This is a genomic window from Bradyrhizobium sp. BR 1433 (genome assembly GCF_051547665.1).
Lineage (GTDB): Bacteria > Pseudomonadota > Alphaproteobacteria > Rhizobiales > Xanthobacteraceae > Bradyrhizobium > Bradyrhizobium australafricanum.
This window is the reverse complement of sequence record NZ_JBPUGG010000001.1, coordinates 5,299,527-5,357,197: the sequence shown is the minus strand read 5'-3', so window position 1 is coordinate 5,357,197 and position 57,671 is coordinate 5,299,527. Positions and strand designations below refer to the sequence as shown.

The 57,671-nt window shown below is 64.1% G+C and carries 45 protein-coding genes, 1 tRNA gene and 6 pseudogenes (1 of these 52 only partly in view); 23 read left to right on the top strand and 29 right to left on the bottom strand.

Annotated elements, in window-relative coordinates:
- Positions 1–106: 106 nt before the first annotated feature.
- Positions 107–250 (bottom strand): annotated as a pseudogene (locus tag ACSKB9_RS25825) (HlyD family secretion protein); the annotation flags it as partial.
- A 60-nt stretch (positions 251–310) separates the two neighbouring features.
- Here ACSKB9_RS25825 and ACSKB9_RS25820 point away from each other — a divergent pair.
- Positions 311–946, top strand: coding sequence for a hypothetical protein (locus ACSKB9_RS25820; protein WP_438076622.1), 636 nt, complete (start codon positions 311–313; stop codon positions 944–946).
- Positions 947–1,642: 696 nt separating this feature from the next.
- Here the strand turns inward: ACSKB9_RS25820 and ACSKB9_RS25815 are convergent.
- Positions 1,643–1,909: a hypothetical protein gene (locus ACSKB9_RS25815; RefSeq protein ID WP_438076620.1), complete on the bottom strand. Its 267-nt coding sequence runs from the start codon at positions 1,907–1,909 to the stop codon at positions 1,643–1,645.
- A gap of 368 nt (positions 1,910–2,277) precedes the next feature.
- Between ACSKB9_RS25815 and ACSKB9_RS25810 the strand changes: the two are divergent.
- The 6 genes and pseudogenes from ACSKB9_RS25810 to ACSKB9_RS25785 all read left to right on the top strand — a co-directional run.
- Positions 2,278–2,610, top strand: a pseudogene (locus ACSKB9_RS25810) (PAS domain-containing sensor histidine kinase); the annotation flags it as partial.
- Between the two features lie 79 nt (positions 2,611–2,689).
- Positions 2,690–3,790: a PAS domain-containing sensor histidine kinase gene (locus ACSKB9_RS25805; RefSeq protein WP_438076618.1), complete on the top strand. Its 1,101-nt coding sequence runs from the start codon at positions 2,690–2,692 to the stop codon at positions 3,788–3,790.
- Between the two features lie 16 nt (positions 3,791–3,806).
- Positions 3,807–4,031, top strand: coding sequence for an ATP-binding protein (locus tag ACSKB9_RS25800; RefSeq protein ID WP_438076616.1), 225 nt, complete (start codon positions 3,807–3,809; stop codon positions 4,029–4,031).
- Positions 4,025–4,699: a response regulator transcription factor gene (locus tag ACSKB9_RS25795; protein WP_057015399.1), complete on the top strand. Its 675-nt coding sequence runs from the start codon at positions 4,025–4,027 to the stop codon at positions 4,697–4,699. The genes ACSKB9_RS25800 and ACSKB9_RS25795 overlap by 7 nt, the downstream gene beginning before the upstream one ends.
- 102 nt (positions 4,700–4,801) lie before the next feature.
- Positions 4,802–5,176 carry a response regulator transcription factor gene (locus tag ACSKB9_RS25790; RefSeq protein ID WP_438080398.1) on the top strand — a complete coding sequence of 125 codons (375 nt, stop codon included), beginning with the start codon at positions 4,802–4,804 and terminating at the stop codon, positions 5,174–5,176.
- A 37-nt stretch (positions 5,177–5,213) separates the two neighbouring features.
- Positions 5,214–5,522, top strand: a complete 309-nt coding sequence (locus tag ACSKB9_RS25785; RefSeq protein ID WP_438076614.1) for a hypothetical protein — start codon at positions 5,214–5,216, stop codon at positions 5,520–5,522.
- 366 nt (positions 5,523–5,888) lie between these two features.
- Here ACSKB9_RS25785 and ACSKB9_RS25780 read toward each other — a convergent pair whose 3' ends face one another.
- A complete protein-coding gene (locus ACSKB9_RS25780) occupies positions 5,889–6,413 on the bottom strand; it encodes a methylated-DNA--[protein]-cysteine S-methyltransferase (protein WP_438076612.1) in 525 nt (174 codons plus the stop codon).
- Between the two features lie 191 nt (positions 6,414–6,604).
- Between ACSKB9_RS25780 and ACSKB9_RS25775 the strand changes: the two genes are divergently transcribed.
- From ACSKB9_RS25775 to ACSKB9_RS25765, 3 genes are all read left to right on the top strand, one after another.
- The gene (locus ACSKB9_RS25775; protein WP_083714868.1) at positions 6,605–6,967 is read left to right on the top strand and encodes a DUF1304 domain-containing protein; all 363 of its coding nucleotides are present in this window, start codon (positions 6,605–6,607) and stop codon (positions 6,965–6,967) included.
- 203 nt (positions 6,968–7,170) lie between these two features.
- Complete coding sequence (locus ACSKB9_RS25770; protein ID WP_076824752.1) at positions 7,171–8,391, top strand: ABC transporter substrate-binding protein; 1,221 nt, start codon at positions 7,171–7,173, stop codon at positions 8,389–8,391.
- A 404-nt stretch (positions 8,392–8,795) separates the two neighbouring features.
- Positions 8,796–10,022, top strand: coding sequence for an ABC transporter substrate-binding protein (locus ACSKB9_RS25765; RefSeq protein ID WP_018269220.1), 1,227 nt, complete (start codon positions 8,796–8,798; stop codon positions 10,020–10,022).
- A 219-nt stretch (positions 10,023–10,241) separates the two neighbouring features.
- On the opposite strand, the gene ACSKB9_RS25760 is transcribed toward ACSKB9_RS25765, so the two are convergent.
- Positions 10,242–10,667, bottom strand: coding sequence for a DUF1330 domain-containing protein (locus tag ACSKB9_RS25760; RefSeq protein ID WP_016845520.1), 426 nt, complete (start codon positions 10,665–10,667; stop codon positions 10,242–10,244).
- Between the two features lie 244 nt (positions 10,668–10,911).
- Here ACSKB9_RS25760 and ACSKB9_RS25755 point away from each other — a divergent pair.
- Positions 10,912–13,170, top strand: a pseudogene (locus ACSKB9_RS25755) (PBP1A family penicillin-binding protein).
- A 228-nt stretch (positions 13,171–13,398) separates the two neighbouring features.
- Here ACSKB9_RS25755 and ACSKB9_RS25750 read toward each other — a convergent pair.
- The 4 genes and pseudogenes from ACSKB9_RS25750 to ACSKB9_RS25735 form a co-directional block, all read right to left on the bottom strand.
- Positions 13,399–14,238, bottom strand: a complete 840-nt coding sequence (locus tag ACSKB9_RS25750) for a M48 family metallopeptidase (protein ID WP_438076609.1) — start codon at positions 14,236–14,238, stop codon at positions 13,399–13,401.
- Positions 14,239–14,436: 198 nt separating this feature from the next.
- Positions 14,437–15,766 (bottom strand): annotated as a pseudogene (locus tag ACSKB9_RS25745) (polyhydroxyalkanoate depolymerase).
- Between the two features lie 128 nt (positions 15,767–15,894).
- Positions 15,895–16,719 carry an ABC transporter permease gene (locus ACSKB9_RS25740; RefSeq protein WP_438076607.1) on the bottom strand — a complete coding sequence of 275 codons (825 nt, stop codon included), beginning with the start codon at positions 16,717–16,719 and terminating at the stop codon, positions 15,895–15,897.
- On the bottom strand, positions 16,716–17,522 hold the full coding sequence (locus ACSKB9_RS25735; protein WP_438076605.1) for an ABC transporter ATP-binding protein: 807 nt from the start codon (positions 17,520–17,522) through the stop codon (positions 16,716–16,718). Before ACSKB9_RS25735 ends, ACSKB9_RS25740 begins: the two co-directional genes overlap by 4 nt.
- Positions 17,523–17,645: 123 nt before the next feature.
- Between ACSKB9_RS25735 and ACSKB9_RS25730 the strand changes: the two genes are divergently transcribed.
- Positions 17,646–18,965, top strand: coding sequence for an ActS/PrrB/RegB family redox-sensitive histidine kinase (locus ACSKB9_RS25730; RefSeq protein ID WP_438076603.1), 1,320 nt, complete (start codon positions 17,646–17,648; stop codon positions 18,963–18,965).
- Positions 18,966–19,100: 135 nt separating this feature from the next.
- Positions 19,101–19,655, top strand: a complete 555-nt coding sequence (locus ACSKB9_RS25725; protein WP_016845514.1) for an ActR/PrrA/RegA family redox response regulator transcription factor — start codon at positions 19,101–19,103, stop codon at positions 19,653–19,655.
- Between the two features lie 325 nt (positions 19,656–19,980).
- Here the strand turns inward: ACSKB9_RS25725 and ACSKB9_RS25720 are convergent, their stop codons facing one another.
- On the bottom strand, positions 19,981–20,463 hold the full coding sequence (locus ACSKB9_RS25720) for an MmcB family DNA repair protein (RefSeq protein ID WP_438076601.1): 483 nt from the start codon (positions 20,461–20,463) through the stop codon (positions 19,981–19,983).
- Positions 20,464–20,680: 217 nt separating this feature from the next.
- On the opposite strand from ACSKB9_RS25720, the gene ACSKB9_RS25715 reads away from it, so the two are divergent.
- Positions 20,681–22,381, top strand: a complete 1,701-nt coding sequence (locus ACSKB9_RS25715) for an alpha-amylase family protein (RefSeq protein WP_438076599.1) — start codon at positions 20,681–20,683, stop codon at positions 22,379–22,381.
- Here ACSKB9_RS25715 and ACSKB9_RS25710 read toward each other — a convergent pair.
- A complete protein-coding gene (locus ACSKB9_RS25710) occupies positions 22,369–23,976 on the bottom strand; it encodes an alpha-amylase family glycosyl hydrolase (RefSeq protein ID WP_438076597.1) in 1,608 nt (535 codons plus the stop codon). The two genes, ACSKB9_RS25715 and ACSKB9_RS25710, sit on opposite strands and share 13 nt — an antisense overlap.
- Positions 23,977–24,178: 202 nt before the next feature.
- The gene (locus tag ACSKB9_RS25705) at positions 24,179–24,991 is read right to left on the bottom strand and encodes an RMD1 family protein (protein WP_438076595.1); all 813 of its coding nucleotides are present in this window, start codon (positions 24,989–24,991) and stop codon (positions 24,179–24,181) included.
- 175 nt (positions 24,992–25,166) lie between these two features.
- Between ACSKB9_RS25705 and ACSKB9_RS25700 the strand changes: the two genes are divergently transcribed.
- Positions 25,167–25,835, top strand: coding sequence for an MBL fold metallo-hydrolase (locus ACSKB9_RS25700; RefSeq protein ID WP_057015387.1), 669 nt, complete (start codon positions 25,167–25,169; stop codon positions 25,833–25,835).
- Positions 25,836–25,843: 8 nt separating this feature from the next.
- On the opposite strand, the gene ACSKB9_RS25695 is transcribed toward ACSKB9_RS25700, so the two are convergent.
- Together ACSKB9_RS25695 and ACSKB9_RS25690 are read right to left on the bottom strand one after the other, a co-directional pair.
- On the bottom strand, positions 25,844–27,025 hold the full coding sequence (locus ACSKB9_RS25695; RefSeq protein ID WP_438076593.1) for an extracellular catalytic domain type 1 short-chain-length polyhydroxyalkanoate depolymerase: 1,182 nt from the start codon (positions 27,023–27,025) through the stop codon (positions 25,844–25,846).
- Between the two features lie 209 nt (positions 27,026–27,234).
- Complete coding sequence (locus ACSKB9_RS25690; RefSeq protein ID WP_438076591.1) at positions 27,235–28,641, bottom strand: MFS transporter; 1,407 nt, start codon at positions 28,639–28,641, stop codon at positions 27,235–27,237.
- 272 nt (positions 28,642–28,913) lie between these two features.
- Here ACSKB9_RS25690 and ACSKB9_RS25685 point away from each other — a divergent pair, with 272 nt between their 5' ends.
- Positions 28,914–30,155 carry an LLM class flavin-dependent oxidoreductase gene (locus ACSKB9_RS25685; RefSeq protein WP_225648491.1) on the top strand — a complete coding sequence of 414 codons (1,242 nt, stop codon included), beginning with the start codon at positions 28,914–28,916 and terminating at the stop codon, positions 30,153–30,155.
- A 463-nt stretch (positions 30,156–30,618) separates the two neighbouring features.
- On the opposite strand, the gene ACSKB9_RS25680 is transcribed toward ACSKB9_RS25685, so the two are convergent.
- Positions 30,619–31,461, bottom strand: coding sequence for an SDR family NAD(P)-dependent oxidoreductase (locus tag ACSKB9_RS25680; protein WP_438076589.1), 843 nt, complete (start codon positions 31,459–31,461; stop codon positions 30,619–30,621).
- 179 nt (positions 31,462–31,640) lie between these two features.
- Here ACSKB9_RS25680 and ACSKB9_RS25675 point away from each other — a divergent pair, with 179 nt between their 5' ends.
- Both ACSKB9_RS25675 and ACSKB9_RS25670 read left to right on the top strand, forming a co-directional pair.
- Positions 31,641–32,603, top strand: coding sequence for a sensor histidine kinase (locus tag ACSKB9_RS25675; protein ID WP_018269225.1), 963 nt, complete (start codon positions 31,641–31,643; stop codon positions 32,601–32,603).
- A gap of 204 nt (positions 32,604–32,807) precedes the next feature.
- Complete coding sequence (locus ACSKB9_RS25670; RefSeq protein ID WP_438076586.1) at positions 32,808–34,580, top strand: putative bifunctional diguanylate cyclase/phosphodiesterase; 1,773 nt, start codon at positions 32,808–32,810, stop codon at positions 34,578–34,580.
- 162 nt (positions 34,581–34,742) lie between these two features.
- Here ACSKB9_RS25670 and ACSKB9_RS25665 read toward each other — a convergent pair whose 3' ends face one another.
- Positions 34,743–35,381 carry a carboxymuconolactone decarboxylase family protein gene (locus ACSKB9_RS25665; protein WP_057015382.1) on the bottom strand — a complete coding sequence of 213 codons (639 nt, stop codon included), beginning with the start codon at positions 35,379–35,381 and terminating at the stop codon, positions 34,743–34,745.
- A 219-nt stretch (positions 35,382–35,600) separates the two neighbouring features.
- Between ACSKB9_RS25665 and ACSKB9_RS25660 the strand changes: the two genes are divergently transcribed.
- Positions 35,601–36,005: a YccF domain-containing protein gene (locus tag ACSKB9_RS25660; RefSeq protein WP_229191219.1), complete on the top strand. Its 405-nt coding sequence runs from the start codon at positions 35,601–35,603 to the stop codon at positions 36,003–36,005.
- 182 nt (positions 36,006–36,187) lie between these two features.
- Here the strand turns inward: ACSKB9_RS25660 and ACSKB9_RS25655 are convergent, their stop codons facing one another.
- The 3 genes from ACSKB9_RS25655 to ACSKB9_RS25645 form a co-directional block, all read right to left on the bottom strand.
- Complete coding sequence (locus tag ACSKB9_RS25655; protein WP_156436045.1) at positions 36,188–36,445, bottom strand: GCG_CRPN prefix-to-repeats domain-containing protein; 258 nt, start codon at positions 36,443–36,445, stop codon at positions 36,188–36,190.
- Between the two features lie 110 nt (positions 36,446–36,555).
- The gene (locus tag ACSKB9_RS25650) at positions 36,556–37,596 is read right to left on the bottom strand and encodes an alpha/beta hydrolase (protein ID WP_438076584.1); all 1,041 of its coding nucleotides are present in this window, start codon (positions 37,594–37,596) and stop codon (positions 36,556–36,558) included.
- Between the two features lie 94 nt (positions 37,597–37,690).
- A complete protein-coding gene (locus ACSKB9_RS25645) occupies positions 37,691–38,770 on the bottom strand; it encodes an LLM class flavin-dependent oxidoreductase (RefSeq protein ID WP_438076582.1) in 1,080 nt (359 codons plus the stop codon).
- Positions 38,771–38,900: 130 nt separating this feature from the next.
- Here ACSKB9_RS25645 and ACSKB9_RS25640 point away from each other — a divergent pair.
- A tRNA-Arg gene (locus tag ACSKB9_RS25640) sits at positions 38,901–38,977 on the top strand.
- A 54-nt stretch (positions 38,978–39,031) separates the two neighbouring features.
- Here ACSKB9_RS25640 and ACSKB9_RS25635 read toward each other — a convergent pair.
- The 3 genes and pseudogenes from ACSKB9_RS25635 to ACSKB9_RS25625 form a co-directional block, all read right to left on the bottom strand.
- Positions 39,032–39,352 (bottom strand): hypothetical protein, encoded by a 321-nt coding sequence (locus ACSKB9_RS25635; protein WP_411784192.1) that lies wholly within the window; start codon positions 39,350–39,352, stop codon positions 39,032–39,034.
- Positions 39,353–39,423: 71 nt separating this feature from the next.
- Positions 39,424–44,246: pseudogene (locus ACSKB9_RS25630) on the bottom strand (NAD-glutamate dehydrogenase).
- A 321-nt stretch (positions 44,247–44,567) separates the two neighbouring features.
- Positions 44,568–46,512: pseudogene (locus ACSKB9_RS25625) on the bottom strand (sigma-54-dependent Fis family transcriptional regulator).
- A gap of 284 nt (positions 46,513–46,796) precedes the next feature.
- Between ACSKB9_RS25625 and ACSKB9_RS25620 the strand changes: the two are divergent.
- A complete protein-coding gene (locus ACSKB9_RS25620; RefSeq protein WP_438076580.1) occupies positions 46,797–48,605 on the top strand; it encodes an NAD(P)/FAD-dependent oxidoreductase in 1,809 nt (602 codons plus the stop codon).
- A gap of 191 nt (positions 48,606–48,796) precedes the next feature.
- On the opposite strand, the gene ACSKB9_RS25615 is transcribed toward ACSKB9_RS25620, so the two are convergent.
- From ACSKB9_RS25615 to ACSKB9_RS25595, 5 genes are all read right to left on the bottom strand, one after another.
- Positions 48,797–49,216, bottom strand: coding sequence for a CBS domain-containing protein (locus tag ACSKB9_RS25615; protein WP_057015376.1), 420 nt, complete (start codon positions 49,214–49,216; stop codon positions 48,797–48,799).
- Positions 49,217–49,467: 251 nt separating this feature from the next.
- On the bottom strand, positions 49,468–49,938 hold the full coding sequence (locus ACSKB9_RS25610; protein WP_176937234.1) for an aminoacyl-tRNA deacylase: 471 nt from the start codon (positions 49,936–49,938) through the stop codon (positions 49,468–49,470).
- Between the two features lie 120 nt (positions 49,939–50,058).
- Complete coding sequence (locus ACSKB9_RS25605) at positions 50,059–50,871, bottom strand: pentapeptide repeat-containing protein (protein WP_168856595.1); 813 nt, start codon at positions 50,869–50,871, stop codon at positions 50,059–50,061.
- Between the two features lie 246 nt (positions 50,872–51,117).
- Positions 51,118–52,356 carry a CaiB/BaiF CoA transferase family protein gene (locus ACSKB9_RS25600; protein WP_438076577.1) on the bottom strand — a complete coding sequence of 413 codons (1,239 nt, stop codon included), beginning with the start codon at positions 52,354–52,356 and terminating at the stop codon, positions 51,118–51,120.
- On the bottom strand, positions 52,343–53,044 hold the full coding sequence (locus ACSKB9_RS25595) for a haloacid dehalogenase type II (protein WP_438076575.1): 702 nt from the start codon (positions 53,042–53,044) through the stop codon (positions 52,343–52,345). The genes ACSKB9_RS25600 and ACSKB9_RS25595 overlap by 14 nt, the downstream gene beginning before the upstream one ends.
- A 94-nt stretch (positions 53,045–53,138) precedes the next feature.
- Here ACSKB9_RS25595 and ACSKB9_RS25590 point away from each other — a divergent pair, with 94 nt between their 5' ends.
- Positions 53,139–54,041: a LysR family transcriptional regulator gene (locus tag ACSKB9_RS25590; protein ID WP_438076573.1), complete on the top strand. Its 903-nt coding sequence runs from the start codon at positions 53,139–53,141 to the stop codon at positions 54,039–54,041.
- On the opposite strand, the gene ACSKB9_RS25585 is transcribed toward ACSKB9_RS25590, so the two are convergent.
- Complete coding sequence (locus ACSKB9_RS25585; protein WP_438076571.1) at positions 54,038–54,850, bottom strand: MFS transporter; 813 nt, start codon at positions 54,848–54,850, stop codon at positions 54,038–54,040. The genes ACSKB9_RS25590 and ACSKB9_RS25585 overlap by 4 nt on opposite strands.
- Complete coding sequence (locus ACSKB9_RS25580) at positions 54,804–55,448, bottom strand: MFS transporter (RefSeq protein ID WP_438076569.1); 645 nt, start codon at positions 55,446–55,448, stop codon at positions 54,804–54,806. Before ACSKB9_RS25580 ends, ACSKB9_RS25585 begins: the two co-directional genes overlap by 47 nt.
- Positions 55,449–55,746: 298 nt before the next feature.
- On the opposite strand from ACSKB9_RS25580, the gene ACSKB9_RS25575 reads away from it, so the two are divergent.
- Positions 55,747–56,988 carry a hypothetical protein gene (locus ACSKB9_RS25575; protein ID WP_438076567.1) on the top strand — a complete coding sequence of 414 codons (1,242 nt, stop codon included), beginning with the start codon at positions 55,747–55,749 and terminating at the stop codon, positions 56,986–56,988.
- A gap of 115 nt (positions 56,989–57,103) precedes the next feature.
- Here ACSKB9_RS25575 and ACSKB9_RS25570 read toward each other — a convergent pair whose 3' ends face one another.
- Positions 57,104–57,671: the 3' portion of an adenosylmethionine--8-amino-7-oxononanoate transaminase gene (locus ACSKB9_RS25570; RefSeq protein ID WP_438076565.1), read on the bottom strand. 695 nt of this gene lie beyond the right edge of the window; 568 of the gene's 1,263 nt are visible here — the last part of the coding sequence; its start codon lies off the right edge, out of view; it ends in the stop codon at positions 57,104–57,106.

Here is a 57,671-nt window from a genome sequence, read left to right as displayed (position 1 = left end):
CGATGGGTTCCTTATTCAGCGCATCCGGATTGATCGCAAGGTTCGCGGGCGCGCCCGACGCGCCGGTGAGATTGACGATCTCGCCCTGCAGCGCGGCGCTGCCGTCATTCGGCTCGAAGCTCGCCTGCTCGCCGAGTTTCAGTCCGTTGTAGACGCTCTCGGTGACGTTCGCCGTGACCACCGCGCCGCTGCAATCGAGCAGCTTGAGCAAGGGCTGGCCGGCCCTGACGTCCTCGCCGGGCGACGTCATCATCTCCCAGATGCGCGCGCCGACCGGCGCCTTGATGTCGGCTTCCGCCCGGTTGACGTAGTGCAGCTGCTCGGCTGCGATCTCGTGGGTCAGCCAGTCGATCTCGGCATCGGCATGCGCCAGATCGGCGCGCAGATCGCTGACGCGCTGGCGCATCTCCTCTTCGCGCTGCACGGAGCTCGGCCGGTCATTGTCGCTGTCGCCGAGATAAGTGCCATTCCTTGCGGCGGTGAGCTCGACCTTGGCGGCGTCGAGACGCCGTCGAGCGCCGATTTCGGTCTGCTGCGAGATCGCCTGCTCGCGCGTCAGGCGGGCCATTTCGACCGTCAACACGCTGCCCGACTTGATCAGCGACGACGCCCGCTCGACGGCGGCCACGGCCTCCTCCCGCCGTGCGGCGGCGGCCTCGATCGCGGTCTGGATTTCGGCGATCCGGGCCTCGAGCTGAAGGATGCGGCCGTCACGGAACTGGCCGGCCTGGCGGGCAAGATCCTGTTGCGCCGTCTCGGCGGCCGCAAGCTTGGCGGCCGAACTCGGGCGCTCATTTTCCAACCGCGACATCTGTCGCCGGAGATCATCGAGCCGGGCGCGATCGCCGCGTGCGTTAACGACGTGAAGGATCGCATCGCCCTCGTGAACCACGCTGAGCTGCGTGGATTTCTGCGGCTTCGCGCTCACGGTGCCGTCGATCGGTGAGCGCAAGGTCACGATCCTGGCGTTGACCACGGCCTCCACGCTCGAGGTCTGCAACACAGCCCTGAGCGGCAGCCATCCGAAGACGGTGACGATGGCAAGGCCAATGCCGACCTTGAGCAGGCGGCGAACCATCCGGCCTGAGCCTGCGGGCGCTTCGGGATGGGGAGCGCTATCGCTGGCCGGCTCGTCATGCTCCGGCTGCAGCCGTTCCTGCAGATCGCGCTGCAATCCCCGTGCGCCGTCGGCCTCATTCCTGGTGACGGAATTATTGTCTTCGGGAAGCGGCTTGTGCTGCTGTGCCTGATTCATAATGACCGGCCCCTGATCTGTCAGTGCGCGAACCAACGCACAGCTCTGCAGAGCGATGCCGTTGCCGGACAGATCCAATAATCAGGTGCTTCAAAAGCGGCTAAAGCGAACCGGGCATCTTTCGAAAAAATTGCTGCAATTTGCCGCCGTCGGGAGCCTGGCGCGGGAGCCGCGCCGTCGACCTGCTCCGCCCATCATTGCGGTGCGCCATTGCGCAGCCGAGGGCGTCTGCAGAACTGAGCCCGGAATCCATCAGGGCCGGGGCTAGGCGGGGAATGGATTCCGGGCTCTCACGGAGGTTGTGATCGGACCCGTCTTGCGCGACCCAGGCGTGAGCAGCCAGCGCTTCGGTCCCGGCAGCCTGCCGGACTTGGAATTCAGGGCCGGCTACCGCCCTGAGTCTGGCGCGTCGAATTGCGGCTGCAGCGCCGCCAGGCTCGCTCCCAGCAAGGCCAGGTAGCTGGCCTGACAGACCACCACGCCCAGATCGAATGCGTCCAGCAGATCGATCCACGGGTTGTCGGTCAGCGTGCTTGCTGTTTGCCTGCCAGCAACGATAACGGAAGGCTGGAAGCTGCGATCGCGTCTCTGAGGCCTTGCCTCGTGGTCGACGTCGTCGGAGCAAACGATCAGATGCAGGCGCGCGCTGGGCATTTCAATCTCCGTCACTGATTGGCGATTGCTGAACCCCGGAAATCTCTACCGTCATCGAGTTACCCAATAAGCGTAGTCACCGGGATGGAACGGGCCATTGAACGGAGGTTGATCCGACCGTTACATTCGGTGGGGACGACTCGTACTTGAGTTTAGGTCGCAACCTGGACCTGAGCGCGCTCAACGGCTTCGCTTTCTGCGCGATCCCACGGGTGTGGACCGCCAAAAAGGACGGCGTCATCCCGACCGGGCGGCAAGAAAGCTGCTAATATACAGTCTATTGGGAGGGCGACGTTGTCGCCGCTGATGGTAGCAGTCACCTAGCGACGCAGCGCGGCCCATGATGATGGCCAAGTGCTGGGCTGCCGATGATCCGCGACCCGACCACGAAGTCCTGGTCGGCCGAGCAATGGCTGCTCGGCGGCATGGTGCTGGCCTTGGCAACAACCTGCATCGGGCTGTTGCTAGGTCCGCAGCCAGCAGCTTCCGCCCATCTGGTTGCCCTGGCGCTGCTCGTCGCGTCGCTGACCGCCGCATTGCTGATGATCCGTCTGGTTGGCCGTTCGCAAAGGCGGATGGAAGCCATGTTGCGCGGCCGAGCCAGCAGCGAGGAGCGCGCGATGGAGGCGCTGCGCAACAGCGAAGCGCAATGGAAGGAGGTATTCGAGCACAACCCGGTCATGTACTTCATGGTCGACGCAACGGGGCTCGTGCTGTCGGTCAACACGTTCGGCGCGGCGCAGCTCGGCTACACCGTCGAACGAACTGCTTGGACAATCGGTGCTGCGGGTCTTTGCCGCCGAAGACCGGGATATGGTCCAACGCAACGTCGCGGCATGCCTCGACAACATCGGCCAGACCCACAATTGGGAAATCCGGAAGGTCCGCAAGGACGGTTCAAGGATTTGGGTTCGAGAAAACGCCAAGGCGGTGCGGCGGCTGGACGATCAGCTGATCGTGCTGATCGCATGCGAGGACATCACCGAGCGCAAGCACGCCGAAAATGCGCTGCAGCAGAGTGAAATGTACCTGACCGAAGCCCAGCGAGTGAGCCACACCGGCAGCTTCGGCTGGCACGTCGCCAGCGGCGAGATCATCTGGTCGGAAGAGACGTTCAGGATCTTCGAATTCGACAGGGCTCCTTCCATCACACATGCCACGGTCCTGCAGCGCGTCCATCCGGACGATCGCGCCCGCGTGCAACGGACCATCGACCGCGCCTCGCTCGACGGCAAGGACTTCGAGCACGGCTACCGATTGCTGATGCCCAATGGGGCGATCAAATTTGTTCACGCCAGGGCGCATGCGGTGACGAACCTTTCGGGCGACACCGAATTCATCGGAGCGGTCACCGACGTTACCGCCCGCAAGCGAGCCGAGGCGGAGTTGCACGAAGCGCAGACCAACCTCGCACACGTCACGCGCGTGACGGCGCTCGGCGAGCTCGCCGCATCGATCGCCCATGAAGTGAACCAGCCGCTTGCCGCCGTGGTCACCAATGCCGCGGCATGCCTGCGGTGGCTCAACCGGGCGGCCCCCGATCTGAACGAAGCTCGCGGCGCGGTCAGGTCGATCATCAGCGACGGCAACCGGGCGGGCGAGGTCATCCAGCGCGTCCGCGCGATGGTGAACAAGACGACCGATCAGAAGGCGCCGCTCGACGTCAATGAAGTCATCAACCAGGTGATCGTCCTGGTGCAGCATGAACTGCAGCGTCACCATGTATCCTTGCAGCTCGACCTCGCTCCCGCGCTCCCGTCTGTCGTCGCCGACCGTATCCAGATGCAGCAGGTCATCCTCAACCTGGTCCTCAATGGTATCGAGGCCATGCCAGCCGGTCACGGACCGGCCGCGGGAACTCGTAATCCGGACGCGCCATGACGAGGCCGGGCAGATCGTGGTCACGGTCACCGACTGCGGCGTCGGAATCGCGACCGAGAATGCCGAACGGCTGTTCGACGCGTTCTACACCACCAAGGCCAGCGGCATGGGGATGGGGCTGTCGATCTGCCGATCGATCATCGAAGCTCACCGAGGCCGCCTGTCCGTGGCCGAAAACATCGGCCCCGGCGCGACGTTCCAGTTCACCTTGCCACTGCACGAAGAGGATCATGCATGGTGACCGGGCGCGCGGCATCGCCTTCTGGTCTGGCAAACGCCGAGGATCCCGTCGTCTTCGTCGTCGACGACGACGCATCCGTGCGGGACGCGCTGAGCAATCTGTTCCGGTCGGTCGGCTTGCGGACCGCAGCATTCGGCTCGGCCCATGAATTTCTGCAGCGCAAGCCTCCGGATGTCCCGAGCTGCCTGATCCTCGACATCAGGTTACCGCGGGTGAGCGGGCTGGACTTTCAGGGGGAGCTGGCGAAGGCGGGCATCGATATTCCGATCATCTTCATGACCGGGCACGGCGATATCCCGATGACGGTCAGGGCCATGAAGGCCGGCGCTGTGGACTTCCTGACCAAGCCATTCCGCGATCAGGACATGCTGGATGCCGTCACGACGGCGATCGAGCGCGACAGGAGTCGTCGCGATGAGGCCAAGGTTCTTGCCAACCTGCGCGCCGCCTTCGCGACCCTGACGCCGCGTGAACGCCAGGTGATGACGCTCGTCACGGCGGGGTTGATGAACAAGCAGGTCGCCGCCGAAATCGGTGTGGCCGAGATCACAGTGAAGATACACCGCGGGCACATCATGCGGAAAATGGCGGCAAAGTCGTTACCCGATCTGGTCAGGATGGCACAGATGCTCCAGATCGGACCGGCAGCCGGCGGCGCGCAAACCTAAGTATGATTCTCCGGCCCCGATTGGCGACGCACTGTGGTCCCCACATGATGCACACGCCAGAGGCCCTTCCGGCCCGGGAAAACCTCCTTGCCCAACCCGCCAGTGATATCAATCATCGACGATGACATGTCGGTTCGCACCGCGACCGACAATCTCGTCAGGTCGCTAGGCTACGCGGTCGAGACCTACGCGTCGGCCGAGGAATTTTTGCACTCGCCCCGCCTGAATGACACATCCTGTGTGATCGCGGATGTCAGGATGCCGGCCATGAGCGGGCTCGACTTGCAGAGCCACCTGATTGCCAGGGGACACCGCTTTCCGTTCATTTTCGTCACGGCGTTCTCGGTCGAAAGCGATCGCGTCCGGGCGCTGAAGGCTGGAGCGATCTGCTTTCTGAGCAAGCCCTGCGCCGGGGACGTCCTGATCAAATGCCTCGATACCGCCCTCGCGCAGCGCAGCGCGGCGCCGGGTGCGTGAGTTGGATCAGCCATCACCGGGCCGGCTATACGCAAGGATGATGCCACAAAACATCTGGACAAGTTGCGCATGGACGGCGGCGGCGCGAGATTTCGCATCGTCGTCCTTCGGGAAGATCGACGGCAAGGACAGCACCAGACATTTTGATTGGCAAATGGCAATTCCTCGGAGGGAGGTCGCCATGCGTGCGGAACCGCGCTGCGCCCAGTGTGACAGCGAAGACCCCAAGATCATCTGTTTGCGAAATCCGGCGGGCGAACGCTACTGCGGACGCCTCTGCTTCTACAAAGGCCAGGAGGACTTCATCCGCTGGCTTTGGCGCGCGAATGCGGAGGCAGCGTCATGACAGCTCGTTGCGGAAATCCGGCCTGCAAGCGGCCTTTCGGGCTGATCCGGCATAATTGGTATTTTGAGCAGTTTTGCTCGACGAAGTGCCGCGAGATCCACAAGCGGCAGCTGGAGCGCAACAAGGCCTATTGGAAGTGGCTGTATCCCTTCCCCAGAACCGACGCTCCATCGAAAAAGCCGATCTGACGACGTTGGCCAACAACGCCGAGGGGAGTCTCACATGACAACGGTCGACGCGATGCTGGTCGGAGCGATACTCGCGTGGGTGCCTTCGCTCGTTGTGTTCCTCTATATCGTGCGCGATCTGCGCAACATGCCCAGCGAAGATCTCGATTGAGCACGTCTCGGGCGCTTGGGTAGATCGCTATATCTCCACGCCCTCGTGGCGCAGCAGCCAGCGCTTGCGCTCCAGCCCACCGCCATATTTGACCAGCGACCCGTTGGCGCCGATCAGGCGATGACATGGCACGACGACGCTGATCGGGTTGGAGCCGTTGGCATGGCCGACCGCGCGCATCGCATTCGGCGCGTTCAGTTTCGCCGCCAGCGCGCCGTAGCTCATGGTGGTGCCGTGCGGAATGTTCGGCAGCGCGTGCCAGACCTTCTGCTGGAACGGCGTGCCGGCGACGCGCCATTCGACATCGGTGAGACGATCGAGATCGCCCTTGAAGTAATCGCCGAGCGCCTTGCGCATCGCAGCCGGCGCGTGGCCGTCCCGCAGCGTCACCGCGCCATAATGCAGCCGCAGCAGGTCGAGCATGCGCGCTTCATAGTCGTCCCAGTCGAGCGCGCGCAGCACGCCGTCGTCATCGGTCACCAGCAGCGCCGTGCCGATCGGGGTCTTGAGGCGGTCGAGGTTGAAGGTCTGTGCAGTCCTGCGGTCGGCCATTGTCATATCTCGGGCAAGCAGATCGGTCGGCATACAATTCACCGCCCGCATGCTAGCGTCCACCCGAATTCCGGTAAGAGCGTTTTTCGAGCGAAGCGGAGACCGGTTCGCGTGAAGAAAACGCGCCAAAACAAGAAAATCTTGAGCTTCAATTCTGATTCAATCAGAACCGAAGCTTTGGGGGCCGCAATATGTTGTTGCTTGGCAATGTTCTGGTCGCGGTGGTGGCCATGCTGCACGTCTATTTCCTTGTGCTCGAGATGTTTCTCTGGACCAAGCCGCTCGGGCTGAAGACGTTTCGCAACTCGATCGAGAAGGCAAACGATTCTGCGGTGCTCGCCGCCAATCAGGGGCTCTATAACGGCTTCCTCGCCGCCGGACTGATCTGGGGCCTCGTACATGGCAATCCGGCCTTCGCGTTCCAGATCAAGACATTCTTCCTGCTCTGCGTGATCGTCGCCGGTGCCTATGGCGCCGCCACCGTCAGCCGCCGCATTCTTTATGTGCAGGCGGCTCCCGCTGCGTTGGCGCTGATCCAGCTCTGGCTGGCCTAACGCGCGGGCGCGCTTTTGTTTTCTTGAGCATGATCCGCTCGGAAACCGCTTCACAGTTTTCCGGATCATGCTCAAACGCGACATCGCGCGCAGGGTGCATCGTCTTGCAATGGCCCAGCCGTTCCTCCATCATCCCGTGCAACGGTGACATCCGCCGGCCTGAGCTCGCGGACAAGATCACCGGCAACAGGGAGGTCACGGACATGAGAAGCGTGCAATTGCTCGCTGCGACGGCGCTTGCGATCGCGTTGTCGGTTACATCGGCCACCGCGCAGAAGAAATACGACATCGGCGCGACCGACACCGAGATCAAGATCGGCCAGACCGTGCCGTTCTCCGGCCCCGCATCCGCCTATGCCGGCATCGGCAAGACCCAGGCGGCCTACATGAAGATGATCAACGATCAGGGCGGCATCAACGGCCGCAAGCTGAACCTGATCCAGTATGACGACGCTTATTCGCCGCCGAAAGCGGTCGAGCAGGTGCGCAAGCTTGTCGAGGGCGACGAGGTGCTGTTCACGTTCCAGATCATCGGCACGCCGTCAAATGCCGCCGTGCAGAAATATCTGAATGCCAGGAAGGTGCCGCAGCTGCTCGCCTCCACCGGCGCCTCGCGCTTCTCCGACCCGCAGAACGCGCCGTGGACGATCGCGTTCAACCCGAACTACCAGTCCGAGGGGCGCATCTACGCCAAATACATCCTGGCCAATCACCCGAACGCCAAGATCGGCATCTTCTACCAGAACGACGATCTCGGCCGCGACTACATCACCGGCCTGAAGAGCGGGCTCGGCGACAAGGCCGCCAGCATGATCGTCACCGAGGTGTCCTACGAGCTGACCGACCCGACGGTCGATTCCCAGATCGTGAAGCTGAAGGCCGCCGGCGTCGATCTGGTCTATGACGCCTCGACGCCGAAATTCGCCGCGCAAGCGATCCGCAAGATCGCCGATCTCAACTGGAACCCGGTGCACATCCTCGACATCAATGCGAGCCCGGTGTCGGCGACGCTGAAGCCGGCCGGTCTCGACATCTCCAAGGGCATCATCTCGACCAATTACGGCAAGGATCCCGCCGACCCGCAATGGAAGGACGACCCCGGCGTGAAGGCCTATTTCGCGTTCATGGACAAGTATTATCCGGAAGGCGACAAGCTCAACACCGTCAACACCTACGGCTACTCGACGGCCGAGCTGCTGATCCAGGTGCTCAAGCAGTGCGGCGACGACCTCACCCGCGAGAACCTGATGAAGCAGGTGACCAGCCTGAAGAAGTTCGTGCCGAGCCTCGCGCTGCCGGGCATGTCGATCACGACGGGACCGAACGACTACCGCATCAACAAGCAGATGCAGATGATGAAGTTCAACGGCGAGCGCTGGGAGCTGTTCGGCCCGATCATCGAGGACACCGGACCGGCGGGCTAGCCGCGGTCGGGACGAGACACCACTCCCTCTCCCCGTCCTTACGGGGTCGAGACGAGCGAAGCTCGCTCTTAGAGGGTCGGGGTGAGGGGCTGCTTCCGCGCACCGCTGCATTAGCTGCGCCCGCGGAGACTCCCCCTCACCCGCATCGCATCTTCGATGCGATGCGACCTCTCCCCGCAGGCGGGGCGAGGTAAAGCGGGCCCCAACCTTCGCGCCGCTCCACCCGGCTTTTCGCACCGCCCCCTACTTTGGTTGACTGAAATCGCTCACCTTTTCGGCAGCGCTCGTCTTGCGTTGCAATAACGGTTCCTCCAGTATCCCGGCCCAGCGATGGCGACCGCGGGACCTTGAACCCGCGGACAAGATCATCGGCCAACCATCAGTCACGTGAGGGAAACAGCATTATGAGGAACGGGATTTTCCACCTGGTCACGGGAACGGCGCTCGCGATCGCGCTGTCAGCAACGTCGGCCTTTGCGCAGAAGAAGTACGATCCGGGCGCGAGCGACACCGAGATCAAGATCGGCCAGACCGTCCCCTTCTCCGGACCGGCCTCCGCCTACGCCTCGATCGGCAAGACCCAGGCGGCCTACTTCAAGATGATCAACGATCAGGGCGGCATCAACGGCCGCAAGATCAACCTGATCCAGTATGACGACGCCTATTCGCCGCCGAAGGCCGTCGAGCAGGTGCGCAAGCTCGTCGAGAGCGACGAGGTGCTCTTGACCTTCCAGATCGTCGGCACGCCGTCGAACGCCGCCGTGCAGAAATATCTCAACGCGAAGAAGGTGCCGCAGCTGTTTGCCGCCACCGGCGCCTCGAAGTTCACCGACCCGAAGAACTTCCCCTGGACGCTCGGCTTCAACCCGAACTACTTCGTCGAAGGCCGCATCTACGGCCAGTACATCCTGAAGGAGCATCCCAACGCCAAGATCGGCGTGCTCTATCAGAACGACGACCTCGGCAAGGATTATCTGAACGGCATCAAGGCCGGCCTCGGCGACAAGGCCGCCAAGATGATCGTGGCCGAAGCCTCCTACGAGGTCTCCGACCCGACCATCGATTCCCAGGTGATCAAGATCAAGGATGCCGGCGCCGACCTGTTCTTCTCGGCCTCGACCCCGAAGCAGGCGGCGCAGGCGATCAAGAAGATCGCCGAACTCGGCTGGCACCCGATCCACATCGTCGACATCAACGCGACCTCGGTCGGCGCCGTGCTGCAGCCGGCGGGCCTGGAAGCCTCCAAGGGCCTGATCAGCACCAATTACGGCAAGGATCCGGCCGATCCGCAGTGGAAGGACGATCCGGGCATGAAGCGCTATTTCGACTTCATGGCCAAGTACTATCCCGACGGCGACAAGAACTCGAACTTCAACACCTATGGCTACTCGACCGCCCAGTTGATGGTGCATGTGCTGAAGCAGTGCGGCGACGACCTGACCCGCGACAACGTGCTGAAGCAGGCGACCAACCTGAAGAATGTCGAGCTCGACATGGCGCTGCCCGGCATCAAGGGCAACACCGCGCCGAACGACTATCGCGTCAACAAGCAGCTGCAGATGATGCGCTTCAACGGCGAGCGCTGGGAGCTGTTCGGCCCGATCCTCGAGGACGCCGGCCCGGCGGGCTAGTGTCGGTTCGCACAGGTTTGAAACGCAATCGGCGGCCTCCGGGCCGCCGATTTTGCTTGGGAACACTCGCCCTATCCATCCCCGTCACCCTGAGGAGCGCGAAGCGCGTCTCGAAGGGTCGACGGCCACCAGCGGGGCCGCGCATGCTTCGAGGCTCGCTCCGCTCGCACCTCAGCATGACGGGGATGGAGATCGCTGCGACCCATCGATTTTACGCGCCTACTTCGGAATCTCGCCGAAATTCTTGCCGACCGGCAGCACCGCATGGCGGATCAGGCGGGAATCGTCCACCGCGGCCTGGCGGTGCTTCACGGCCTCGCGATAGACGGGGTCGCGGATCATCTCGACGAAGGCGGCGACGCTTGGATATTCCGCGATGAAGCAGTGATCCCAGCGCTCCTCCTGCGGACCGATCAGCATCAGCTCGAAGCGGCCTTGCCAGACGATGCGGCCGCCGAGCCGTTCGAACACCGGCCCGCTCTCGCGGCCATAGGCCGCATAAGCCTCCGCGCCGGTGGCCTTGCGACCGTCGGGATAGGCGGCCCATTCGCGCAAGCGTACCAGGTTGAGCATGTGGATCGGGCCCGGCCGGTTGTTGTCCCGGAATTGCGCGAAGACGTCCTTGGTCGGATCGATATGGCCCATGCGGCGCTCCTTCGTTTCTTGTTCCCTAGCGCGATCGCTCGATCGCGCTCTTCCCTGTTTGAGCATGATCTCCGCGCAAACGCTCCGCGTTTGTCGCGAGGGAAAACCGGTGCCCCCTTTTCCTGATCATGCTCCTTATGTAGCACGCGCTGCCTCACCTCCTAATGCCCCGTTAAGCTTTGCGTAACCGCCCCTTAAACCGGGAACGCTAGCGTGCGTCCCTGTCAGGGTGTGAGCGTTGCGGATGGCGTGGGGACGGAAAAAAGGCGGTGCGCGCAAGGAGCCGCTGTTCGGGCTTCCGGCCGCGCTTGCCGACCTTCGGCTGTCGCCGTCCGATCGCATTCCCGGCGGCGGCGACGACAAGCCCGCCAAATCCAAACCCAAGATCAGCGACAAGAGCAGCGATTCCGGTAGCGAGAAACCGCGCCCGTCGCGCAGCGGCAGCAAGCGGCGCAGCAAGTCGCGGGGCTTTGGCATCGGCCGCCTGTTCTATTGGACCGCGGTGCTCGGCCTGTGGGCCGGCATTGCGGTGATCGGTGTCGTGGTGTGGGTCGGCGCGCATCTGCCGCCGATCCAGTCGCTGGAGATTCCCAAGCGTCCGCCGACGATCCAGATCGTCGGCATCGACGGCAGCGTGCTGGCGCAGCGCGGCGAAATGGCCGGCGCCAATATCGCGTTGAAGGATCTGCCGCCCTATCTGCCGAAGGCCTTCATCGCGATCGAGGACCGCCGCTTCTATTCGCATTACGGCGTCGACCCGGTTGGCATCCTGCGCGCGGCGGTGACCAACCTCCTGCACCGCGGCGTCTCGCAGGGCGGCTCGACGCTGACCCAGCAGCTCGCCAAGAACCTGTTCCTGACCCAGGAGCGCACCATGCAGCGCAAGCTGCAGGAAGCCGAGCTTGCGCTCTGGCTGGAGCGCAAGCATTCCAAGAACGAGATCCTCGAGCTCTACCTCAACCGGGTCTATTTCGGGTCCGGCGCCTATGGCGTCGAGGCCGCCGCGCAGCGCTATTTCGGCAAGTCGGCGAAGAACGTGACGCTGCCGGAAGCCGCGATGCTGGCCGGCCTCGTCAAGTCGCCGTCGCGGCTGGCGCCGAAACCGCAACCCTGAAGGCGCCGAGCAGCGCGCGCAGGTCGTGCTGGCGGCGATGGCCGACGCCAAGTTCATCACCGAGGCGCAGGCCAAGGCCTCGATCGGCCAGCCCTCGATTGCGGTGAAGCCGGCGGCGCCGGCACCGTGAACTGATGTCGCCGACTGGATCGGCGAAGTGCTCGACGATCTGGTCGGCCAGATCGACCAGGACGTCGTGGTGCAGACCACGATCGATCCGAAGCTGCAGATGTCGCCGAAGCCGCCATCATCGATGAGCTCGCCGCCAAAAGCGTGAAGTTCAATGTCAGCCAGGGCGCGCTGGTGGCGATGACGCCGGACGGCGCGGTGCGCGCCATGGTCGGCGGCCGGAACTACTCGGAGAGCCAGTACAATCGCGCGGTCACCGCGAAGCGGCAGCCGGGCTCGGCGTTCAAGCCGTTCGTCTATCTCACCGCGGTCGAAGCAGGGCTGACGCCGGATACCATCCGCACCGACGCGCCGCTCGACATCAAGGGCTGGAAGCCGGAGAACTACACCCACGAATATTTCGGCTCGGTGACATTGACCCAGGCCCTGGCGATGTCGCTGAACACGGTCGCGGTGCGGCTCGGCGTCGAGGTCGGCGCCAAGAACGTGGTGCGCACCGCGCACCGGCTCGGCATCTCCTCCAAGCTGGAGTCCAACGTCTCGATCGCGCTCGGCACCTCGGAAGTCTCCGTGATCGAGCTGGTCGGCGCCTATGCGCCGTTCGCCAATGGCGGCTACGCCATCTCGCCGCATGTGGTGACCAAGATCAAGACCAGTTCGGGCAAGCTGCTCTATGACCGTCCGACCGATCCGCCCAACCAGGTGATCGAGCCGCGCTACGATTCGATGATGAACAGCATGATGCGCGAGACGCTGATCTCGGGCACCGCGCGCAAGGCGGAGATCCCGGGCTGGACCGCTGCCGGCAAGACCGGCACCAGCCAGGATTATCGCGACGCCTGGTTCATCGGCTACACTGCCAAGCTCGTCACCGGCGTCTGGCTCGGCAATGACGACAATTCACCGACCAAGAAGGCGACCGGCGGCGGCCTGCCGGTGGAAGTGTGGACCCGCTTCATGAAGGCGGCGCATCAGGGCGTGCCGGTCGCCGCGATCCCGAACTCGCAAGGCAGCTGGGGGCCGGCGAACCTGATGCAGATCTCGTCGCAGGTCACCGCGCCGTCAGCGCCGGCGGGACCGATGCAGATTCAACCACCGATGCAGGCATCGCAACCGCCGGCGCCGGTACCATCCGGTGGCGGCTATTATCGCGCGCCCCCGCCGACGCCGGCCCGCGCCTCGGCCCCACCCAACCCGAACGCGCGGCCCGAGGCGGCGGCTGGACTGGACGGCTGGCTGGCGGATCGGTTGTTTCGGTAGGCGGTCGATAGCTGGTGCGTAGCAGTGTAGAGCGCAGCGAAACCCATCAGCTTCGTACCGCGACATCAATTGATGGGTTTCGCTTCGCTCTGCCCGTCCTACAGGAGCTAACCAACTGCCGTCATGCCGGGCTTGACCCGGCAATCCATCCAGAAAGAGCTTCTTTGTTCGATGGATGCGCGTGTCGAGCCTGCGCATGACAAGGTGAAGAGCCGGCGCTGCCGCGCCCTACTCCTGGATCCCGTAGCGGTGCAAGTCGTTGCCGTAGGTATCGAGCCAGTTCTTGGCGCGCGTCACCGACGCGCAGACCTTGTCGACCACCCGCCAGAACCGCGCCGAGTGGTTCATCTCGACGAGATGGGCGACCTCATGCGCGGCGAGGTAATCGAGCACGAAGGGCGGCGCCAGGATCAGCCTCCATGAGAACGACAGCGAACCCGCCGAGGTACACGAGCCCCAGCGGCTCGACTGATCGCGGATCGAGATCCGGCGTACCCGCACACCGAGTTCCGCGGCGTGAAGCTGCGCCGCCTTCTGCAGGTCCTTGCGCGCCTCGCGCTTGAGGAAGTCGTGCACGCGACGATCCATGTGCTCGACGCCGCCGGCAACACAAATGATCCTCTCGCCGCTGTCGCGCGTCTCGGTCCACACCGTGCCGCGCTCGCCCGAGCGGTGCACCAGCCGATGCGGCACGCCGCGCAACGGCACCACGGTGCCGGGCTGGAACGGCGCGGCCTTCGGCAAACGGCCGAGACGGGCGGCGATCCAGCCGCCATGGAGATTGGCGAACTCCTTGGCTTCCGGAATCGTGCCGCGCGGCGGCATCGTCAGGATCGCCTCGCGATCGGTCGGATGTATCCTGAGTGTGTAGCGGCGCGCGCGCCTGTGCCGGCGCAACCTGATGGTGAAAAACTGGGAGCCGTGTCTGACCAATACGGTCGCGGGTTCGGCAGGCCGCCGATAGAGGAGCGCGCGAGTAGCCATTTCTGAGAGTCCGGGGAGCAGGAGTTCGCCCGAACTTTGCCATATCCGCCGCCAGGGAAAGCGCTCGGCGCAAAAACAAATCATTTGCCCAATATACAGGGGCTGGCCGTTAATTGACCTCTACCGGCAGGGGCTGGAACCGGAATTTTTCCGATGAATCAAGGTTACGAAAAAGGCCCAAAGAATGAAATTATATTCACCCTTTGAGCCTGGTCTGATTTGAGATTCTTTTAGTTAAATCAGTGACTTGTGCGACCGCGAAAATCGCGGCCGGGGCGATACCTATTCGGCTGCAGCGACCAGGGAAAGCCGCGTATTGGCCGCCGAAACCATGAAATCGGAGATCCGCGGCACGATTTCGGAGCGGAAACGCGAGCCGTTGAACACGCCATAGTGCCCGACGCCCTTCTGCACGTAATGCACGCGGCGATGGTTCGGGATCGCGGTGCAGAGTGCGTGCGTCGCCTCGGTTTGGCCAAGACCTGAGATGTCGTCCTTCTCGCCTTCGACCGTCATCAGCGCGACGCGGCGGATCTTCGACGGATCGACCGGCTTGCCGCGATGGGTCATCTCGCCCTTCGGCAGCGCGTGCTTGACGAAGACGAGGTCGACGGGTCTGCAGGTAATATTCGGCGGTGAGATCCATCACCGCGAGATACTCGTCATAGAATTCGCGGTGCTTGTCGACGAGATCGCCGTCACCCTTGACCAGATTGGCGAACAGCGCCTTGTGCGCGTCCATGTGCCGGTCGAGGTTCATGCTGATGAAGCCATTGAGCTGCAGGAAGCCCGGATAGACGTCACGCATCACGCCCGGATGCGGGAACGGCACCTTGGTGATGACATTGTTACGGAACCACTCGATGCCGCGCTCTTCGGCGAGGTTGTTGACCGCGGTCGGATTGCGCCTGGTGTCGATCGGCCCGCCCATCAGCGTCATCGAAAGCGGTACGAACGGGTCGTTGTTTGATTCCATCACGGAAACCGCTGCCACGACAGGCACCGAAGGCTGGCACACCGCGATGACATGCATGTTGCCGCCGAGAGCGTGCAGCATCTCGATCAGGTAGTCGACATAATCCTCGAGATCGAACCGGCCGGCCGCGAGCGGCACCATGCGCGCATCGGCCCAGTCGGTGATGTAAACCTCATGCGTCGGCAGGAACGCCTCGACCGTGCCGCGCAGCAGCGTCGCATAGTGGCCCGACATCGGCGCCACGATCAGCACGCGCGGCTGCGGCGAACGCAGCGGACGCGTCAGCTTGCGATCGAAATGCAGCAGGCGGCAGAACGGCTTTTCCCAGATCGAACGGACCTCGACAGGAGTGCGGATGCCGTTGACCTCGGTCGTCGGCAGGTTCCATTCCGGCTTGCCGTAGCGGCGCGTGGTGCGCTCGAACAGCTCACAGCCGGCGGCGATCGATTTGCCGAACTCAGTGTGGGTCCACGGATTGAGCGGGTTCTGAAACAGGATCTTGGTGGCGTCGGTTACCGCGCGCACCGGATTGAGCGACGCATGCGCCATCTCGTACATCCAGTACAACGGCGTCGTGAGTGCCGGGCTGCCTTCCGCCGCTAGTGGCGGGGCACCGCCAAATTCACCGATGGGCATAGTATTTTCAGACCCCTGTTTTGCGCCGCAGCATACTGACCAATGCGTAACAATGCGTCAATGCGCCGCGAGCCGAATCTGGGGGCGATATCGGGCTAAAAGGCCGAGAATCCACGAGAAAGTGACATTTATTCACCACCACCGAGCAGCGACCCATTGCGCTTGGCGCTCTGCAAAAGGGCAAGGAAGATCGCAAAAGAGGCAGCGAACAGGACCGCGTTGATGACCAGCGCCCAGGCCATCAGGTCGGCACGGAAGACGTGATCGATCAACAGCGAGCGCATGCCTTCGAACACATAGGTCGGCGGCAGCGTCCAGGCGACAGCTTGCAGCCAGGCCGGCAGCACCTCGACCGGATAGTAGATGCTGGCGAGCGGCATCACCGCGAACATCAGCGTCCAGACGATGCTTTCCGACCCTAACCCGTTGCGCAGCACGAGGCCGGAGGCGAACACGCCGACCGACCAGCTCGTGAAGATCAGATTGCAGAAGAACGCGATCAGCGGCAGCCCGATGGCGTAGAAGTTGAAGCCGAAAAAGAACAGCGCCAGCAGCGTCATCGGGATCACGCCGATGGCGAGCCGGATCAGGCTCATGACCATCAGCGAGAGCAGGAATTCGATCGGCTTCAGCGGGCTCATCATCAGGTTGCCGAGATTGCGCGCCCACATCTCTTCCAGGAACGAGATCGAGAAGCCGAGCTGTCCTCGAAACAGGATGTCCCACAGGATCACGGCGCCGATCAGCGTGCCGCCCGCCTTGGCGAAGAAGCCGGATGCCTGCGAGATATAATTCTGCAGGAAGCCCCAGGTGATGATCTGCAATGCCGGCCAGTAGACCAGCTCCAAAAGCCGCGGCCACGACGACATCAGGAGATACCAATAGCGCAGCACCATCGCGTTGATGCGTTGCAGTGAAATGGTGTGCTGGTGCTGGCTGACGAGTTCGCTCATGGTGTGCCCTCTGGCGCGCCCTCCCGCAGGCGGCCGCGCGCCACGTCGAGAAACACCTCTTCCAGCGTGTCGCGGTTGTAGCGCGCCATAATCCGCTCGGGGCTGTCGTCGTCCTCGATCTTGCCGCGCTTCATGATGATGACGCGGTCGCAGAGGCGCTCGACCTCCAGCATGTTGTGTGACGCCAGCAGGATGGTCGCGTTATGGGTCTTGCGATAGGTCTCGAGATGCTGCCGCACCCAGTCGGCGGTATCCGGGTCGAGCGATGCGGTCGGCTCGTCGAGCAGCAAGAGATCGGGTTCGTTGATCAGCGCCTTCGCCAGCGCGACGCGGGTCTTCTGCCCGGCGGAGAGCTTGCCGTTGGAGCGGTCGAGGAATTCCTTCAGATCGAGATCGTCGGCGAGCTGGTCGATCCGCTCACGCAAATGCTGTACGGCATAGAGGCGGCCGAAAATGGTCAGGTTCTGCCGCACCGTGAGCCGCATCGGCATGTCCACATAGGGGCTTTCGAAGTTCATCCGGCCGAGCACGTCGTAGCGCTGCTCGGGGATTCTCGCACCGAGCACCTCGACGCTGCCCGAGGTCGGCAGCACCAGGCCCATGATCATCGCGATCGTCGTGGTCTTGCCGGCACCGTTGCCGCCGAGCAGGCCGGTGATGCTGCCGCGCGCGATGCGAAACGAGATATCGTCGACCGCGCGGGTGGTCTTGTAGACCTTGACCAGATGCGCGACGTCGATCGCGGCCGACTCGCCTTGTTCAGCCGCCGGAGCTTGCCTCTGACCTGTCCCGACCTGTTGCATATGGCCGTCATTGAGCCATTGCGACAATAAGCGCAAGGCTTGGCGGTAATTAAAGGCTTGCCCTGCATCGGCGCGCTAAGTCGCGAATTTGTGCGCCGCCCACGGCACAGCTAAGGTCCCGGGATGACCGACGTCGCTTCCGATTTCCGCCAACCCCGCCGCTACGTCCGCCTGGATACGATCCTGCGGCTGCGCTGGCTCGCCGCGCTCGGCCAGCTCGTCGCCATCTTCATCGTGGCGCAGGGACTGGAATTCGACGTTCCGATCGTCCCATGCGTCACCATCGTGACGTTCTCGGCGCTGCTCAATCTGGCGCTGCAGATCGCCTTCAACCCGATGCAGCGGCTGGAGCCGGCCTATGCCGCGGCCCTGCTCGCGTTCAACATCGTCGAGCTCGGCGGCCTCCTGTACTTCACCGGCGGATTGCAGAACCCGTTCTCGTTCCTGTTCCTGGCGCCGGTCCTGATCTCGGCCACCGTGCTGCCGATCCGGCTGACGATAGCGCTCGGCTGCCTTGCGGTCGCCTGCGCCTCGGCGCTGTTCTTCTACCATCTGCCGCTGCCCTGGGACGCCGACGATCCCTTGGTGCTGCCGCCGATCTATTTGATCGGCGTCTGGCTTTCGATCCTGCTCGCGATCGGTGTCACCAGTCTTTACGCATTCCAGGTGACGGAGGAAGCGCGCCAGCTCTCCGATGCGCTGGCCGCGACCGAACTGGTGCTGACACGCGAACAGCACCTGACTCAGCTCGACGGCCTCGCCGCCGCCGCCGCGCATGAGCTCGGAACGCCGCTGTCGACGATCTTCCTGATCTCGCGCGAGCTCGAGAAGACGGTGCATGACGCGGCGATCGCCGGCGACCTCAAGACCCTGCGTGAGCAGGCGCAGCGCTGCCGCGACATCCTGAGCAAGATCGCGCAATTGTCATCGAGCGGTGCGCCGTTCGACACCATGAAGCTGTCGACCTTGATCGAGGAGGCGGTGGCGCCGCATCGCGATTTCGGCATCAACATCAAGGTGCGGCTTGCTGTCGCAGCAACGCCTGAACCGGTCGCCGCGCGCAATCCGGCGATCCTCTATGGCGTCGGAAACATTCTCGAAAATGCGGTCGATTTCGCGCACCAGACCGTCGAGGTGAACGCGTGGTGGAACGCCGAGACCGTTGAAGTCGTCGTCTCCGACGACGGTCCGGGCATCGCGCCCGACATGCTAAAGCGGATCGGCGAGCCGTATCTGTCGCGTCGCCGAGGTGCGGATGAGGCCCAAAACCCACGTGGGGGCCTCGGTCTGGGCGTTTTCATCGCAAGGACGCTGCTGGAACGCACTGGCGCCAAGGTGTCGTTTACCAATCGCACCTTTCCCGATCACGGCGCCGTGGTGCAGATCGTCTGGCCGCGCGAGCGCTTTGAGGAATCCGCGCCGGGCGACGAAACCGGATCCTAAGAACGATTCTTAATCGCAACCCTGGCATTACGGATGCATCGCTCTTTCCAGACGAGCACGCGACTTTCGGCTGCCTTGGCAGCGCCGCAGTCAGGACCCCATATGTTAGGGGTCTGCCACAGGGAAAAATGGATCGTGAACGCCATCACTGAACTGAATGACCATGCCGACCGCTCGCTCCTCATCGTCGAGGACGACAAGCCGTTCCTGGAACGTCTGTCGCGCGCGATGGAGACGCGGGGTTTCGCGGTGAAGTCATGCGACACGGTATCTGATGGTCTCGCCGAGATCGGCCGCGCCGCGCCCGCTTTCGCGGTCGTCGATCTCCGCCTCGGCGACGGCAACGGCCTCGACGTCGTTTCGGCGTTGAAGCGCAAGCGCCCCGAGGCGCGCGCGATCGTGCTGACCGGCTACGGCAACATCGCCACCGCCGTCACCGCGGTGAAGATGGGCGCCGTCGATTATCTCTCGAAGCCCGCCGACGCCGATGACGTCGTCGCCGCGCTGCTCGCGACCGGCACCGAGAAGTCCGAGCTGCCGGCCAATCCGATGTCGGCGGACCGCGTGCGCTGGGAGCACATCCAGCGCATCTACGAGATGTGCAACCGCAACGTCTCGGAGACCGCGCGCCGCCTCAACATGCACCGCCGCACCTTGCAGCGCATCCTCGCCAAGCGCGCACCGCGCTAAGCGATCGCTTCATTTGTTTTCGCGATGGCCGGGCTCGTCCCGGCCATTTGCTTTTGTAGGGTGGGCAGCTTCGTAGGATGGGTGGAGCGAAGCGATACCCATCCTCTCTCCCGGTGTCCCGAAGCTGATGGGTTTCGCTTCGCTCTACCCATCCTACGGAATCCAACAAGCTGTCCGTCACCCTGAGGAGCGCGCCCTTGCGCGCGCTCGAAGGGTCGACGGCCACCAGCCCGGCCGAACCATCCTTCGAGGCTCGCTCCGCTCGCGCCTCCGGCGACAAAGGCGAGGCCTTTGCGCGGGGATGACGGGGCAGCAATGTTCTTCGCTAAAACTCGTGCCCCTGCGGATCGACCAGGCGGTTGATGCGCTGCGCCGCGGCCATGGCAAAGCGCACCGTCATCGCCTTGCGCGTGGCCGCCGGCAGGCGATGCTCCGGCGCCTCGCAATGCAGATGCCCGCCATAGGCGTCCGCGATGATCAAACCGGTGTCGACGGGAAAGATCTCGCACGGCAGATCCTGCGTGAAGGCGAAGAACAGCCGGTCGCAATGCATCCGGTAGTCCTGCCATTTCTGGTCGGCGCGCAGATCCTCGACCGACGACTTGATCTCGACGATCCAGATCTCGCCGCGCTCGTTCAGCGCGACCAGATCGGCTCTTCGGCCGGACGGCAGCGGCAATTCGCTGATGCAGGAAAATCCCAGCGATCTCAGAAGCCGCGCCGTGCCGCGCGCGATCGCAAGCGCGGTCTCCGACTGGCGTCGGTCGGGCGCGGGCACAAGCGCGATCTGGCGGGCGGATGAGTTCATAGAGCGAAGATTAGCCGATTCCACGAGCGCATGATCCGGAAAAGTGGAAGCCGGCTTTCCGCGGAGATCATGCTCCCACCGATAGAGCGCGGCAGCGTCAGGCCGGCACGGAGCGTCGTCCGGCTCCGTTGCGGGACGGCGCTCCACAGGAACCCGTCGCCGCCTCACCGCTTATCCTCCCGGCCGCCGCCACAGGTGGACTGGTGAGGATCGCCTGGTGATCGACGACCTCTGGTACAAGAACGGAGTGATCTACTGCCTGTCGGTTGGCACCTACATGGATGCCAACGGCGATGGCATCGGTGATTTCAGCGGCCTGCTCCGGCGCCTGGACTATTTGCACGGGCTCGGCATCACGGCGATCTGGCTGATGCCGTTTCAGCCTTCGCCCAACAGGGACGACGGCTACGACATCTCGGATTATTACGACGTCGATCCGCGCTACGGCACGCTGGGCGATTTCGTTGAATTTACCCATGGGTGCCAGCAGCGCGGCATCCGCGTCATCATCGACCTCGTCGTCAATCACACCTCGGATCAGCACGCCTGGTTTCGATCAGCGCGCAGCTCGAAGGACTTGCCGTACCGCGACTGGTATGTCTGGTCGGACAAGAAGCCCGCCAATGCCAACACCGGCATGGTATTTCCCGGCGTTCAGAAATCGACCTGGACGCGCGACAAGCAAGCCGGTGCCTGGTACTTTCATCGCTTCTACGATTTCCAGCCGGACCTCAACACATCGAACCCGCATGTGCAGGCCGAGATCCTCAAGATCATGGGGTTCTGGATTCAGCTCGGCGTCTCGGGCTTCCGCATGGACGCCGTGCCCTTCGTGATCGCGACCAAGGGCGCCTCCAGGCGCAAGCCGGTCGAGCAGTACGACATGCTGCGATCGTTTCGGGAATTCCTGCAATGGCGCCAGGGCAACGCGATCATCCTCGCCGAAGCCAACGTATTGCCCGAGACGGACATGGAATATTTCGGGCGTGACGGCGACCGGATGCACATGATGTTCAACTTCCACGTCAATCAGCATCTGTTCTACGCGCTGGCGTCGGCGGATACGAAGCCGTTGGCGAAGGCCTTGACTGCGACCAAGCCACGGCCCGCGACCGCACAATGGGGCTTGTTCCTGCGCAATCATGATGAACTCGACCTCGGCCGCCTCACCAAGCCGCAGCGCGAGACGGTGTTCGAGGCATTCGGTGCCGACAAGAGCATGCAGCTCTACGACCGGGGCATCCGGCGACGGCTTGCGCCCATGCTGGGCGGCGACCGCCGACGCATCGAGCTCGCCTACAGCGTGATGTGCACGCTTCCCGGTACGCCCGTGATCCGTTACGGCGATGAACTCGGCATGGGCGACAATCTCGACCTGCCCGAACGCGGTTGCGCGCGCACGCCGATGCAATGGTCGACCGAGCCGCACGCCGGCTTCACCGAGAGCGATCGGCCATGTGTGCCCGTCATCGACAATGGACCGTATGGCTATGAGCACGTCAACGCGGCCAAGCAGCGGCGCGACCCCAATTCGATGCTGAACTGGACCGAGCGCATCGTCCGGATGCGCAAGGAAGTTCCCGAGGTCGGCTGGGGAGATCTCAAGGTTATCGCAACCCGAAATCCCGCCATCCTGATCATCCGGTACGACTGGCGTAACAACTCGGTGCTGTTCGTGCATAATTTCGCGGAAAAGCCGCTCGAGATTTCCTTCAACGTCGGGCTGCCCGACGACGCCGGCGATCTTCTGGTCAACCTCCTGACCGAGGACCACAGCCGCGCCGACGATGCCGGTCGCCACAAGCTCCTGATCGAGGCCTATGGCTATCGCTGGTACCGGGTCGGTGGGCTCGACCATCTGCTCAAGCGCAGCGACATCGATACCATGGAGCCCCGCACCCGGCGTCAATCGTCCTGATGCGGCCCGAGGATCACGCCCTCATTGGCGCGCAGATCGAGCACGCCTTCGACCTTCTCGCCCTGCCGGTCCATCAAGGTCGACAGCAGGACTTCATTGCTGAAGCCGATTGCGCTTGAGGACACCGACGCGGCGGCCGCGCCGAAATTCAGCGCGATCACGGCGACGCCCTCAGCGCTGCGCCGCCGGTAAAGCAGCACATCACCGTGCGCCGCCACCGGCTCATAGCTGCCATGGACGAGCTGCGGCAGCCTTCGCCGCAGTGCAATCAGCGCCTTGTAGAGATTGAGGATCGACGTCCGCTCCGCCTCGAGACTTGCGACATTGTCGCTGGCAAAATCCTGCGCCAGCGGTAGCCACGGCGGCGCCGTCGAGAAGCCGGCGTGCCGCTCGGCGCTCCATTGCATCGGCGTGCGGCAGCCATCGCGGCCGACGCCGATATCCGGCACGTTCTTCTCGAAGGGATCGCGCACCTGATCCGGCGCAATCGCAACCTGGCGCATGCCGATCTCGTCACCGTAATAGAGCGTCGGCGTGCCGCGCAGCGTCAGCAGCAGCATCGCGGCGACCGGCGCCTGCGCCGGCCCCACCCGGCTCGCCACCCGCGGCCGGTCGTGGTTGCCGAGCACCCAGTTCGGCCACGCCCCCGGCGGCAGCGCCTTTTCGTAATCGGCGATGATCATCTCGACCGCACGCGCACTCCACAAGGTCGACAGCAGCGCAAAATTGAACGGCATCTGCGCGCCGCGCAGGTCGTTGCCATAATAGGCGACCAGCCGATGCAGCGGCAGATAAATCTCGCCGATCAGCACGCGGTTGTCGAATTCCTCGGTGACGCTGCGCATCTCGGTGATGACGGTGTGCACCTCGAGCTGATCGGTCGAATATTGCGTCAGCAGCTTTTCGTGCGGCGGCCGGCCCTCGCGATAGTGCGGGTTTGTCGGGTTATCGCGGAAGTCGGCATCCTTGATCAGGTGCCAGATCACGTCGACGCGAAAACCGTCGACACCTTTGCGCAGCCAGAAGCGCATCACGTCGTAGATCGCGTCCCTGACCTCGCGATTGCGCCAGTTGAGATCGGGCTGCTGCGCGAGGAAGGCGTGATAATAGTATTGGCCTGAGGTCTCGTCATACGCCCAGGCGCTGCCGCCGAACTCGGATAGCCAGTTGTTGGGCGGGCCGCCATCCGGCGCCGGGTCGCGCCAGATGTACCAGTCGCGTTTGGGATTATCGCGCGAGCTCTTCGCTTCGATGAACCATTGGTGCTGGTCGGAGGTGTGGTTCGGCACCAGATCGAGGATCAGCTTGAGGCCGGAATCGTGCGCGGCGGCGACCAGCGCGTCGAAATCCTCCATCGTCCCGAACAGCGGGTCGATGCCGGTGTAATCGGAGATATCGTAGCCGAAATCAGCCATCGGCGACGGGAAGATCGGCGACAACCAGACCGCGTCGACGCCGAGCCGCGTCAGGTAGGGCAGCCGCGTGATGATCCCCTTGAGATCGCCGACGCCGTCACCGTCGCTATCTTGAAATGAGCGCGGATAGACCTGATAGAAAATGCCGCGTCGCCACCAGTCCCTGTTGTCCTGATCCATCCCGTCCCCCAAGCTCGCAGCCCGGCCCAGGCCGCTCCGCGCCCGGAGCGGCCGATCGGTTCAGGGATGACGCACAATTCGGGACGGAAAAATGGCGCCGTAGCCCGGATGAAGCGAAGCGCAATCCGGGGCCACTGGAGCGGCTGACGAAGCTCCCGGATTTCGCTGCGCTGCATCCGGGCTACGCCGTTCGCAACGTGTCTTAGTGGCGGGCCATCGCCAGCTGATAGATGGTGATCAGCACCTCGAACAGGATCAGGAAGACGATGATCAGCTCCAGCCGCAGCGAGCGGCTGGTGTCGATGATGTCGGTCAGCACCTGCGCGGTTTCGGCGACGACTGCGAGCTTGCGGTTCAGCGATTCCGCACGCTCCTTCAATTCATACTCGTCCTCGAGCCTGGCGTAGAGGCGCTCGAGCTGCGGCTTGTCCCAGAGGATATCGGGCTTCTCCGACACTTCGACCGGTCCGGCTACGCGATGTCGCACCAGCAGCGCGTTGCCGATGTGCTTGAGGATCGCAACGCGGCCGCGATGGACGCGGCCGCCCTTGGCGAGCTCACGTGCAAGCGGCTCGGTCGTGTCGAAGACTGCCCGGACCTCGCGCTCGTGCCGCGCCAGCACCACGCTTTTCGCCAACGCCTCGCCGACCAGGATCAGCCGCTCCGGCGAAAGGCCTTGCAGATAGATCGGGCCGCCCGGCGGAATCTGATCCTCCTTCTCGGCGGCGAGCTCGATGATCGCGATCTCCTCCTCGCGCCGCGTGAACAGGCCGGTCATGCGCGACTGCAGGCTGCGCAGGAATTCATCCTCCTCCAGCGCATTGAGGCCGATCAGAACGACGACGCCGTAGCGGAACAGGATCGCCACGCCGTTTTCATTGACGCGAAACGCCAGCGGCGTCGTGGCCAGCACGTCGCCGTGCTCGAGGCCCGACGTGTTGATGCGGTCCGCGACGAAGAAGGCGCGCGCGGTGGTCCGGGATCCGCCGAGCGGTGATTTGGAAGCCTGGGTCATGAAGTTCCGGACTGCGAGGACTTGAATCATGATCGAGAGCAGCCGCGTGCCGGCCTGCTCACGAACTTGTTCTGCTGGAAGTGACCTTATCACGGTCCGTTTTGGGATCACACGCCGGGGCAGCCGCATTTCCGGCGCGTGTTGACGACGTTTCCCGGAAGCCTATGGTGCCCCCATGAACGAGACAACCGACACCAAACCGAAGGCCGGCGCGATCATCGTGCCGGTGACGCTGTTCGAGCAGAACTGCACCATCATCTGGCACGAGCCCACCAAGAAGGCCGTGGTGATCGACCCGGGCGGCGACGTGCCGAAGATCCAGGCCGCGATCAAGCAGACCGGCGTGACGGTCGAGAAGATCTGGCTGACCCACGGTCATATCGACCATGTCGGCGGCGCTGCAGAACTGCGCGACGCGCTGCAGGTCAAGATCGAGGGCCCGCACATCGCCGACAAATATCTGCTCGACAATGTCGTCTCGAGCGGCGCGCGCTTCGGCATGACCGGGGTGCGCAATTTCGGGCCAGACCGCTGGCTCGATGAGGGCGATCAGGTCTCGATTGGCGATCTCACCTTCGACATCCTGCACTGCCCCGGCCACTCACCGGGCAGCGTGGTGTTCTTCAACAAGGAGCTGCGCTTCGCACATGTCGGCGACGTGCTGTTCGCCGGCTCGGTCGGACGCACCGATTTGCCCGGCGGCAGCCATCCGACCCTGATCCAGTCGATCAAGGACAAGCTGCTGCCGCTCGGCGACGACGTCGGCTTCATCTGCGGCCATGGCGCCGGATCGAGCATCGGCCAGGAGCGGATGACGAATCCGTTCCTGACCGGCGAGATGTAGCTACTTCATCAGCCCTTGCTCATCAGCCCTGCGGCGGTGAGCGCCCGCGTGATGACGCCGCCGACATCGACACCCTTGCTCCGTCGCTTGCGCGGCCGATCGCTCTTGCGGCCGGAAGCCACCTCCGGCTCGGCCGCGGGCACCGGTACCGTCATCGAGACCGTGTCGGCGCGCTCGCGCGGAATTCCGGTCGGCGCGATATGCGGCTGACGGACCTTATCGGTCAGGCCGAAGAAGCTCGCGATGTGATAGGAGGAGGAGATCCCGGCCTCGATCAGGAACGCGCCCTCCACGCCATAGCGCTCGTCATTGTCGGCAAGCCCGAGCGGCGTGCCATGCGCCATGTCGGCGATGGTGTAGGACTCGACCAGCGTTTCGCCGTCGGCGTCCCACCACACCTCGCGCGGATGGCCGTCGACATCCGCCTTCGACATCGCGGCAAGCGGCAGGCCGTGCACGTCGAGCCACTGCCGCACGATTGCATCGGCATTGCCGGGATGCACGGTGCGGTCGGCACTGCCGTGCCACACCGAAATCTTCGGCCATGCGCCGCCATGCGTCGACGCGTTGCGCATCAGACCGCCGAGCTCGGGCGCGGAGAGCGCGCTGCCATGCATCATCGCGTGCAGCGCTTCGCGCAGATCGGTGGCGACGCCGAACGGCAGGCCGGCGATGATGGCGCCGGCAGCGAACACATCCGGATAGGTCGCGAGCATAACCGAGGCCATCGCGCCGCCGGCGGACAGACCCGTCACATAGATGCGGCGCGGGTCGATCTCATGCGTGCCGACCAGATGCGCGATCATCTGCCTGATCGACGCGGCCTCGCCCTGCCCGCGCGCGATGTCTTGCGGGTTGAACCAGTTGAAGCAGGTGTTGCCGTTGTTGGAAGACTGCTGCTCCGGCATCAGCAGTGCAAAGCCGTAATGCGCCGCAAGCGCCGACCAGCCGGCACCGTGATCGTAGGACGCGGCAGTCTGGCCGCAGCCATGCAGCACCACGACGAGCGCGGGCGACCGCGCCAGCTGCGCGGGCACGAACGAGAACATTTTCAGATCGCCGGGGTTGACGCCGAATTCGGTCGTCTCGACGAGCGGCGTCGGCACGGCCGGCGCGAGTGCGCCAAGGCCGCTGAACGCGTTCATCTTCGGCAGATGACGCAGAAATTCGACGTTGTTGATCAGGGACAACAGCAACTCCTGAGGTGATTTAGTCTTCTGTGTCACCCGATCAGATAATTGCTGCACTGCAAAATGAAAAGGCCGTGTGCTGTCTTTCCCTGCGGAATTGTGAGAATTGGCGTTAATGCGTGATCGCGCTGCGGGCCGGTCGAAATAGTTGCCGTAGCACCTTGTTTGAGCATCAACTTTTCAGGAATGCGCGTCACGTGCCGCCGGATTCACGCCGTGGCGCGGCGCATCCATGACAGAAATGCGGCTGAAATTGATATCGACAGCACAAACAATGCGCATGCCGCAAACAGCGCCAGACGTGCTGACATCGTACTCTCGATTGCGAAGAAGACTGCGCCGATCGCGGCAACGCCGGCCGCGTTGCCGATCTGCGTCGTCGTGCCGTACATGCCGGAGCCGGCACCGGCGCTGGCGGGCTGCACGCTCGCGAGCACCGCGCTCGACAATGGCGCCATGACGAGCCCCTGGCCGTAGCCGAAGATCATCAGCACCACCGCGAGCAGCAGTGCCGACGGTGCCGCGACCACCTGAATTGTCGCGACGAGCACGGCGAGACCGACGACCTGCAGCGCACAGCCCTCGATCAGCACCAGCGTGCCGCGATGCCGGGCGCGCACGCCGCTGTGACGCGAGGCAACCACGAAGGTCAGCGCCAGCGGCACGAACACCAGCCCGGCCTGAAGCGGCGGAATCTGCAGGCCCTTCTGCACGAACATGGTCATGATCAGGTAGAACGACAGGTTGGCGAAGAAGAAGAAAAACACCGCGACCAGGCCGCGCATGAAGGCGCGATCCGACAGCAGCGACAGATCGATCAGCGGCATGCCGCCGCGGCGCGCGACGGACCGTTCGAGCCGCACGAAGGTCGCGATCACAGCGATGCCCACGGCCATCACCAGCCAGACCCATGCCGGCCAGTTGAGATCATGGCCAAACAGCAGCGGACCGATCAGGCACAGCAGGCCCGCGAACAGCACGATCGCGCCCGGGATATCGAGCCGCGTGCCGGCCCGGCGCGGCACCGTCGGCATGATCTTCAATGCCGCCGCGATGATGACGACGCCGCACGGCACGTTGACGAAAAACACCGCGCGCCAGCCGAGGCCGGCGAGATCGAGCGTCACCAGCACGCCGCCGAGCATGAAGCCGGCGGCTCCCGCGAGCCCCAGCACGATGCCGTAGATGCCGAACGCCCGCGCGCGGCTGGCGTCTGAGAACAGCAGATGCAGCGTCGCCAGCACCTGCGGCACCATCAGCGCCGCGGTTGCACCCTGCGCGAGCCGCGCGACGATGAGCTCGGGCCCGGACTGCGCGAGACCGCACCACAGCGAGGTCACCGAGAATCCGGCGACGCCGGCGATGAACACGTTCCTGGTGCCATGGATGTCGCCAAGCCGGCCGCCGGTGACCACCAGCGTGGCAAAGGCAATCAGGTAGATCGCGATCACGGCCTCGATCTCTGCCGGCGTCGCGTGCAGCTCCGCCGCGATCGTCGGGATCGCGACGTTGACGATGAAGGCATCGACACCGAACATGAATTGCGCCGACACCACGATCGCCAGCACCCACCAGCGGCGGGACGTCTCCGCTCGTGTCGAAACGATCTGGTGCATGTCCTGTCCTGCCCGAAATGACGTTACGGCGGACATCAGTAGATTCCGGTCATCGCTTCGATTACCTGCGAGGTAAGCCCGGGATCACAGACGCTCGAGCCCCGGCTGCCAATTTGCGTTGACGCGCTGGGAAACATTCCGGACGGCGGCAATCGCCGCCGATTTGCGCAACAACCATGCGGGCGCCGCAGCCTCGGAGCATTGCCTTGCCCCGGGGCACCCCGTAGGTTGGCGGAAAGCCCCCGATAACAATAGTCCGGAGAGAACGACCCATGGCGCGCCTCAAGTTCGGAGCCTTCCTCGCCCCGCATCACCCGATCGGCGAGCATCCGATGCTGCAATTCCGCCGCGACCTCGATTTCGTCGAGCAGCTCGACGCGCTCGGTTACGACGAATTCTGGTGCGGCGAGCACCACTCCTCGGGCTGGGAGACCATCGCCTCGCCGGAGATGTTCCTGGCCGCCGCCGGCGAGCGCACCAAGCGCATCAAGCTCGGCACCGGCGTGATTTCGCTGCCCTATCACCACCCCTTCAACGTCGCGCAGCGCATGGTGCAGCTCGACCACATGACCGGCGGCCGCGCCATCTTCGGCTCTGGTCCCGGTGCGCTCGCCTCCGACGCCCATACGCTCGGCATCGACCCGATGACCCAGCGCGACCGCCAGGACGAGGCGATCGCGGTGATCCGCCGCCTGTTCAACGGCGAGCGCGTCACCGCCAAGACCGACTGGTTCGAGATGCACGACGCCGCGTTGCAGATCCTGCCGCTGCAGGAGGACATGCCGTTCGTGGTGGCCTCGCAGATCTCGCCGTCGGGCATGACGCTCGCCGGCAAATACGGCATCGGCATCATCTCGCTGGGCTCGATGTCGACCCAGGGCCTGATGGCGCTGCCGCAGCAATGGCAGTTCGCCGAGGATGCCGCCAAGAAGGCCGGCACCACGGTGAGCCGCGCCAACTGGCGCGTGCTGCTGTCCTGGCACATCGCCGAGACCCGCGAACAGGCGCGGCGCGAGGCCGGCGCCGGGCTGATGCGCTGGCACAACGAATATAACGTCGGCACCCTGATGCGGCCGGGCCTGACCGCGTTCTCCTCGCCGGACGAGGCCGTCGACAAGACCGCCTTCGTCGAAGGCGCCGCGTCCACCATCGGCACGCCGGATGATCTGATCAAGATGATCAAGAACCTGGTCGATGTCTCCGGCGGCGTCGGCTCGATCATCGGCTTCGCGCACGACTGGGCCAATCCGGAAAACACCCGCCGCAGCTGGGACATGGTCGCGCGCTATGTCGTGCCCGAGATCAACGGCTATATCGACGGCCTGCGCAAGTCGCGCCAGTTCCTGATCGACAACCGCGCCGTGTTCGAACGCGCCGGCCAGGCTGTCATGGCCAAGATCATGCAGAACGACAAGGCCGCCGCCGCGCTTCAACAAACCGGCCCCGGCCGGGTCGCGATCCCCGCCGTGAATGCGCCGGATCTTGCGAAGGCCGCGGCCAAGCAGAAGGCGTGATTTGCGACCCTTCCTGGAGGAAGAAAGAACGCCAGCTCGCGCCACATCCACCGCCGTCGTCCCGGCGAAGGCCGGGACCCATACGCCGCTGCGGGTGTTGTGAAAGGGGCTCGTCGTTCCAGCGTCGCTCAACAATGACCATTCGGGGTAATGGGTCCCGGCCTTCGCCGGGACGACGGCGGGGATGGTTTGCGCTTCAAGACGCCAAACAATGCGACGTCATCACCCGCACATGCCGCGTGCGAGTGAGACCATTCGGGTGTGTCAAGGTCGTAAGCCCGATGACCGCGCGCAACCAACTCTTCGATCGCGGACGATTTCCCCGTTCCAGACATGCCCGTGATCAAGACGCGCTTCATGCATTTTCCTCGCCCTAGGGAATCGGCAGCGCACGCTATGGATTGCTTCCGCCTTCGCCACGGTTTCGGCGGACAAGTCGCGTCGCTCGCAATGACGGATGCTGCTACCCCGCGCCCTGATCGAACGCCTTGCGCAGCGCGACGTAGCCGGCCTGCTGTTGGCTCCAGTTGCGGCCGCCGGTGATGGCGCCGTCGATCACGAGGTCATGGCCGTTGATGAAGCTCGACTCGTCGCTCGCCAGGAACACCGCGGCATGCGCGATGTCGTCGGGCAGGCCGGCGCGCGGGATCGGCTGCGCTGCCTTGTAGACCTCGCGCATCACGGCCGCGGTCTTCTCCGCCGCTTCCGTCGACAGCCCGAGCGCCTTGCCGAAAATGCCGGTGGCGATCGCGCCGGGCGAGATCGAGTTGACGCGGATGCCGGACTCGCCGAGCTCCATTGCCACGCATTTGGTGAAATGGATCACCGCGGCCTTCGCGGCGCCATAGACCATCGACGACGAGAAGCCGGCGAGCCGTCCGGCGATGCTGCCATTGTTGATGATGCTGCCGGAGCCCTGTTTGCGCATGTAGGGCGCGGCATGCTTCATGCCGAGCATGACGCTGCGCACCAGCGTCGCCATCGCGGCATCGAACCGCTCGACGTCGAGGCCTTCGATGCCCCCGGTCTGCGCCGGGCCGCCGGCATTGTTGAACAGGCAGTCGATCCGGCCGAACTTCTCAACCGCAAGCGCGATCAGCGCCTGCATCTGTTCCTCGACCGTGACGTCCGTCTGACGGAACACGCAGGTCTCGCCGAGCTGTCGCGCCAGTGCCTCGCCCTCCGGCGCGCGGCGTCCGGCAATCACCACCTTCGCGCCCTCCGCGACAAAGATCTCCGCCGTGCGCAGCCCGATGCCGCTGGTCGCCCCTGTGATCACCGCGACCTTGCCGTCCAGCCGTCCCACGTCGGTCTCCTCAACTTACGTATGATGTTGCGGATATTCCCCAGCTCCTGCTGCCAATACAAGCACTTGCAAGCCGCCACGCTCGCAAGGTCCGCCTGTGGCCAGAAGGCCACAACTGCGGTTTTTCGGTCGCAGCGGCCTTATTTTGGGTCGCCTGTTCACGTGAACTGGAACGACCGATGGCGAAGTGGATCGACGATTTCAGGGCGTGTTGGCGGGGCGATGCCCAGCCGTCGGTGCGGCTTGCGGTCGCCTTCGCGGTGCTTTGTCTCGTTTTGGCCACGGCCGCGCGCTTCGGGCTCGCCCAGATCCGGCCGGATGTGTTCTTCACGCCCTATTTCCCGGCGGTGTTCTTTGCCACCGCCCTTGGCGGTTTCCGGATCGGGATCGCGACCGCGCTGGCGAGCGGCCTGCTCGGCGTCGTCCTCAATTTCAGCGGCGCGCATGCCGATCCTGCGCGCTTTGCGCTGCTGATGATCTTCTGGGTTGTGTGCGGCATCGCGATCTGGGGCGTCGAGCATTACCGTTCCCTGGTCGCACAGCAGCGCGAAGTTTCCAAACGGCTGATCGAGGAAGAGCAGTACCGCAAGGTTGTGGTCGACGAATTGCAGCACCGCCTGAAGAACAAGTCCTCGACCATTCATGCCGTGCTCCATCAGGCGCTGCAGGACCGGCCCGATGTCTGGCAGCGCATCGACCATCGCATCCGCGCGCTCTCGGCAACCGACGATCTGATCGCGCGGGTCGATGGCTATGGCTGCGATATCAAGGATTTGCTGCGCTCGGAACTCGGGCCCTACGGCCACGTGCGGTTCAACCTCAATGGCGAGCAGCTGTTCCTGCCCGCCAAGCTCGCCGTCTCGCTGGCGCTGATCTTCCATGAGCTCGCAACCAACGCCGGAAAATACGGCGCCTTCTCCTCGCCGCGCGGATTTTTACAAGTGTCATGGACGGTCGACGACGGACGTCTCAACGTGATCTGGGACGAGACCGAAGGACCGGTGGTCGAGGCGATCGGCGAAGCCGGCTTCGGCACCAAGCTGCTCAAATCGGCGCTGCGGCCGTTCGACGGCAAGACCGAGATCAGTTACTTGAAGACCGGTGTTCACTGCACCATGCAGTGCAAGCTTCCGAGCTGTTGATAAGTCGGCTTTCCGGCACACGCGCATGTGTCGATGCAACCGCGCGCAGCGCAATCGCTTTCACCAGCGGTCGCAGCCGACATTGATACTCTGTTAATGACGATTGCCGCGACGGCTTGCGAAAGCCGCCGCGGTCTCATTCTGTCACGGCATTTCGCAGGTCCGCTTAACCAAAACTACAACGGACTTTGCCAAGGTCCGCGCATGCATAGTCTCACCAGACACGATTTTCAGGCGGGCGCGGCAGTGCCCGGCCAAGACGATATTTCCGGCAATGAATTGCGTATCCTGCGCGACCTTCTCCAACTCCTTCCGGCGGGAGTGACCGTCCAGGACGAGCAGGGCCAGCTCATCCTGGTGAATGAAGCAGCCGCGAGCCAGCTGCAGCTGGCCGCCAGCGCGAGCCAGCCGTCCCCGGTCGACGAGCGCCACGCCGCCAACCTGGACCTGCTGCGCAGCGGCCGTCCGGTGGTGCTCGAGGAAACGCTCTCCTGCGGCGCATCCAAATACGTGTTCCTGACCTCGCACCGGCCGGTCCGGATCGCCGGTCGCAATCTCGTGATCTCGACCTCGACCGACATCAGCGAGCAGAAGGCGTTCGAGGACCAGCTGTTCCGCTCGGCCTATTACGACGAGCTGACCGGCCTGCCGACCCGCCGGGTGATAGAGCACCGCGTCAACGGCCTGATCCGCGACGATTCGCAAGGCCATTTCGCGCTCGCCTTCCTCGACGTCGACAACTTCAAGCACATCAACGACTATTACGGCCACGCGATCGGCGATGCGCTGCTCGTTGAACTGTCGAAGCGACTCGGCCACGCGCTGCGCGACACCGATATCCTGTCGCGCATCTCCGGCGACGAATTCCTGCTGCTGCTCAACCCGATCAGCGGCAATGACGAGGTCGCCGAATTCATCCATGTCATGCAGGAGCGGCTGAAGGCGCCGTTCTTCATCGAGGACTCCGAGATCTTCGCCTCGACCTCGATCGGTGTCAGCCTCTATCCGATGCATGGCCGGAGCTACGAGGCGCTGCGCCAGAACGCCGACATCGCGATGTACCGCGTCAAGAACAACGGCAAGGGCTCGACCGCGTTCTTCGACAACAGCATGGAACGCGAGGCGCTGGCGCGGATGAAGATCGAGCAGTCGCTGCGACTGGCGATTCTCGAAAAGCGCTTCTGCTGCGCGTTCCAGGCCAAGGTCGATATCCGCACCCAGGAGGTGAAGGGCATCGAGGCGCTGGTGCGGCTGCGCGACGACGAGGGTGTGATCCAGGCGCCGGGCACCTTCATCGATCTCGCGGTCGAGCTCGGCCTGATCGACGAGCTGACGTTCCTGGTGCTGGCGGAGATCGTCAAGTCGATCGACCTGATCAACGACACGTTCGGTCCGACGGCGACGATCAGCATCAATGTCGCCGCCAAGCAGGCCTCCAACCTCGAATTCATGCGCCGGTTCGCTCGCGCGCTCGAGGAGACCGGATTCCCGAAACGCTTCATGATCGAGGTGACCGAGGACGCGTTCGTGACGCGATCGCATTTCCAGGACCAGATCCTGCCGATCCTGCGCGGCATCGGCGTCGGCATCTCGATCGACGATTTCGGCATCGGCTATTCGTCGCTGTCGGCGCTCGCCGATATCACCGCCGACGAGATCAAGATCGATCGCTCCTTCATTACCGACATCCATCAGCGGCCGCGCAGCCAGGGCATCTTGCGCGCGATCGAATCGCTGAGCGAGGCGCTCGGCATGACCGTGATCGCCGAAGGCATCGAGTCCTACGAGGAGCTCACCTATCTGCAGGCGGCGACCAAGATCCGCTATGCCCAGGGCTATTACTTCGCCAAGCCGATCTTCCTCGAGGATTTGAAGCCGGCGACGCCGGTCGCCAGCGAAACGCGCGCCAGCATGGCCGCGCGCCCCGCCCAGGAAGGCCGCCAGGGCTATTCGCGCGCCAGCGGCTTTCGACGGTAAGGGCGCGATGTGACTGCGCTCCCTCTCCCGCTTGCGGGGGAGGGGTTGGGGTGGGGGTTTCACCACGAGTCATACTGGGGAGAGAGCCCCCCGCCGCGCGCTGCGCACGTCGACCTCCCTCGCAGGCGGGAGAGGTAAGAACGCGAGACCGCTGCAGACGCCCTACTTCTCCAGCACCGCCAACGGCTGCACGCCGTTGTTCGCGGGGCCGGCCTGCATCGTGATCAGCATCATCGAGACCATGTCGTAATAGCCCATGATGGCGATGATATCCGTGATGCCGCGCTCGCCGAATTTATCCAGCGCCGCCTTGTATACAGCGTCGCTGACTTTCTTGTCGCGATAGAGTGCGATGCCGAGATCGTACAGCGCGGCCTCGTCGTCCTTCATGCTCTCGGGCCGCGTGCCCTTGGCGATCGCGTCCGCGATTTTCGGATCGAGCCCGCCCTTGATCGCCAGCGGATGGTGCGCGGACCATTCATATTGCGCGGTCCAGTGCCGCGCCGTGATCAGGATCGCCATTTCGCTGAGCCGCGCCGGCAGCGAGGTATTCCACCGCAGATACTCCGACAGGTTCGACAGCTTTGGTGCCAGATCGGGATTGCGGATATAGGCGCGGTAGGGCGGCGCGGTGAATTTGGCATTGCGCGGCGGCGCGCTGATCATGTCGGCCCAGGCCTTTTGCGCCGGCGACAGTTCCTCCGCCTTCAGCGGCGCGAAGCGCACGGCGTCCTCAGCCCGCACGGCCGACACCGACAATGCCAGCGCCGCCAAGATCCCTGCTCCGAATATTGTTCTCATTGTTGTTCTCCCTTTTCGGTGCAGGCGTCTTTGCGCCCTGCCCGGTCGCGCGAGATTAATTGCCGTCGGGATGGATGCAATGAGGTGCCAGCTGTCGTTCGGTGCCGGCCGCCGGTGAAGCGCCTCGTCACGGCAGGCGCGCGGTTAGGCCACACCTACCGCAGCGCCGGGCGGCGGCGTATATAAAGAGCAGTCCCAAGCGGCGCGAAGGTGTCAGCCATGCAGCCTGTATCTATCCTCCTGAACATCCTCTGGATCCTGATCGGCGGCGCGTGGATGGCGTTCGGCTGGCTGGTCGCCGCCGTGATCATGGCTGTGACCATTATCGGGCTGCCCTGGGCGCGCGCCGCCTTCAACATCGCCGTCTACACGCTGCTGCCGTTCGGCTCGCGTGCGGTGCGCCGCGATGAGGTGACCGGCGCATCCGACATCGGTACCGGACCGCTCGGCGTGATCGGCAATCTGATCTGGTTCATCCTGGCCGGCTGGTGGCTCGCGATCGGCCATGTGATCACCGCGATCCTGCTGGCGGTGACCATCATCGGCATCCCGTTCGCCTGGGCGCATCTCAAGCTTGCCGGCATCGCGCTGTGGCCGATCGGCAAGGTGATCGTGCCGGCGTGACGCTGGCCAGGCCGTCGACGGCTAGTGTCCCGAATCCGAAGTTCGCATCATTTGCCGCACCTTCGGAGCGAACTTCGGATTCGATAAGGACACTAGCAAACTTATGATTTTAGTGTGCTTTATGAATGCGAAGTTCGTGAAAGTGGCTGCCGCGAAATCGCACGAACTTCGCATTCAGCACACTAGAGCCAATCCTTCGTGGTCTGGCTGCAAGCCTGGTAGTCGCGCCGCCAGACGAAGCCAGCGCCACCACACGGCGGGCGCGGGCGCGAGGTGGCGGGACACTCATTCCTGACCCGCGCAGCGGTGCCCCAGCCGTCGATCACGCAGGCACCTCGTGAGGTCCTGTGGCAACCGTCACCGCATCCCTCTGCGGCGTTGGCCGGGGTCAAGCCGAGGAAGGCACCGGCTGTCAGAAGCGTGATCAAACCTGCTCTCATGATGTTCTCCATCGAGCTGTCGGTCGTGCTGCTCCATTCGCGGCACAAGCGTAGGCGATCTCTGTGCCGCTTGCCACCGTCTCCGCGCACAAATTCTGGTGTCGGGGGGCTCAGCGCGCCGCCTCGCAGCCGGGGATGTCGAATACGGCGGTCAGGCCGCAGGGCGAATTGAGCATCTTGCCGCCCGCATGGCCGACGCCGGGCACATCCCACACGCTGTGGTTTGGCGCGCCGCCGTCGCGGGCCTGCATCACGGCGGCATAGGAAAGCCCGCGCGCGTAACGGTACGGCCCCTCGGCCTCCGCCATGCAAGATTTGTCGAGCGCGGGATGATTGGGGTTGGTGTCGAGCGTTCCGAGCAGATAGATCACGCGGCGTGCGACATAGGCCTGCTCCAGCGCAGCCGGCGAAGGCTCGGCAAGATAGGGCGGGCGGTTGTCCATGCCGAATTTCCAGCTGTTATAGCCATGGCAGTTCGCCGCGATCGCGGGCTCCGGCCGCTCCTTGGTGAAATAGGCGTAGGAGGACGGATTGGCGACCACATAGCGCACGCCGATGCCCTCGCGCAGCAGGACCTGGTCGCCCTTCACCGCGATCGCATAGCGCTGCACCACTTGGCCGCCGCCGGAATGACCGAACACGACGACCTGCTGCAGGTTCGGAAACAGCTTGCGGTCGCTGAGTTTCGCCAGGACGGCATCGAGCGCCTCGAACGAGCTCGCCGCGCTCGGCGCGAGCGCGGGCTCGCCGCCCTGCCAGCCATAGAGGCTCCAGCGCAGCGTCTCCGCCGGCAGCTTGAATGCCTCGACGTCGGACTCGATCAGGAATTGCGGCGCGATCATCAGCGCATGCTCGCCGGCATCGCCGGCCGCGGCCTGCGCGCTCAGCGCCGCGCGAAAATAGTCGTCGGCATTGCGCAGCACGCCATGCAGCACGAGCACCGCGCGCGTAACATCCGGCAGCGGGTTGGACCAGTCGGCCGAGAGGTAGAGCGGAAAGCTCGCTTTGCCGACGGCAATCCGCGCATTGGCGATCTCCTTGACCGGTTTCCGGTCGCGCTCGGTCTGTGCCTGCGTCGCGGACGCCGCGGGTACGTGCGCCGCCGCCACGACGAGCAATGCCGCGGCCGCAAGCCAGGCCCGGTGATGCATGGTTCGACTCCGTTGCTGCCGCGAGCTCGGCTGGATCATGGCGCGCCAGACGCAGATTCACCCGTGAATTTTCGGAAAGCTTCCGCACCGCGCCTCAGGCGACGAGCCGCCCGCGATTGTTGGCGGCGAGGATCGGGCGGATCAGGCGGCCGAACCGCTCGGCCTCCTCGTCGTGCAGATAGCCGGACAGGCAGAAGGAGTGGCAACCGGCATCGACGAACTGCTGCAAGGTCGCGGCGCATTGCGCGGGATTGCCGACCACCGCGATGCCGGCGCCGGGCCGCACCTTGGTGATGCCGGTCCACAGATGCGGCATCAGAAGATCGCCGTAGTCGCGCGCGAGCTGCTGCACGCGCTGGTTGGCCTCCGAGCGATTGTAGAGCGTCTTCATCTCCTGCTTCTGCCGCTCGGTGGCATGGCGCACCAGCTGGTCGGCCGCCTCCCAGGCATCCGCCTCGTTCTCGCGGCAGATCACCTGCAGCCGCATGCCGAAGCCGATCGCATCCTCGCGGTCATGCGCCCGCGCCATCCGCCGGATCTCGGCGATGTTCTCCGCGATGCGCTCCGGCAGGTCGCCCCAGAACAGATGAACATCGGAATGCTTCGCCGACACCTCCCAGGCCTGCCGCGAGCCGCCGCCGAGATAGAATTTCGGAAACGGCTGCTGCAACGGACGCGGCCTGATATGCGCGCCGGAGATGGTGTGAAACCTGCCCTGGAAATGCACCGGGCCGCGCGTCGTCCACAGCGCCTTGAGGATCGAGACCTCCTCCTCCATCAGCGCGTAGCGCTCTTCCTTGGGCTGACGCACGCCCTCGGCCTCGACCTCGCTCTCGTTCTGGCCGGCGATCAGATTGATGCAGATCCGGCCGCCCGACATCTGGTCGAAGGTCGAGATCATCTTTGCCATCAGCACCGGGTTGATATAGCCGGGCCGCGCCGCAATCAGCGGCTTGATCCGGCTGGAGCGCGCCGCCATGAAGGCGCCCGTGATCCATGCCTCCCAGCACACCGAGCCGACCGGGATCAGCAGATACTCGAAGCCGGCGTCCTCGGCGGCCGCGACCACGCGCTCGCAGAGTTCCGGCGAACCGGCGATCTGGGCCTCCATCAGCCCATAGGCCGTGGTGTCGCCATGCGTGGGCAGATACCAGCCGAATTCCAGCGGACACATGGGCAAACTCCCTCGAAAGACGGCCTTTTTTCGCGGCCTGTCATATTGTCGGGAGGCAGTTTACAGCCCTTAACCAGTTGGACAACGCCGTTGCCGACGCGGAGCCAATCAGCTAAATGAACCCCTGCACGCACCCGTAGCTCAGCTGGATAGAGCGTTGCCCTCCGAAGGCAAAGGTCACACGTTCGAATCGTGTCGGGTGCGCCATTTCCGCTTCGTTCGCCGCCGTTCAATTGAAGCCTTTGCTGCGCTCCCCGCGGCTTAGGGGATTCTTGCCACGACGTTGGGCCGGTTTTTCTCGAGCCAGGCGACGGCCTCGGGTCCATCGACGACACACTCGAAGGTTTCCCAGGTTGGGTCCTCCAGAGATTCCAGTTGCAGTCGCTTCGCCGCATACTCAACGAGGTCGTGCAGGCGCTCGTATCCTTGTCTGCGCTCGAGGGAATCTGCAATCGCAGTGCTGGTCCATCCTCGCTGGGCCAGATCGATAATGCTCGGAGCGTCAGCCTCGCTGAACCACGGTGTGGCATCGAACTCGATGCAGCGAACATTGTCGGCGGTATGACAAGTGGCGTGGATCATTGGATTCCTCCGTTTGCCGGCTAACTGCTTGCGCCAGCATCGCGCTTCTCACATCGCTGCCTCGTACACCCTCAGGCCTTGACCAAGTCCCCCAGCAGGTTCGCCGCCACCGTCAGCTTGGCGAGGGTCAGGCCGCTGGCAGCGATCTCCTCGACCGAGCGGCGGATACGCGTCGCCTCGGGGTGAGCCGCGAGCCAGGTCTCGACGGCCTGCTGGCCAGACTGGCCGGTTGCCAGCATATCGGCGGCCAGTCTCCTTTCGGCGCCGGCGATCTGCTCGACGGCGCGATCGATGGCCATGCGTTCGAAATAATCGTTGGCCGGCACACTGCGTGCGGCGGCGATGATGCGGTCGAGACGGAAATTCGCCTCGGCGGCGTAGAAGGTAGCGGCGGCATCACCGATGGCGCGCGTGGTGCGCTCGGCAACCGTCACGATGTCGGGAGCCGAGACCAAAGCGTCAAGATCGGCGAGCTCGCCGGCGAGGCCGGCCGGGACACCGGCGTCAGCGAGTTCCTGCCGCCGCTTGACGCGCGCGGCTTGCAAGTCCGGCGGCAAGGCAGTGTCGAGCCCGGCGACGATCTGGCGGATCGCCGGGCCGAAGCGCGCGACGACGGCCTCCAGCCCGTCCTTGAAATCGGCATTGCGCACGTACCATACCATGCGGGAGAGCAGGAGATCCTGCACTGAAGCGTAGAGGGACAGCTGCAGCTGCCCGTCGATGCAGGCGTCGAGCGCGTCGATCGCGTCATTGAGCCACTTCAGGCCGTAGCATTCATCGACCGCCACATAGGCCATGACGATGGTCGGGATATCGGCGTCGGTCTCGTCGATCAAGCGCACGACGCAGGCCGGGCCGCCGCGATTGATCACCGCATTGGCGAGACTGGTCGCGATGATCTCCCGCCGCAGCCGATGCAATCCGGCGGCGGTCGGGAATTTGTCCTGAACCTCGCGCGGAAAATACTGGGATAGTTCGCGGGCGAGATAGGGGTCATCGGGTACGCTGGTGACGAGCAGGTCATCGTAGAGGGTCAGCTTGGCGTAGGCGAGCAGCACGGCAAGCTCCGGCCGCGCGAGAGACTGGCCGCGCCGTGTGCGCTCGGTGAGCGCGGCGTCGTCGGGCAAGAACTCCACAGCGCGACTGAGCAAGCCGCGCTGTTCGAGCGACTGCATCAGGCGAGTGAGGAAACCGGTCTCGGCCACACCCTTGCGCTCGGCCAGCGACAGCGCCAGCGTCTGCAGATAGTTGTTGCGCAGCACCAGCACGCCGACCTCGTCGGTCATCGCGGCAAGCAGGCTGTTGCGGTCAGTGGGACTGAGGCGTCCCTCGCGTTCGGGGCGCGCCAGCGCGATCTTGATGTTGACCTCGACGTCGGACGTGTTCACGCCGGCCGAATTGTCGATGGCGTCGGTGTTGAGCTTGACGCCCTTCTGCGCCGCTTCGATGCGGCCGCGCTGGGTAACGCCGAGGTTGGCCCCTTCGCCGATCACCCGGGCACGCACGTCGCCACCCGCGATGCGGATTGGATCGTTGGCGCGGTCCCCGACCTGGTCGTCGCTTTCCCCGGAGGAGCGGACATAGGTGCCGATGCCGCCAAACCACAACAGGTCCGCGCGAGCCTTCAGGATCGCCGTCATCACCTCGAAAGGCGTGGCTTGCGGCTTGTCGAGATCGAGCAGCGTGCGCACTTCCGGCGCAAGCGGGATCGCCTTGAGCGAGCGCGAGAACACGCCGCCGCCCTGCGAGATCAGCGACTTGTTGTAGTCCTGCCAGCTCGATCGCGGCAGATCGAACAGGCGCTTGCGCTCGGCGAAGCTGGTCGATGGATCGGGCGAAGGATCGATGAAGATGTCGCGATGATCGAAAGCCGCCACAAGCCTTGTCGCCGGCGAGAGCAGCATGCCATTGCCGAAAACGTCGCCCGACATGTCGCCGACGCCGACCGCGGTGAACGGCATGGTCTGGATGTCGGTGCCGAGCTCGCGGAAGTGGCGCTTGACCGCCGTCCAGGCGCCGCGCGCCGTGATCCCCATCTTCTTGTGGTCGTAACCCTGGCTGCCGCCGGATGCGAAGGCATCGCCGAGCCAATGGTTCTTCTCGGCCGAGATCGCGTTGGCGACGTCGGAGAAGGTGGCGGTGCCCTTGTCGGCGGCGACGACGAGGTAGGGGTCGTCGCCGTCGTGGCGCACGGTGGATTCAGGCGGCACGACGATGTCGCCGTCGAGATTGTCGGTGAGTTCGAGCAGCGAGCGAACGAAGATGCGATAGCTTTCGGTGCCCTCCGCGAGCCAGGCGTCGCGCTTGGAAGGCGGCGGCAGGCGCTTGGGCACGAAGCCGCCCTTGGCTCCGACCGGCACGATCACGGCGTTCTTGACCTGCTGCGCTTTCACCAGGCCGAGGATCTCGGTGCGGAAATCCTGCGGCCGGTCGGACCAGCGCAAGCCACCGCGCGCAACCTTGCCGAAGCGCAGGTGGATACCTTCGACACGAGGGGAATAGACGAAGATCTCGTAGAGCGGTCGTGGAGCGGGCAAGTCGTCGATCCGGCGTGCCTCGAACTTGAAGGAGATCACCGGACGCGGGTGTCCATCCTCGCCGATCTGCCACAGATTGGTGCGAACGGTAGCCTGCACCAGATTGGTGAAGCGGCGCAGGATGCGGTCTTCATCGAGCGAGGCGACGGATTTGAGCTGTTCCTCGACCTCGGCAAGCAAAGCCGCCTCGCGCGCCGCGCGCTCGGCGTCCGTCAAGGCGAGGCGCGGATCGAGGCGGGTCTGGAACATCGCGACCAGGCTGGCCGTGATCGCGGCGTTCTTGCGCAAGGTCTCCCACATGTAATCCTGAGTGAACGGAGCGCGGATCTGGTGCAAATAACGCGACAGCGCCCGAATAGTCGAGACTTCCCGCCAACTTAGGGCGGTGCGCAGGATCAGGCCGTTATATCCGTCGGATTCGGCGCGATCGGTCACCACCGCCATGATCGAGGCTTCCAGGCGATGGCTGAATTCCGGGTTGATCTCGATGGGCTGGCCGTCACTGGTCTCGATCGTCATGTCGTGCAGCCATACCGGCGCAGGCCTGGTACCGGGCACGACCTGATAGGTGCGTTCGTTGACCACGCGCAGGCCGTGATTTTCGATCACCGGCACGCGGTAGGACAACGACAGCGGTACGGCGTCCGAAAACACCTTCAGGCCGAAGCGCCTCGGATCGTCGCCTTCGATGCGGTAAACCGAAATCGTTACCGGACGGGCCGGCGTCAGCTTTTCGACGGTCGTGATATCGGCGATCGCCTGCTCCGCGCCGAACACCTCGGTATAGCCGCCGCTGAAGGCTTGGGCATATCGGTTGGTGAGCATGCGCGCCCGCATGCCATCGGTCGACGCGGTTAGCGCGGCCTTCAGCTTGTCGGCCCAGGTCGCGGCAATGGCGCTGATCCCGGCTTCGAGCAGGGCGCGGTCGACGACGGGCGTTTTGCCTTCATAGCGTCCGATGATGAAGTGGACGCGCGCAAGCGCCCCTTCCGGGAATGATACGTAGGAGGCGGACAGCTTCCCTCTGTAGGCCTGCGCCAAAAAGGCTCCGACGCGTGTGCGGACGTCGGTGTCGTATTTGTCGCGCGGAATGAAGGTGAGGATGGAGACAAAGCGATCGAACTTGTCGACCCGCGGCAGCGCCCGGACGCGCGGACGCTCGTAGAGGATCAGGATCTCGATGACGAAGTTGTAGAGCGTGTCGACGTCGATCTGGAACAGCTCGTCGCGCGGATAATCTTCGAGAATATGCATCAGCGCCTTGCCGGAATGGCCGTTCGGGTCGAAGCCCGCGCGCTGCAGCACCCGCGAAACCTTGTGGCGGACATAAGGGATCTGCCGTACCGAGCGAGTATAGGCGCCCGAGGTGAAAAGGCCGACGACGCGCAGCTCGCCTTCGAGCCGACCGTCGGGCGAGTAGAGTTTGATGCCCACATAATCCATCCGGGTGCGGCGATGGACGCGGCTGGAGACATTGGCCTTGATGACGATCAGCAGGGTCGGCTCGTGCATGAACTCGCGGATTTCCGGTGTCATCACCACCATTTCGCTGCCGCGACGCAGGACCTTCACGTCCGGATCGCGCAGGATGCCGAGGCCTTCGCCGGTTGTAATGTCGTCCGACGCGTCGCTATCGGGCGAGAAGCGATATTTGCGCACGCCGAGGAAAGTGAAATTGTCCGCGCAGAGCCATTGCAGGAACTGATTGGCTTCGGCGAGTTCGTCGATCGGCAGCGGCGGCGGATTGGAAGAGAACGTCTTGATCGCTTCCTCGACACTGTCACGCATGACGCGCCAGTCGGCAACGCAGGCGCGGACATTGTTCAACGTCCTGGTCAGGCCGTCGATCAGCTTCTGGCGATCGGAATCCGCATCCAGGCGGGTGATGTGGAGATGAATCAGGCTTTCGCGGGCGCCCTTTGCTCCGTCCGGCAGTGCTTCCCCGTAGAATCGCAGCAGCTTGCCCCCATCGTCGCGCTCCACGGCGATGATCGGGTGAGCGACCAGGGTCACCTCGAGGCCCTGCTCGGCGAGCTCCGCCATGGTGGAATCGAACAGGAAAGGCATGTTGTCGTTGAGAATTTCGAGTACGGAAATCTCGCGCCCGTTCGGCAACGTCGGATTGACGACGCGGATATCGGCGCTGCCGGCCGTGCGCCGCTGCACGTGCTCCCAGGCCTGCTCCGCCAGTTGGGCAAGCGAGGCGGCATCGTAATTGGCGAGATCCTCGATATTGGTGTAGCCGAACAAGGGCTCGGCAAAGGCCCGGGGCTCTTGCCCGCTGGCACGCTGCCCGCTGCATCGCGGATCAGGGCTGCCCGGGCCTTGTCGTCACGCCACGCCATAATGTCCTCCATTTGCCGTGCCGTCCGATCGCAGCCGCGACCATCCGCTTGATTCTGGAGTGCATCTCTTCGTGCGTCGCGATCGAATGCTACGCGAAATCCTAGCTTCGACGGCTGCCGACGACAATACTACGATCCCGCAGCGAACGGCGCACGCTGTCGTGAGGCGTGCTGAATTTCGCTTGCGACAGCGGCTGGGCCGAAGGCGACGGCGATCGAACGCCTGCGGCAGGAAAAATCACATGCAATTTCAATTATGTATGGGTTCGCGCCGCCGTTCGGCAGGGATGTCGTATTTGACCGGCGGTCAGCGACGGCGGGCAGCGACTGCGCTCAGGTCAGGTCTTTCGGCATCGTGATGCCGAAGCGGACAATCTGGCGATGGATGGTCGAGCGATCGACGCCGCGTTCGCGCGCCACCTGCGAGACATTCCAGCGATTGTTGCGCAACGCCGCAAGTAGCGCATCGGCTTGCCGCGACGTCGCCGCTCTGCCACGTCCCGGCTTTCCGGAGATATCCTCACCCAGGGGATGAGCGATCCGGTCCGGCAGATCGGCAAGATCGATCGTGCCGTCGTTCGACAGCGCGCAGCCATGATCGAGCGCATTGATCAGCTCGCGGATGTTGCCGGGCCATTGGTACTTGAGCAGCGCGCTGCGCGCGCTTGCCGTCAGCGCACAGTTGGCCTTGTGCTCCGTCGAAAGCCGATGCAGGGATTGATCGATCAGCCACTCGATATCGGTCCGCTGACGCAGCGGAGGCAGCGCAAGCACCGCGCCGTTGAGGCGGAAATAGAGATCCTCGCGGAACTGCCCCGCCTTCACCAGCGCGACGAGGTCGCGATGGGTGGCAGCGATGACGCGGACATTGAGCGGGACCGGCCGGGTGCGGCCGACCGGTGTCACCTCGCGCTCGGCGAGCACGCGCAACAGGCGCGTCTGCGACGAGATCGGCATGTCGCCGATCTCGTCAAGGAACAGGGTGCCGCCGTCGGCTTCGAGCACGAGACCCTTCTTGCCCTTGGCCGCCGCTCCGGTGAAGGCGCCCGCCTCGTGGCCGAACAGCTCGCTCTCGATCAGGCTTTCCGGCAGCGCGGCGCAGTTGACGGCGACGAACGGTCTGCCTGCCCGCGCACTGACCGAATGCAGCGCCTTCGTCAGGTGCTCCTTGCCGGTGCCGGTTTCGCCGGTGATGAGCAGGCCCATCTGGGTATTGATGAGCTTGGCGGCGCGCGTCACGACGTGATGCATGGCGGGATCGCCGCGGAACAGGTTGCGTAGTGGCGCCGGAAGCGCCGACTCACTGCGGGAGGACGCCGGCGCCGCCAGCTTGTTCGGGGGCGGCAAGGTCTGCGCGAACAGCGTCGCGCCGCTGTTGGCTAGTCGTAGCGTGCGTTGGCCGGTGGGGCGCGAATGGGCGAAGCGCGGCAGATCGTTCGATGGTGCATTCGAAGATGTCGGACACGCCGAAGCCGTCGGCCCGCAGGCGAAGGTCCGGACGCTTGGCCAGTTCGCGGGCGAGCAGCTGCCTTGCGCGGTTGTTGAAACCGATGATGTGGCCGCTGCTATCGACGGCCATCACATAATCCGGATCGACATCGGCGAATTCCGCGGAGCCGGACAGCTTGATGATCCATTCCTGCCGGAAACGGTTCAGCAGGTTCGCATTCTCGATCTTGTGGGCGAACGACTTGACCAGTTGCAGCGCCAGGAACTGGCTGGCCTTCGGTTCCGGCGAGCGCAGCGCGGAGATATCCAAGACCGCAGCGAGCTTGCCGCTGGGATCGAAGACCGGCGCGGCCGTGCAGGTCAGCGGAATATGGGTGGCGTCGAAATGGTCGGATTGATGCACCGTCAGGGCTTCTTCGGTCGCGATGCAGGTGCCGACCGCGCAAGTGCCGGCATGCGGCTCGTTCCAGTCGGCGCCGAGATAGAGGCCGGCCCTGCGAAGCGTGTTGTTGAATGTCGGATCTCCGATGAAATCCACCGTGATGCCCCTGGCATCGGTGAGCAGCAGCACGTAGCCGAGTCCGGCGATCTGACGATACAGCATCTCGACGCCGAAGCGCGCCGTGTGCAGGAACTCGTCCATGGCGTCGCGATGCTCGCGCAGCCGCCCGGACGTTACGATATGAGCGTCGCGCAGCACCAACGGATCGAGCTTGTGTTCGGAGACGCATCGCACCCACGACTGATGGATGATTGCGTCACGCGCGCTGCTCTGGCCGTCCGCAACGCGAACCAGCTCGTCGATGTGCGCAGCCCGCTCCGTCGTCACGGCTGATGCTCCTGGATGTTTCCCCGCACGTTGTTGCGTCGAGTGTCACTCGGATTGTGCCGCCGATCAAGTTTGTTGCGTGCAACACCTGTTGCATGACGCAACAAGTGAGGCGGCCTGGCGCCGACAGTTAACGCGAGGAAATGCCGAGCGTTTTTCGAGATGCGCCGCAATGGCATGAGGCTTGCTGACATGGTGGTCGAGGCAAGATTCGACCTCGCTAACAAACGCGCCGGACCCACGACGCAAAGGCGATCGACGCCGGCATATGGGAGAATGAAACCATGCTCACGAAGGCCCCGGACGGAAAGATCACCGCGCTGCTCGACGAGCTCGACGCCGCATTGTCGTCGGGTGACATCGAACGCGCGATCGCGCTGTTCCAGAGCGATTGCTACTGGCGCGATCTGGTCACCTTCACCTGGAACATCAAAACCATGGAAGGCAAGGATCAGATCCGCGACATGCTGAAGGCGCGGCTTGCGGACAGCAAACCGTCGGGATGGCGCATTGCCGAGGGCGAAGCTGCGAGCGAGGCCGGCGGCATCATCGAGAGCTGGATCGAGTTCGAGACCGATGTCGCGCGCGGCTATGGTCACCTGCGCATGAAGGATGGACGCATCTGGACCTTGCTCACCACCATGGCCGAGCTCAAGGGACATGAGGAGAAATCCGGCCCCACCCGTCCGCTCGGCGCCAAGCACGGCCATGGCAAGGACCGTAAGAGCTGGCGCGAGGAACGTGACCAGGAAATCACCGAGCTGGGTCATGCAAAACAACCCTATGCGCTGATCATCGGCGGTGGCCAGGGCGGCATCGCGCTTGGCGCGCGGCTGCGGCAATTGAACGTGCCAACCATCATCATCGAGAAGAACGAACGCGCCGGCGATTCCTGGCGCAAGCGATACAAGTCGCTCTGCCTGCACGATCCGGTCTGGTACGACCATCTGCCCTATATCGACTTCCCGAAAAACTGGCCGGTGTTCGCGCCGAAGGACAAGATCGGCGACTGGCTGGAGATGTACACGAAGGTGATGGAGCTCAACTACTGGAGCTCGACCACGGCGAAGTCAGCCAAGTATGACGAGAAGGCCGGGGAATGGACCGTCGTGGTCGAGCGCGACGGCAAGGAGATCACGCTCAAGCCGACGCAGCTCGTGCTGGCGACCGGCATGTCGGGCAAGGCGAATTGGCCCACCTACAGGGGGCAGGACATCTTCACGGGTGAGCAGCAGCATTCCTCGACCCACCCGGGGCCGGAGAAGTATCGCGGCAAGAAGGTGGTGGTGATCGGCTCCAACAACTCCGCCCACGACATTTGCGCGGCGCTGTGGGAAGGTGGTGCCGACGTCACCATGGTGCAGCGCTCATCCACGCATATCGTGAAGTCCGACACGCTGATGGATATCGGACTCGGCGCGCTCTATTCGGAGCAGGCGGTGGCGAGCGGAGTGACCACACGCAAGGCCGACCTGATCTTCGCCTCGCTACCCTACAAGATCATGCATGAATTCCAGATCCCGCTCTACGAGCAGATGCGCGAGCGCGACAAGGATTTCTACGCCGCGCTGGACAAAGTCGGCTTCATGCATGACTGGGGTGACGACGGCTCCGGCCTGTTCATGAAGTACCTGCGCCGCGGCTCGGGCTATTACATCGACGTCGGCGCCTGCGATCTCGTGATCGACGGTTCGATCAAGCTCAAGAGCGGCAAGGGCGCTGCGGTGCGGGAACTGACCGAAACCGGCGTCAGGTTCGTGGACGGCAGCGAACTCCCCGCCGATCTCGTCGTCTATGCCACCGGCTATGGCTCGATGAACGGTTGGGCCGCCGACCTGATCTCGAAGAACGTCGCCGACAAGGTCGGCAAGGTCTGGGGTCTTGGATCCGATACCACCAAGGACCCCGGCCCGTGGGAGGGCGAGCAGCGCAACATGTGGAAGCCGACCCAGCAGGAGGCACTTTGGTTCCACGGCGGCAATCTGCACCAGTCGCGGCATTACTCCCAGTATCTGGCGCTGCAACTGAAGGCGCGGATGGAAGGCATCCCAACCCCGGTCTACGGCTTGCAGAAGGTTCATCACCTCGGTTGATCGACCGGGCGATAACGAGATGTCGGGCGGATCGTCGTGCGATCCGCCCCTCGACAGATCGGATGGAGATCGAACTGTGCCGATCGCCGTCCAGCTTCGGGCCGATGCCTGCGAGACAGCCGGCACCGGTTGCGTTCCCGGTTGACCACGATACTGGCCGGTCTGCCAGCTTCCCGCAGACCGGCCTCGCCTCAATGATGAGCCGACACGCTCTTCATGCATTGGGACAAAAGATCGGCACCGGCAAAGTGGCCTACATCGCCCAGGCTGATCATGCCAACCATCCGCTTGCTCTTGTTGATCACAGGCAGTCTGCGAATCTTCAGCGTTTCCATGTGATGTATAGCTTTCGTCAGATCGTCGTCTTCCCGGCAGCAGTGGATGCCTTCGGTCATCACATCCCGCGCTGTGGTGCGCGCAGAGTTGAAGTCCTTGCTCGCGAGACCTTTGCAGACCAGGTCGCGATCCGTCACCATCCCGATCAGACGATCGTCTTGCCCGATCGGAATGCAGCCGATGTCGTGCCCTTGCATCAATTTCGCGATTTCGGTGATTGGCGTGTCGGGGCTCACCCAATCGACGCCCTTGTGCATCACGTCCTTGACTTTCATGGAGGACCTCCCGTCCAAGGCAGCACCCCCTCGCTCGCAATTATACAACAGAGCTGGCGCGACTGCATGCGTGCTGCGCCCTAAAGCACGATGAAACCGGGTCGAAGCGTTATCGCGCTCGAGCCCCTTGCTTGAGCATGATCTCCGCGCAAGCGCGTTCCTCCCTTGTCTCGGGGAAGAGCCGCTTCGCACCCCTCCGGATCATGCTCCAGTCGGGGCGCACAGATAGATGGTCCCGCTGTCACGCCGCCTCAGTCATGCGCACTGAAGCTGCCATGCAGGGAACCGGCGGTCAGGCGTGCGAATTGCGCACGACCGAGATGAAGCAACGTCTCATGATCGCCGGCTTCGATATAGATCTCGGGCTGCATCCGGATGCTGTCATCAACGATAACGTCGAGCCCGTAGCAGCTACCGGCGGCGGGAACCGCCCCGTGCGCACAGTCCGTGAACAGCCGATCGATCTCGCCTTCAGCGGCCATGGCGATATCGTCACCGAATCTCGCCCTGAGATCCGCCAGCCTGAGGTGATGCGATGCCGGCAGCACGGCGAGCAGGTACCCGTCGTTGCGGCGCAGCACAATGGCCTTGGCCAAGCGATCGCCCGAGACGTGACAAGCCTGGGCGGTAAGGGCTGACGACATCGTCAGTACGTGCGGGATTTCGTCGTACTCGATGTTTTCTGCAGCGAGATAATTGTGCAGTTTGGGAGAAATGGTCATGGCGTCACCTCCGGTGCGACATGCAACCATCCACCGTGGTCCTGCCCGCCGCACGATGAGCGGCTGCGTGGTTCTCAAGACAGAACATAGGTCTTGTCGCAGGACACTGCAATTCGATCCCTAACGGGGGCGCCGCGCCAAGTTCAAGTTCCGGGCCTTGTCCAGATTGCGGGCCTCGGCCAGCGCCGCCGCGCTCGGCAACAGGGCCGACGCAAGGTCGGCCTCGGTGAAATCTGCGCCGGCGACATTGGCGTCGGATAGGTCGGCTCCCGCAAGGTCAGCTCTATGGAGGCTGCAGTTCGCCAAGTTGGCATTCTGCAGTTGCGCAAATTCGAGATCGGCGCGCGAGAGATTGGCGCCGCTCAAATCCGCGTTCCGCAGATCGGCGGATTTGAGCACGCCACGCATCAGGCCCATCGATTGGTTGCGCATATCAGCGCTCAGATCGGCGCCCGCAAGCCTGGCCCCGATCAGGCTGGCACCGGAAAGATCGGCGGTTATCCGAGCGCCGCTCAAGTCGGCGCCGCCAAGCTTGGCGCGTTGCATCTGCGTGCCGAGCAGCGATGCCTTGACGAGGGACGCCCCCGTCAAGTCTGCGTCGATCAGCCAGGCCTGGTTCAAGATAGCCCGATCGAAGCGGGCGCCTTTCAGATTGGTCTGGTTGAGCTTTACGAGATGAAGGTTGCCGCCGGAGAAGTCGAGGCCCGAGAGATCGAGGTGCGACAGTCGCTTTCCATCCAAATCTGCAGTGCGTCCGTCCCCTTGAGGGATCGACTTGAGGAGCGCATCGACCTCGGCGCGCGTCATCTCCGACGCCGTCATTTCCGGACTGTTGAGGTCGACACTCCGCAGCATGTCCTGCGACACGGCGTCAGTCGAATCAACCAGCAGCGCCGCTATCGACACAAAGGCAAATGCGAGACGAAACGACATCGCCGTCTCTCCGCCGCTCAGAAACCCGGTATTGTCTCTTGTATTCTCCGGGTTGGCCGCGCCGTCAGGTTAGCTGGCCGGCTCCGGCCTGTGCCAGAGTATGAAACCGGATATCGATCCTGGCAATGCCAGTGACCGTCCGAGGGAGGCTGCCCGCAAGCGCAAAGTGCCAGATTTCGGTCCGAAGAGGCGCGACGCGGCATCTGCTCCGCGATAGCTCTTACGACGATGCCTACATAACGAGACTCACAGGGGCGGGCGCACGAACGTCCGTCCAAAGTCGCCGAACGCGCCATCGACCGCTGACCTCTCGAGCCGATCGTCGCTCCAGCCGAGCCATTCCGCAAACACCTCGCCTGTGTGTTCGCCGAGCATCGGCGGCGGCGTGGAAGGTGGCGGCGGTTCGTCGCCGAACCGCGTCGGCCTCGCGATGAACTTCACATCTCCCGCCGCCGGATGGCTGATGGTCTGGACCATTCCCCGCTGCGTGAGCTGCGGCGTTTCGCAGACCTCGCCGACCGACTTGATCGCGCCGCACGGAATGCCCGCCGCGCCGAGCGCCTGCAGCCAGTCGGCGCGACTTCGCCGGGCAAAAATCGGCGAAAGGATCGCGACGAGCTCGTTGCGGCTCGCCGCACGCTTCGGAGCGGTTGCGAAGCGGATGTCCTCGCGCAGCTCCGGACGGCCGACGACGCCGCAAAACGCCGCCCAGAACTTGTCGTTCGCGACTCCGACATTGATCCAGCCGTCACTCGCCTCGAACGGTTCATACGGGCTGATGGTCGGATGGACATTGCCGCGGCGCTTCGGGCTTTGTCCCGAGGCGAAGTACATGCCGGCGTTGAACGTCAGCAGCGATGCCATGGCGTCGAGCATGGAGACGTCGACCCGGCCACCCTCGCCGGTGCGGTTCTTCCGCATCAGGGCGGCCAGCACCGAATGCGACGCATAGAGGCCCGTGACGAGGTCGGCGATCGACGTGCCGACCTTGGTCGGCGGTCCATCTCGATCACCAGTGATGTCCATCACGCCGGATTCGCCCTGTAGGATCAGATCGTAGCCGGGGCGCGCGGCGTCGGCGCCGGTGCGACCGAATCCCGAGATGCTGCACAGGATGATGTCGGCCTTTCGGGCGCGCAGCGCGTTCGAAGCCGAGCCCCCATTTGTCCAGGGTGCCGGGCGGAAGTTCTCGATGACGACGTCTGCGACGGATGCAAGATCGAGCACCGCGTCGCGCCCGGCCGGCGACTTCAGATCGATGGCGCAACTTCGCTTGTTGCGGTTCACCGACAGAAAATACGCACTCTCGCCGCCGACGAAGGGAGGTCCGTAACGGCGGCTTTCGTCGCCTTGACGCGGATCCTCGATCTTGACGATGTCGGCGCCGAGATCGCCGAGCTGCATCGTGGCAAACGGGCCGGAGACCACCCGGCAGAGGTCGAGGACCCTGATGCCCGACAGCGGCTCGCGATCAGACGATCGCATCGGCGAGGTCCTTCATCGACGGCACCAGGATGTCGGGCTGGTGCGGCGTGATGCCGAACGGGCGGCTGCGCCGATCGATGAAGGCCGTCCGCATGCCGGCGGACTTGGCGCCGATGCAGTCGAAGGCGTGATTGGCCACGAACAGCACCTGCGCGGGCTTCACGCCCATGATCTCGGCCGCTTTGGTATAGGTCGCGACATGCGGCTTGAACGAATTGGCTTCGGCCACCGAGATCACCCGATCGAACGGGACCTTGTGGTACTGCTTCGCGGTCTCGAGCATGTCCGGATCGCCGTTCGAGAGCACGACGAGCTTGTACTTGCGTTGCAGCCGCGCGAGCGCGTCCGGCACCTCCGGAAACGGCACCAGCTTCTCGATCTCGCCCACGAGGTAACGCACATCGTCCATCGTATAGTCGATCTTGGCGCGGTCCATGACGTGGGCAACCGCGCGGTGCCCGATCTCGCGATAGGGCGTGTGCTCGCGATGCAGCAGCGCATCGATCATCGAGTTCTCGAAATGCGTGCGACGCCACCACGTGACGAAGGAATTCGGATCGCCCTTCCAGCCCTTCTTCTCGAGGAACGGCGCCGCGATCCTGGTCAGGCCGCCCTGCATGTCGACGACCGTGCCGTACTGGTCGAACATGCAGATCTTCACGTCGCGCTTGATCGTCTCAAAGCTCATCGGTGCCTCCTTGGTCCTGATCGATTGATACGCGCTGCGCCATCATGGATGAAATGGATTTGTTATCTCTCGTCATTCACGATATGAATGATGGATGAACCTTCGATCCATCGACCTCAATCTGCTCGTCGCGCTGGACGCATTGCTGACCGAGCGTCACGTCACCAAGGCGGCAGACTGCGTCGGCCTCAGCCAACCCGCGATGAGCAATGCGCTTAACCGGCTGCGCGCGATGTTTAAGGACGAACTCCTGGTGCGGACCACAACCGGGATGAAGCCGACGCCCCGCGCCACCGAACTGGCGGAGCCGCTGCGCCAGGTTCTGCGCCAGGTCGAGCGCGTGATGGCGAGCGACGCCGGCTTCGATCCAGACCGGACCGAACGCACCTTCACGATCAGGATGTCGGACATTCTCGCGTGCCTGCTGCTGCCGCGACTCGCCGCAGCGCGGCCGCCGGAGGGGCGGATCTCCTACAACACGATCCATCTGCCGCCCGCCCTGACGATCGATGCGCTCGAGCGGGACGAGATCGACGTCGCGGTGAGCATGGGGCTCGAGCATTCCGCATCGATCCGTTCGGAAACGCTGCTGCGAGACCGCATGGTCTGCCTGATGCGACGCGGACACCAGATCAAGCGCGCACGGCTGACCTTTGAGCGCTTCATCGCGCAGGAGCACATGAAGGTCTCGATGAGCCCGACCGATCTTCGCTTCGTCGACGACGTGCTCGCCGAACGCGGCCATCGAAGACGCATTGCCCTGAACGTGCCGCATTGGCTGGTCGTGCCTCACGTCTTGAAGAAGACCGATCTGCTCGCGGTGATGCCGAGGCACCTCGCGACCGTGCTGATGGACGACGATCTGAGGATGGAGGAACTGCCGTTCGAGTCCGCGCCGTTCGACTGGATGTTGTACTGGCACCGCAGATACGATCAGAGCAACGCCAACGGCTGGCTCCGCGACCGGATCAGGGCGGCGTGCTCCGACCTGAACTAGGCGCCGAGGTCCGCCGGCCTCCGCGCCATGGGCGATTGACGTGCTGCCTCGGCGTCCGTGACGGCCGATGCGTCCTCTAAAGAGCGCCCCTTGGTCTCGAAACCGAACACGAGGAAGACCACGGCCTGGAAGACGAGGATGCCGGCCAGGGTCGTCAGCACGCCGGTCGGCCCCTGCCAGGCGAAGATCGCAACCACGACGTATTGAACCAGCGCGGTCGCGATGCGTCCGGATGTGGCGCAGATCGCCGTGCCGCGAAGCCGATACCGCGTCGGATACAGTTCGGGGACGTGCATCGCGAACCCGGTCGCCAGCATCATGTAGATCGCCGTGATCAGCAGGAAGCCCACACCCGCGAGCGCAACACCATCCGGCATGTATGGATAGGCGATACCGAGCGCCGCTGCCGCAATCGACGAACAGACGATCGACAGCCTGCGTCCGAGCCGGTCCGCCAGCACGAGCCCGATCAGCGATCCGACCGGGCCGCCCAGCGCCATCACCGTGGTGTAGCCCAGCGAGGAAACCACGCTGTGGCCGCCCTTGACCATGAAGGTCGGCAGCCAGCCGATGAACCCGTAGAGGCTGAAGCCGACGACAATGTGCAACAGGCTGCCGAGCAGCGTGCGCGCGAGATACGGAGGCTGAAACAGACGCCAGACCGCGCCGGGAGACTCCTGCGCCGGCCCGCGGCCAGCGACGGCAGGCAGTGTCGCCTTGCGCGCGGCCTCGGCTTCGATCGCCGACAGGATCTTCTCGGCTTCATCGGCGCGTCCATTGGCGGCGAGCCAGCGCGGCGATTCCGGCATCGACTTGCGCAGAATCCGAGACGACCATTGCAAGACAACCGACAAGGCCGAACATGTAGCGCCATCCAAGCGTCGGGATCACCCACAGGCCAACCATCGACGAGACGAACAGCGAGAAATTGGTGATCACCGCCAGCAGTCCGATCCAGCGCCCACGCGAGGAAGCCGGCACGAATTCCGTCAACGTCGCATAGCCGACCACGATCTCCGCGCCGAGGCCAATGCCGATGATGAAACGCAGGCCGATCAGGACAATCATGTTCGGCGCGAAGGCCGCGGCGATCGAGGCGAGGCCAAAGATCGCGAGGTTCATCTGGTAGGAGAAGCGGCGACCGAAGCGGTCGCCGAGGATACCGGAGAACCACGCGCCGATCGTCATCCCGACAAAAGTCGCGGAGACGAATGCGGCGTTGAGCTCGAGCGTCGACCATCCTTCCTTGAGCACGGCGCCCAGCACGCCGCCGGCCAGATAGATATCGAACGCGTCGAGGAACATGCCGGCCCCGATAAGGGCCAGGATGCGCCAGTGGAATCCGCAGATCGGTAGCCTGTCGAGGCGCGCGCCCGCGTTGATGTCGATGTCGGCGGATCGCGCCATGCCAAACCTCCCTGCCCGGCCTTTGGCAGCCGGGTGCTCCGGGCACCGATTGATGACGCGCAGGGGGGCGTCGTCCAATTCAAATCGAAAATTCGACTATTTGGCGCAGTGATGAAGCTGACGAGACCGCGTGATTGCGTTCCATCCTGACACCGAGCTGACTTGCATTCGTCGTCGTTAACGATCCCGCCGTTGCTCGATCTCGAAATCACGGTGTCAGCACAAACATTCACAACGGGTTCATGTCGCCGCCACTATTCGACTCCAACGCTGGGGGAAGAAGATTGGAGTATGTGCAATGCGCCGCATCGCCGGACTGCCTTTCGCCCTGGCTCTCAGCCTCTGCTGTCTTTCACCGCCACACGCTGCGCGCGCGCAGCTTGCCGTCGGCATCACCGTCGATGCGGCGCCGCCGCCATTGCCGGTCTATGTCCAGCCGCCGATCCCCGCGCCCGGCTACATCTGGACTCCGGGCTATTGGGCATGGAACGACGACACTGGTTACTACTGGGTACCCGGCACATGGGTGCTTCCGCCGGCGCCTGAATTGCTGTGGACACCCGGCTATTGGGGCTGGAGCGACGGCGCCTACGCCTTCCACGCCGGATATTGGGGCGCGACCGTCGGCTTCTACGGCGGCATCTCTTATGGCTTCGGCTACACCGGCGTCGGCTATGAGGGCGGCTACTGGCGCGGCGGCAGCTTCTTCTACAACAGTTCCGTCAACAACATGTCGAACGTCTCGGTCACCAACGTCTACAACAAGACCGTCGTCAACAACACGACCAACGTCAGCTACAACGGCGGCACCGGCGGCACCACGGTGAAGCCGACGCCGCAGCAGCTCGCGGCCCAGAGCGGGCACCACGTGGCCGCGACCGGCGAGCAGACGCGACACGCGGAAGCGGCGATGAAGAATCCGGCGCTGACGCTCGCCAACAACCATGGTCATCCGGCGGTCGCCGCGACCGCGCACGCAGCACGGTTCAGCGGCGCCGGCGTGGTGGCCGCGCGCCCGGGCAAGCCGATCGCAGCGCCGCCGCCCCGGCATGCGCAACCCACGGCAGGACACGCCCCGCCCACGGGAAATGCCGTGCCGCCAGGACATGCCCTGCCGAGCGGAAACGCTTTGCCGGCAACGCACGCCCTGCCGGCAGGAAACGCCTTGCCGACGGCACACGCTCCTCCGACAGGAAGCGCTCCGCCGGCGGGCCATGCTCTACCGACAGCGCACGCGCTGCCGACGGGGCATGCTCTGCCGACAGCACACGCTCAGCCCGCCTCAAGCAACCATCCCGCACCGGCGCCGCATGTCGGCGCGCCGGCCGCGCATGCACCCCAGCCGCAGTTCGCACAACATGCGCCGCCTCCGGCACGCCCGGTCGCGCATCCGCCAGCGCCGCGCGTCGCGCAGGCGGCCGTGCACCGTCCTCCGCCGCCCCGATCCGCGGCGCCGCATGTGTCACAGCCGGCTCCGCGGCCTCATGCTGCGCCGCGTCAAGCGTCGAGGCCGCGTCCGGCGCCACACCAGCACCAATGATCCGGCTGATCGGCGTGCCTGCAAGGGCACGCCGATTTCGCATGAGAGCCGACCGCGGGCAAAACGGCGCGCGATGCAACCATCACTCGTGGACTTTTGGGCGCGAAGCGCGTCGTCAAGCCAGCGCTTCAGCCGCACAGCTGATCCCGTCGTAGATCTCCTCGAGATCCGCCTCTGTGACGCAGTAGGGCGGCATGACGTAGATCGTGTTGCCGAGCGGCCGCAGCAGCAAATTGCGGCGTTCGAAGAAGGCCTGAAGCTTTGGGCCGATGCCGGCGAGATAGCCCGCATCGCTTGCCTTCAGATCAAGTGCGGTGATGGTCCCGGTGCGGCGGACGTTCTCGAAGCGCGCGTCGGCGTGGAACGCGGCGATCAGGCGCTCCTGCATCGCAGCCACCACGGCTGTGTGCGCGCCCGCGCCGTGTTGCCAGAGCTCGAGGTTTGCTTTTGCAGCGGCGCAGGCGATCGGATTCGCCGTGTAGGAGCTGGAATGGAAGAAGGTGCGCGAACGATCGCTGGAATAATGCGCGTCGTAGATCTCCGCACGGCACAGCGTCACCGCGAGCGGCAGCGAACCGCCGGTGAGGCCCTTCGAATAGCAGGCGATATCCGGCGCGATGTCGGCCTGCTCGCACGCGAACAATGTGCCGGTGCGGCCCCAGCCGGTCATCACCTCGTCGGCA

Excerpts from the sequence above, each read along its gene's own strand:
- ACSKB9_RS25775 (WP_083714868.1), top strand. The coding sequence starts at position 6,605 with ATGTTGTTGCTTGGCAATGTTCTGGTCGCGGTGGTGGCCATGCTGCAC.
- ACSKB9_RS25635 (WP_411784192.1), bottom strand. The coding sequence starts at position 39,352 with ATGATCCACGCCACTTGTCATACCGCCGACAATGTTCGCTGCATCGAG.
- ACSKB9_RS25710 (WP_438076597.1), bottom strand. The coding sequence starts at position 23,976 with ATGGATCAGGACAACAGGGACTGGTGGCGACGCGGCATTTTCTATCAG.
- ACSKB9_RS25655 (WP_156436045.1), bottom strand. The coding sequence starts at position 36,445 with ATGAGAGCAGGTTTGATCACGCTTCTGACAGCCGGTGCCTTCCTCGGC.
- ACSKB9_RS25765 (WP_018269220.1), top strand. The coding sequence starts at position 8,796 with ATGAGGAACGGGATTTTCCACCTGGTCACGGGAACGGCGCTCGCGATC.
- ACSKB9_RS25750 (WP_438076609.1), bottom strand. The coding sequence starts at position 14,238 with ATGATTTGTTTTTGCGCCGAGCGCTTTCCCTGGCGGCGGATATGGCAA.
- ACSKB9_RS25720 (WP_438076601.1), bottom strand. The coding sequence starts at position 20,463 with ATGAACTCATCCGCCCGCCAGATCGCGCTTGTGCCCGCGCCCGACCGA.
- ACSKB9_RS25610 (WP_176937234.1), bottom strand. The coding sequence starts at position 49,938 with ATGACCATTTCTCCCAAACTGCACAATTATCTCGCTGCAGAAAACATC.
- ACSKB9_RS25660 (WP_229191219.1), top strand. The coding sequence starts at position 35,601 with ATGCAGCCTGTATCTATCCTCCTGAACATCCTCTGGATCCTGATCGGC.
- ACSKB9_RS25615 (WP_057015376.1), bottom strand. The coding sequence starts at position 49,216 with ATGAAAGTCAAGGACGTGATGCACAAGGGCGTCGATTGGGTGAGCCCC.
- ACSKB9_RS25665 (WP_057015382.1), bottom strand. The coding sequence starts at position 35,381 with ATGAGAACAATATTCGGAGCAGGGATCTTGGCGGCGCTGGCATTGTCG.
- ACSKB9_RS25780 (WP_438076612.1), bottom strand. The coding sequence starts at position 6,413 with ATGGCCGACCGCAGGACTGCACAGACCTTCAACCTCGACCGCCTCAAG.
- ACSKB9_RS25605 (WP_168856595.1), bottom strand. The coding sequence starts at position 50,871 with ATGTCGTTTCGTCTCGCATTTGCCTTTGTGTCGATAGCGGCGCTGCTG.
- ACSKB9_RS25670 (WP_438076586.1), top strand. The coding sequence starts at position 32,808 with ATGCATAGTCTCACCAGACACGATTTTCAGGCGGGCGCGGCAGTGCCC.
- ACSKB9_RS25815 (WP_438076620.1), bottom strand. The coding sequence starts at position 1,909 with ATGCCCAGCGCGCGCCTGCATCTGATCGTTTGCTCCGACGACGTCGAC.
- ACSKB9_RS25700 (WP_057015387.1), top strand. The coding sequence starts at position 25,167 with ATGAACGAGACAACCGACACCAAACCGAAGGCCGGCGCGATCATCGTG.
- ACSKB9_RS25760 (WP_016845520.1), bottom strand. The coding sequence starts at position 10,667 with ATGGGCCATATCGATCCGACCAAGGACGTCTTCGCGCAATTCCGGGAC.
- ACSKB9_RS25590 (WP_438076573.1), top strand. The coding sequence starts at position 53,139 with ATGAACCTTCGATCCATCGACCTCAATCTGCTCGTCGCGCTGGACGCA.
- ACSKB9_RS25795 (WP_057015399.1), top strand. The coding sequence starts at position 4,025 with ATGGTGACCGGGCGCGCGGCATCGCCTTCTGGTCTGGCAAACGCCGAG.
- ACSKB9_RS25770 (WP_076824752.1), top strand. The coding sequence starts at position 7,171 with ATGAGAAGCGTGCAATTGCTCGCTGCGACGGCGCTTGCGATCGCGTTG.
- ACSKB9_RS25785 (WP_438076614.1), top strand. The coding sequence starts at position 5,214 with ATGATGCCACAAAACATCTGGACAAGTTGCGCATGGACGGCGGCGGCG.
- ACSKB9_RS25675 (WP_018269225.1), top strand. The coding sequence starts at position 31,641 with ATGGCGAAGTGGATCGACGATTTCAGGGCGTGTTGGCGGGGCGATGCC.
- ACSKB9_RS25705 (WP_438076595.1), bottom strand. The coding sequence starts at position 24,991 with ATGACCCAGGCTTCCAAATCACCGCTCGGCGGATCCCGGACCACCGCG.
- ACSKB9_RS25580 (WP_438076569.1), bottom strand. The coding sequence starts at position 55,448 with ATGGCGCGATCCGCCGACATCGACATCAACGCGGGCGCGCGCCTCGAC.
- ACSKB9_RS25735 (WP_438076605.1), bottom strand. The coding sequence starts at position 17,522 with ATGCAACAGGTCGGGACAGGTCAGAGGCAAGCTCCGGCGGCTGAACAA.
- ACSKB9_RS25600 (WP_438076577.1), bottom strand. The coding sequence starts at position 52,356 with ATGCGATCGTCTGATCGCGAGCCGCTGTCGGGCATCAGGGTCCTCGAC.
- ACSKB9_RS25730 (WP_438076603.1), top strand. The coding sequence starts at position 17,646 with ATGACCGACGTCGCTTCCGATTTCCGCCAACCCCGCCGCTACGTCCGC.
- ACSKB9_RS25585 (WP_438076571.1), bottom strand. The coding sequence starts at position 54,850 with ATGCCGGAATCGCCGCGCTGGCTCGCCGCCAATGGACGCGCCGATGAA.
- ACSKB9_RS25685 (WP_225648491.1), top strand. The coding sequence starts at position 28,914 with ATGGCGCGCCTCAAGTTCGGAGCCTTCCTCGCCCCGCATCACCCGATC.
- ACSKB9_RS25575 (WP_438076567.1), top strand. The coding sequence starts at position 55,747 with ATGCGCCGCATCGCCGGACTGCCTTTCGCCCTGGCTCTCAGCCTCTGC.
- ACSKB9_RS25595 (WP_438076575.1), bottom strand. The coding sequence starts at position 53,044 with ATGAGCTTTGAGACGATCAAGCGCGACGTGAAGATCTGCATGTTCGAC.
- ACSKB9_RS25620 (WP_438076580.1), top strand. The coding sequence starts at position 46,797 with ATGCTCACGAAGGCCCCGGACGGAAAGATCACCGCGCTGCTCGACGAG.
- ACSKB9_RS25645 (WP_438076582.1), bottom strand. The coding sequence starts at position 38,770 with ATGTGTCCGCTGGAATTCGGCTGGTATCTGCCCACGCATGGCGACACC.
- ACSKB9_RS25740 (WP_438076607.1), bottom strand. The coding sequence starts at position 16,719 with ATGAGCGAACTCGTCAGCCAGCACCAGCACACCATTTCACTGCAACGC.
- ACSKB9_RS25690 (WP_438076591.1), bottom strand. The coding sequence starts at position 28,641 with ATGCACCAGATCGTTTCGACACGAGCGGAGACGTCCCGCCGCTGGTGG.
- ACSKB9_RS25650 (WP_438076584.1), bottom strand. The coding sequence starts at position 37,596 with ATGCATCACCGGGCCTGGCTTGCGGCCGCGGCATTGCTCGTCGTGGCG.